At 41.9% G+C, this 56,997-nt stretch carries 60 protein-coding genes, 2 tRNA genes and 2 pseudogenes (2 of these 64 running past the window's edge); 34 read left to right on the top strand and 30 right to left on the bottom strand.

Features of this window, described 5'->3' with window-relative positions; genetic code table 11:
* Both WCG05_01530 and WCG05_01525 read right to left on the bottom strand, forming a co-directional pair.
* Positions 1–363: the beginning of a cysteine desulfurase family protein gene (locus WCG05_01530; protein ID MEI8320676.1), read on the bottom strand. 759 nt of this gene lie to the left of the window's left edge; the window shows 363 of its 1,122 coding nt (coding positions 1–363); its start codon is at positions 361–363; the stop codon falls past the left edge of the window.
* Positions 360–779 carry an Rrf2 family transcriptional regulator gene (locus WCG05_01525; protein MEI8320675.1) on the bottom strand — a complete coding sequence of 140 codons (420 nt, stop codon included), beginning with the start codon at positions 777–779 and terminating at the stop codon, positions 360–362. Before WCG05_01525 ends, WCG05_01530 begins: the two co-directional genes overlap by 4 nt.
* A gap of 119 nt (positions 780–898) precedes the next feature.
* On the opposite strand from WCG05_01525, the gene WCG05_01520 reads away from it, so the two are divergent.
* The 11 genes from WCG05_01520 to WCG05_01470 all read left to right on the top strand — a co-directional run bounded on the left by WCG05_01520 (position 899) and on the right by WCG05_01470 (position 14,640).
* Entirely contained in the window at positions 899–1,546 is a 648-nt protein-coding gene (locus tag WCG05_01520) for an alpha/beta hydrolase (protein ID MEI8320674.1), read from the top strand.
* A 123-nt stretch (positions 1,547–1,669) separates the two neighbouring features.
* Positions 1,670–3,010, top strand: coding sequence for a type VI secretion system baseplate subunit TssK (gene tssK / locus WCG05_01515; protein MEI8320673.1), 1,341 nt, complete (start codon positions 1,670–1,672; stop codon positions 3,008–3,010).
* A 7-nt stretch (positions 3,011–3,017) separates the two neighbouring features.
* A complete protein-coding gene (locus WCG05_01510) occupies positions 3,018–3,821 on the top strand; it encodes a DotU family type IV/VI secretion system protein (protein MEI8320672.1) in 804 nt (267 codons plus the stop codon).
* Positions 3,802–7,842: a type VI secretion system protein gene (locus WCG05_01505; protein MEI8320671.1), complete on the top strand. Its 4,041-nt coding sequence runs from the start codon at positions 3,802–3,804 to the stop codon at positions 7,840–7,842. The genes WCG05_01510 and WCG05_01505 overlap by 20 nt, the downstream gene beginning before the upstream one ends.
* Positions 7,839–8,990 (top strand): type VI secretion system protein TssA, encoded by a 1,152-nt coding sequence (gene tssA / locus WCG05_01500; protein ID MEI8320670.1) that lies wholly within the window; start codon positions 7,839–7,841, stop codon positions 8,988–8,990. The genes WCG05_01505 and tssA overlap by 4 nt, the downstream gene beginning before the upstream one ends.
* Positions 8,990–10,129, top strand: coding sequence for an extracellular solute-binding protein (locus WCG05_01495; protein ID MEI8320669.1), 1,140 nt, complete (start codon positions 8,990–8,992; stop codon positions 10,127–10,129). The genes tssA and WCG05_01495 overlap by 1 nt, the downstream gene beginning before the upstream one ends.
* A gap of 12 nt (positions 10,130–10,141) precedes the next feature.
* Positions 10,142–10,681, top strand: coding sequence for a DUF3035 domain-containing protein (locus WCG05_01490; GenBank protein MEI8320668.1), 540 nt, complete (start codon positions 10,142–10,144; stop codon positions 10,679–10,681).
* Positions 10,682–10,691: 10 nt separating this feature from the next.
* On the top strand, positions 10,692–11,990 hold the full coding sequence (locus WCG05_01485) for a glucose-6-phosphate isomerase (protein ID MEI8320667.1): 1,299 nt from the start codon (positions 10,692–10,694) through the stop codon (positions 11,988–11,990).
* A 3-nt stretch (positions 11,991–11,993) separates the two neighbouring features.
* Positions 11,994–13,802 (top strand): DNA mismatch repair endonuclease MutL, encoded by a 1,809-nt coding sequence (gene mutL, locus WCG05_01480; GenBank protein MEI8320666.1) that lies wholly within the window; start codon positions 11,994–11,996, stop codon positions 13,800–13,802.
* Positions 13,802–14,272, top strand: a complete 471-nt coding sequence (locus WCG05_01475; protein ID MEI8320665.1) for an NUDIX domain-containing protein — start codon at positions 13,802–13,804, stop codon at positions 14,270–14,272. Before mutL ends, WCG05_01475 begins: the two co-directional genes overlap by 1 nt.
* 173 nt (positions 14,273–14,445) lie before the next feature.
* Entirely contained in the window at positions 14,446–14,640 is a 195-nt protein-coding gene (locus WCG05_01470; protein MEI8320664.1) for a hypothetical protein, read from the top strand.
* Positions 14,641–14,914: 274 nt separating this feature from the next.
* Here the strand turns inward: WCG05_01470 and WCG05_01465 are convergent, their stop codons facing one another.
* The 4 genes from WCG05_01465 to WCG05_01450 form a co-directional block, all read right to left on the bottom strand.
* Complete coding sequence (locus WCG05_01465; GenBank protein MEI8320663.1) at positions 14,915–15,739, bottom strand: division plane positioning ATPase MipZ; 825 nt, start codon at positions 15,737–15,739, stop codon at positions 14,915–14,917.
* Between the two features lie 79 nt (positions 15,740–15,818).
* Positions 15,819–16,460, bottom strand: a complete 642-nt coding sequence (locus tag WCG05_01460; protein ID MEI8320662.1) for a hypothetical protein — start codon at positions 16,458–16,460, stop codon at positions 15,819–15,821.
* A gap of 77 nt (positions 16,461–16,537) precedes the next feature.
* Complete coding sequence (locus tag WCG05_01455) at positions 16,538–17,167, bottom strand: dienelactone hydrolase family protein (protein ID MEI8320661.1); 630 nt, start codon at positions 17,165–17,167, stop codon at positions 16,538–16,540.
* A 127-nt stretch (positions 17,168–17,294) separates the two neighbouring features.
* Complete coding sequence (locus tag WCG05_01450; protein MEI8320660.1) at positions 17,295–18,299, bottom strand: virulence protein RhuM/Fic/DOC family protein; 1,005 nt, start codon at positions 18,297–18,299, stop codon at positions 17,295–17,297.
* 29 nt (positions 18,300–18,328) lie between these two features.
* Here WCG05_01450 and WCG05_01445 point away from each other — a divergent pair, with 29 nt between their 5' ends.
* The 6 genes from WCG05_01445 to rplS all read left to right on the top strand — a co-directional run bounded on the left by WCG05_01445 (position 18,329) and on the right by rplS (position 22,318).
* Positions 18,329–18,520 (top strand): CDGSH iron-sulfur domain-containing protein, encoded by a 192-nt coding sequence (locus tag WCG05_01445; GenBank protein MEI8320659.1) that lies wholly within the window; start codon positions 18,329–18,331, stop codon positions 18,518–18,520.
* Positions 18,520–19,866 (top strand): signal recognition particle protein, encoded by a 1,347-nt coding sequence (ffh, locus tag WCG05_01440; protein ID MEI8320658.1) that lies wholly within the window; start codon positions 18,520–18,522, stop codon positions 19,864–19,866. Before WCG05_01445 ends, ffh begins: the two co-directional genes overlap by 1 nt.
* 14 nt (positions 19,867–19,880) lie before the next feature.
* A complete protein-coding gene (rpsP, locus tag WCG05_01435; GenBank protein MEI8320657.1) occupies positions 19,881–20,462 on the top strand; it encodes a 30S ribosomal protein S16 in 582 nt (193 codons plus the stop codon).
* A gap of 188 nt (positions 20,463–20,650) precedes the next feature.
* Complete coding sequence (gene rimM / locus WCG05_01430; protein MEI8320656.1) at positions 20,651–21,184, top strand: ribosome maturation factor RimM; 534 nt, start codon at positions 20,651–20,653, stop codon at positions 21,182–21,184.
* On the top strand, positions 21,181–21,894 hold the full coding sequence (gene trmD, locus WCG05_01425; GenBank protein ID MEI8320655.1) for a tRNA (guanosine(37)-N1)-methyltransferase TrmD: 714 nt from the start codon (positions 21,181–21,183) through the stop codon (positions 21,892–21,894). The genes rimM and trmD overlap by 4 nt, the downstream gene beginning before the upstream one ends.
* A 16-nt stretch (positions 21,895–21,910) precedes the next feature.
* Complete coding sequence (gene rplS, locus WCG05_01420; GenBank protein MEI8320654.1) at positions 21,911–22,318, top strand: 50S ribosomal protein L19; 408 nt, start codon at positions 21,911–21,913, stop codon at positions 22,316–22,318.
* Between the two features lie 340 nt (positions 22,319–22,658).
* On the opposite strand, the gene WCG05_01415 is transcribed toward rplS, so the two are convergent.
* On the bottom strand, positions 22,659–22,856 hold the full coding sequence (locus tag WCG05_01415; GenBank protein MEI8320653.1) for a hypothetical protein: 198 nt from the start codon (positions 22,854–22,856) through the stop codon (positions 22,659–22,661).
* Between the two features lie 257 nt (positions 22,857–23,113).
* On the opposite strand from WCG05_01415, the gene WCG05_01410 reads away from it, so the two are divergent.
* Complete coding sequence (locus WCG05_01410; GenBank protein ID MEI8320652.1) at positions 23,114–23,662, top strand: hypothetical protein; 549 nt, start codon at positions 23,114–23,116, stop codon at positions 23,660–23,662.
* A gap of 161 nt (positions 23,663–23,823) precedes the next feature.
* On the opposite strand, the gene asnB is transcribed toward WCG05_01410, so the two are convergent.
* Entirely contained in the window at positions 23,824–25,743 is a 1,920-nt protein-coding gene (gene asnB / locus WCG05_01405; GenBank protein MEI8320651.1) for an asparagine synthase (glutamine-hydrolyzing), read from the bottom strand.
* 87 nt (positions 25,744–25,830) lie between these two features.
* Entirely contained in the window at positions 25,831–26,922 is a 1,092-nt protein-coding gene (dprA, locus tag WCG05_01400) for a DNA-processing protein DprA (protein MEI8320650.1), read from the bottom strand.
* A gap of 249 nt (positions 26,923–27,171) precedes the next feature.
* On the opposite strand from dprA, the gene groES reads away from it, so the two are divergent.
* Positions 27,172–27,456, top strand: coding sequence for a co-chaperone GroES (groES, locus tag WCG05_01395; GenBank protein ID MEI8320649.1), 285 nt, complete (start codon positions 27,172–27,174; stop codon positions 27,454–27,456).
* A 22-nt stretch (positions 27,457–27,478) separates the two neighbouring features.
* Positions 27,479–29,128: a chaperonin GroEL gene (gene groL / locus WCG05_01390; protein MEI8320648.1), complete on the top strand. Its 1,650-nt coding sequence runs from the start codon at positions 27,479–27,481 to the stop codon at positions 29,126–29,128.
* A 171-nt stretch (positions 29,129–29,299) separates the two neighbouring features.
* On the opposite strand, the gene WCG05_01385 is transcribed toward groL, so the two are convergent.
* The 7 genes from WCG05_01385 to hrcA form a co-directional block, all read right to left on the bottom strand.
* On the bottom strand, positions 29,300–29,926 hold the full coding sequence (locus WCG05_01385) for a hypothetical protein (protein MEI8320647.1): 627 nt from the start codon (positions 29,924–29,926) through the stop codon (positions 29,300–29,302).
* A 10-nt stretch (positions 29,927–29,936) separates the two neighbouring features.
* The gene (locus WCG05_01380) at positions 29,937–31,991 is read right to left on the bottom strand and encodes a mechanosensitive ion channel family protein (protein ID MEI8320646.1); all 2,055 of its coding nucleotides are present in this window, start codon (positions 31,989–31,991) and stop codon (positions 29,937–29,939) included.
* 109 nt (positions 31,992–32,100) lie between these two features.
* Entirely contained in the window at positions 32,101–32,322 is a 222-nt protein-coding gene (locus tag WCG05_01375) for an exodeoxyribonuclease VII small subunit (protein MEI8320645.1), read from the bottom strand.
* A 6-nt stretch (positions 32,323–32,328) separates the two neighbouring features.
* Complete coding sequence (locus WCG05_01370; protein MEI8320644.1) at positions 32,329–32,787, bottom strand: NfeD family protein; 459 nt, start codon at positions 32,785–32,787, stop codon at positions 32,329–32,331.
* 42 nt (positions 32,788–32,829) lie between these two features.
* A tRNA-Arg gene (locus WCG05_01365) sits at positions 32,830–32,906 on the bottom strand.
* A gap of 57 nt (positions 32,907–32,963) precedes the next feature.
* On the bottom strand, positions 32,964–33,731 hold the full coding sequence (locus WCG05_01360; protein MEI8320643.1) for a hypothetical protein: 768 nt from the start codon (positions 33,729–33,731) through the stop codon (positions 32,964–32,966).
* 101 nt (positions 33,732–33,832) lie between these two features.
* Complete coding sequence (gene hrcA / locus WCG05_01355; GenBank protein ID MEI8320642.1) at positions 33,833–34,867, bottom strand: heat-inducible transcriptional repressor HrcA; 1,035 nt, start codon at positions 34,865–34,867, stop codon at positions 33,833–33,835.
* 104 nt (positions 34,868–34,971) lie between these two features.
* On the opposite strand from hrcA, the gene rph reads away from it, so the two are divergent.
* Genes rph through hemW form a run of 4 tightly spaced genes read left to right on the top strand, consistent with a single transcriptional unit; the run spans position 34,972 to position 38,088 of the window.
* On the top strand, positions 34,972–35,706 hold the full coding sequence (rph, locus tag WCG05_01350; protein ID MEI8320641.1) for a ribonuclease PH: 735 nt from the start codon (positions 34,972–34,974) through the stop codon (positions 35,704–35,706).
* Positions 35,703–36,314, top strand: a complete 612-nt coding sequence (gene rdgB / locus WCG05_01345) for an RdgB/HAM1 family non-canonical purine NTP pyrophosphatase (GenBank protein ID MEI8320640.1) — start codon at positions 35,703–35,705, stop codon at positions 36,312–36,314. Before rph ends, rdgB begins: the two co-directional genes overlap by 4 nt.
* Positions 36,315–36,322: 8 nt before the next feature.
* Positions 36,323–36,952: an O-methyltransferase gene (locus WCG05_01340; GenBank protein ID MEI8320639.1), complete on the top strand. Its 630-nt coding sequence runs from the start codon at positions 36,323–36,325 to the stop codon at positions 36,950–36,952.
* On the top strand, positions 36,949–38,088 hold the full coding sequence (gene hemW / locus WCG05_01335) for a radical SAM family heme chaperone HemW (protein MEI8320638.1): 1,140 nt from the start codon (positions 36,949–36,951) through the stop codon (positions 38,086–38,088). Before WCG05_01340 ends, hemW begins: the two co-directional genes overlap by 4 nt.
* A 1-nt stretch (position 38,089) precedes the next feature.
* Here hemW and WCG05_01330 read toward each other — a convergent pair whose 3' ends face one another.
* Positions 38,090–39,304: a multidrug effflux MFS transporter gene (locus WCG05_01330; GenBank protein ID MEI8320637.1), complete on the bottom strand. Its 1,215-nt coding sequence runs from the start codon at positions 39,302–39,304 to the stop codon at positions 38,090–38,092.
* An 83-nt stretch (positions 39,305–39,387) separates the two neighbouring features.
* Here WCG05_01330 and WCG05_01325 point away from each other — a divergent pair.
* The 4 genes from WCG05_01325 to WCG05_01310 all read left to right on the top strand — a co-directional run bounded on the left by WCG05_01325 (position 39,388) and on the right by WCG05_01310 (position 41,853).
* Positions 39,388–39,463 (top strand) — tRNA-Phe (locus WCG05_01325).
* A 20-nt stretch (positions 39,464–39,483) separates the two neighbouring features.
* On the top strand, positions 39,484–40,425 hold the full coding sequence (locus tag WCG05_01320; GenBank protein MEI8320636.1) for an L-threonylcarbamoyladenylate synthase: 942 nt from the start codon (positions 39,484–39,486) through the stop codon (positions 40,423–40,425).
* Positions 40,422–41,156: an RNA methyltransferase gene (locus tag WCG05_01315; protein MEI8320635.1), complete on the top strand. Its 735-nt coding sequence runs from the start codon at positions 40,422–40,424 to the stop codon at positions 41,154–41,156. The genes WCG05_01320 and WCG05_01315 overlap by 4 nt, the downstream gene beginning before the upstream one ends.
* A gap of 136 nt (positions 41,157–41,292) precedes the next feature.
* Positions 41,293–41,853 (top strand): cob(I)yrinic acid a,c-diamide adenosyltransferase, encoded by a 561-nt coding sequence (locus WCG05_01310; protein MEI8320634.1) that lies wholly within the window; start codon positions 41,293–41,295, stop codon positions 41,851–41,853.
* Here the strand turns inward: WCG05_01310 and WCG05_01305 are convergent.
* The gene (locus WCG05_01305) at positions 41,850–43,601 is read right to left on the bottom strand and encodes an ABC transporter ATP-binding protein (GenBank protein ID MEI8320633.1); all 1,752 of its coding nucleotides are present in this window, start codon (positions 43,599–43,601) and stop codon (positions 41,850–41,852) included. The two genes, WCG05_01310 and WCG05_01305, sit on opposite strands and share 4 nt — an antisense overlap.
* Positions 43,602–43,619: 18 nt before the next feature.
* Here WCG05_01305 and WCG05_01300 point away from each other — a divergent pair, with 18 nt between their 5' ends.
* Positions 43,620–43,856 (top strand): hypothetical protein, encoded by a 237-nt coding sequence (locus WCG05_01300; GenBank protein MEI8320632.1) that lies wholly within the window; start codon positions 43,620–43,622, stop codon positions 43,854–43,856.
* A gap of 16 nt (positions 43,857–43,872) precedes the next feature.
* Here WCG05_01300 and rplT read toward each other — a convergent pair whose 3' ends face one another.
* The 4 genes from rplT to WCG05_01280 all read right to left on the bottom strand — a co-directional run bounded on the left by rplT (position 43,873) and on the right by WCG05_01280 (position 46,036).
* Positions 43,873–44,226: a 50S ribosomal protein L20 gene (gene rplT, locus WCG05_01295; GenBank protein MEI8320631.1), complete on the bottom strand. Its 354-nt coding sequence runs from the start codon at positions 44,224–44,226 to the stop codon at positions 43,873–43,875.
* A 24-nt stretch (positions 44,227–44,250) separates the two neighbouring features.
* Positions 44,251–44,448: a 50S ribosomal protein L35 gene (rpmI, locus tag WCG05_01290; GenBank protein ID MEI8320630.1), complete on the bottom strand. Its 198-nt coding sequence runs from the start codon at positions 44,446–44,448 to the stop codon at positions 44,251–44,253.
* Between the two features lie 212 nt (positions 44,449–44,660).
* A complete protein-coding gene (locus tag WCG05_01285) occupies positions 44,661–45,752 on the bottom strand; it encodes a hypothetical protein (protein MEI8320629.1) in 1,092 nt (363 codons plus the stop codon).
* Positions 45,674–46,036, bottom strand: a complete 363-nt coding sequence (locus tag WCG05_01280; protein MEI8320628.1) for a hypothetical protein — start codon at positions 46,034–46,036, stop codon at positions 45,674–45,676. Before WCG05_01280 ends, WCG05_01285 begins: the two co-directional genes overlap by 79 nt.
* A gap of 232 nt (positions 46,037–46,268) precedes the next feature.
* On the opposite strand from WCG05_01280, the gene apaG reads away from it, so the two are divergent.
* Positions 46,269–46,652: a Co2+/Mg2+ efflux protein ApaG gene (gene apaG / locus WCG05_01275; protein ID MEI8320627.1), complete on the top strand. Its 384-nt coding sequence runs from the start codon at positions 46,269–46,271 to the stop codon at positions 46,650–46,652.
* On the top strand, positions 46,653–48,107 hold the full coding sequence (locus WCG05_01270; protein ID MEI8320626.1) for a TrkH family potassium uptake protein: 1,455 nt from the start codon (positions 46,653–46,655) through the stop codon (positions 48,105–48,107). It begins immediately after the preceding gene.
* Here WCG05_01270 and miaA read toward each other — a convergent pair.
* The 7 genes and pseudogenes from miaA to rpsF all read right to left on the bottom strand — a co-directional run bounded on the left by miaA (position 48,069) and on the right by rpsF (position 52,700).
* The gene (gene miaA / locus WCG05_01265; protein MEI8320625.1) at positions 48,069–49,004 is read right to left on the bottom strand and encodes a tRNA (adenosine(37)-N6)-dimethylallyltransferase MiaA; all 936 of its coding nucleotides are present in this window, start codon (positions 49,002–49,004) and stop codon (positions 48,069–48,071) included. The genes WCG05_01270 and miaA overlap by 39 nt on opposite strands.
* Entirely contained in the window at positions 49,001–49,618 is a 618-nt protein-coding gene (locus WCG05_01260; GenBank protein ID MEI8320624.1) for an ATP-binding cassette domain-containing protein, read from the bottom strand. Before WCG05_01260 ends, miaA begins: the two co-directional genes overlap by 4 nt.
* A gap of 16 nt (positions 49,619–49,634) precedes the next feature.
* Positions 49,635–50,615, bottom strand: a complete 981-nt coding sequence (locus WCG05_01255; protein ID MEI8320623.1) for an iron ABC transporter permease — start codon at positions 50,613–50,615, stop codon at positions 49,635–49,637.
* The gene (locus WCG05_01250; GenBank protein MEI8320622.1) at positions 50,612–51,454 is read right to left on the bottom strand and encodes a hypothetical protein; all 843 of its coding nucleotides are present in this window, start codon (positions 51,452–51,454) and stop codon (positions 50,612–50,614) included. Before WCG05_01250 ends, WCG05_01255 begins: the two co-directional genes overlap by 4 nt.
* Positions 51,447–52,013 (bottom strand): 50S ribosomal protein L9, encoded by a 567-nt coding sequence (gene rplI / locus WCG05_01245; protein MEI8320621.1) that lies wholly within the window; start codon positions 52,011–52,013, stop codon positions 51,447–51,449. The genes WCG05_01250 and rplI overlap by 8 nt, the downstream gene beginning before the upstream one ends.
* Positions 52,014–52,029: 16 nt before the next feature.
* A pseudogene (rpsR, locus tag WCG05_01240) lies at positions 52,030–52,236 on the bottom strand (30S ribosomal protein S18).
* A gap of 80 nt (positions 52,237–52,316) precedes the next feature.
* Positions 52,317–52,700, bottom strand: a complete 384-nt coding sequence (gene rpsF, locus WCG05_01235) for a 30S ribosomal protein S6 (GenBank protein MEI8320620.1) — start codon at positions 52,698–52,700, stop codon at positions 52,317–52,319.
* Positions 52,701–52,907: 207 nt separating this feature from the next.
* On the opposite strand from rpsF, the gene fabD reads away from it, so the two are divergent.
* The 3 genes from fabD (at position 52,908) to WCG05_01220 (ending at position 55,859) form a co-directional block, all read left to right on the top strand.
* On the top strand, positions 52,908–53,855 hold the full coding sequence (fabD, locus tag WCG05_01230; protein MEI8320619.1) for an ACP S-malonyltransferase: 948 nt from the start codon (positions 52,908–52,910) through the stop codon (positions 53,853–53,855).
* Positions 53,855–54,595 carry a 3-oxoacyl-[acyl-carrier-protein] reductase gene (gene fabG / locus WCG05_01225; protein ID MEI8320618.1) on the top strand — a complete coding sequence of 247 codons (741 nt, stop codon included), beginning with the start codon at positions 53,855–53,857 and terminating at the stop codon, positions 54,593–54,595. The genes fabD and fabG overlap by 1 nt, the downstream gene beginning before the upstream one ends.
* A gap of 382 nt (positions 54,596–54,977) precedes the next feature.
* Positions 54,978–55,859 carry a hypothetical protein gene (locus WCG05_01220; protein ID MEI8320617.1) on the top strand — a complete coding sequence of 294 codons (882 nt, stop codon included), beginning with the start codon at positions 54,978–54,980 and terminating at the stop codon, positions 55,857–55,859.
* 43 nt (positions 55,860–55,902) lie between these two features.
* On the opposite strand, the pseudogene WCG05_01215 reads toward WCG05_01220, so the two are convergent.
* Positions 55,903–56,997, bottom strand: a pseudogene (locus WCG05_01215) (malic enzyme-like NAD(P)-binding protein) (it continues 153 nt past the right edge of the window).

Here is a 56,997-nt window from a genome sequence, read left to right as displayed (position 1 = left end):
CAACCAATCTAATTGAATGATTCCTTGGTCATCAACGGGAATCATCTGAGCTACAGACACTGCTTTTAAAATAGAGTCATGCTCCGTTGCCAAAACAAAAACATGGTCCCAATCTTGGTTCAAAATCATATTGTTGCTTTCCGTTCCCCCACTAGTAAAAATAAGTTCATCTGCAGAACACTGAATAAAATCAGCTAAATTTTGACGAGCCTTTGCAGCAATTTTTTTTGCGTATTGCCCCAGTCCATGTAAGGACGATGCGTTTAGCGGAAGACTCATAGCTGCCGTCATAGCAGACATAACCTGCGGGCGAAGAGGTGCTGTTGCATTGTGATCTAAGTAAATATAGTTCTGTAAATTCATTTTTGTATCTTGTTTTCTAACACATCTTGTAAGGAAATAGACTGTAAAAATCCATTGATTTGACTGCCCAGCTCTTCCCACAAATGATGGACCTTACAACGCGACTTTGACTGTAAGCATCCTTCTTGTTTTGAAGAAGAACATCTGGTTGCTTTAAAGGGTTTATCTGCTGCAGAGACAATGTCTGCTACACTAATCAAGGATGCAGAACGGGGCAGGATATATCCTCCCGTAGATCCTCGAACGCTTTGCACCAAGCCCTGTTGGCGCAATTTTCCAAAAAGTTGTTCAAGGTAGCTTAGGGAAATTTCCTGACGATTCGCAATTTCAGACAACGGTACAGGCCCTTTGTGAGAGGACTCAGCCAAATCAACCATTGCCATAACAGCATAACGTCCGCGAGTACCAAGCTTCATATTGTCTTGTATTTCCTTAAAAACATTTATATAATCCCCACGCTTGTAGGATCCAGTGGGAAATTACTATATCCTACTAAAATAGTCAAGTTTGTAAGAGTGTAAGGTTAGGAGACCCGATGCCAGAAATTATCATACCAGGCCCCGCTGGGCGAATTGAGGCAAAATATCATCGTCAAAATGCGACGGAATCGGCTCCTGTAGCGTTGATTTTACATCCCCATCCCCTTTATGGCGGCACGATGAATAACAAGGTAACTTATACCCTATACCAAACCTTTGTGAAGCAAGGGTTTAATGTGATGCGATTCAACTATCGTGGTGTTGGAAAATCTCAGGGTTCTTTTGGCTCCGGCGAAGGAGAACTAAGCGATGCAGCCGCAGCCCTAGACTGGTTACAGACCGACAATAAGAATGCCCCTTCTTTTTGGGTGGCTGGGTTTTCTTTTGGCGCCTGGATTGCTATGCAATTATTGATGCGCCGACCAGAATTGGAGGGGTTCATTGCTGTTGCCCCCCCCGCTAACAAATATGATTTCAACTTTTTGGCCCCTTGCCCCGTTTCTGGGCAAATGATTCAGGGGACAGCAGACGAGATTGTCTCTCCAGATGCTGTTCGGACTCTTGCAGCAAAACTTTCTAAACAAAAAGGTGTTCAAGTTGAATTGCAAGAGGTTGAAGGGGCTGACCATTTCTTTAAAGATCATCTGACTGCAGTTTCAGATATCGTCGCCACATATATTCACCTCCACGCTAAGAAAAAGTAATACCGTTTAATTTTTGCGACATGAACCTGTACAAGGTAAAAGGAATGTGCTTGAGTTATTTTCATAGGAACGTTAGACTAAGGGTGAATTTAAATATAAAATAACAGGACTTTCAGGGATCTAATGGAAGAAAAGTATAACTTCAAAATTCAAGACATGGTGCAATGGTACGAAGGGCAGCTTTTGTATCCCCACCATTACCAGCAAATGCGTCATGAAATTCAGCAGCTTTCCTTATGCTATCTGACTATTAGTACTCCTTGGTACTGGGGCATTCATCATGTGGAAATTGATGAGGCCTTGTTGTTAAGCGGTATCATTCGAGTCAACAAAATTTTGGCTATGATGCCAGATGGCAGCGTTGTTGAGAAAGCAACTGGATCCAAACAGAAAATTGAACTGGATATTTCCGGAATGAAAGATGATCTGCTGTTGAAACCCACTACCATCTATTTGGCGGTTGTCGAGCGTCAAGAAGATGCTGCAAATACAGAGCAGCAGCCTTGCCGATATGATTCCATCGAATCAAACCCTATCGTTGACGAAAACACAGGAGATGGGGCCATTACTATGCCACGCCTTTCTTTGAAAGCATTTCTGGTGGCGGGGGACAATTTGCCTTCTCGCTATTCTGGATTCCCCTTGATGCAGGTTAAGTTCGAAGACGATGCTTTTGCAAAAACAGACTTTATTCCGCCCTTTACCAGCGTACAACAACAAAACATTATCGGGGAATATCTGGGGCGGTTGATCAAGAATTTAAGAAAACGAACGACTTTCTTGGGGGAGCGCCTTCAAAGTTTGATGACCCAAGACACGGCATCTATTCTGGAATACTATGACCGTATTTATAATATTATTGTGGGGCGAGTGGTTGTTTTAGAAGCACTGTATTTTTCTGAAAAATGTCATCCTTTTGAAGTTTATAAAGAGCTTTGTGTGGCGGCAGGAACCTATTGTGCACTCCATCGGGGCCAAATTCCGCCTGTCTTTGATCCCTATGACCACAATGATTTAAAATCAACCTTTGATCCCGTTGTGAATTTTATTGAAAAGATTATTGAAATGGTTAAAAGCCCCTCAATTTCTTTGCCATTCACAAAAAGTGGTCGTGTTTTTGAACGTAAACTTAGAAAAGATTGGTTGGATACAGATTATCTGATTTTGGGCATTAAATTGGGGGTGGATGCATCACCTTCGGCCATAGCCCATTGGCTAAATGGGGCCATTATCGCTTGCGATTCCGCCCTTGAGGAAGCCAAGGAAAAAAGAATATTAGGTCCCATCAGGGAAGTTGTTGACCAGGTTTCAGAAATGGGACTGTTGGCTACTAATCGTCAGTTGCTTGTTAAAGTTTTGGTTGATGAGAAATTTATTAAGGCTGAAGAAACTCTGCAGATCTTGAATCCGTCTGATACAGAAAACAGCAGGCCAGAAGAAATTGTTTTATATACAGCAGGATAGGTAATCCATGACGCAAGAAAGGTATATGAAATCTGTTCTGGTGCAGAATTTTAGGTCTTTCTATGACGAATTGATTCTATTGAAACACTTAGCTTTGAACGATGGATCAATTTCTGCCGAGGAAGAGGCGTCTTTAGAGGGCAATCTGTCAGAAAAAACATCCCAATCGCTTGCTGGTAAAATTCTAAATCGTTTGGAAAAAACCTTAAAGGCTCAATATCGATTGATTGAAATTCAGGGCGGGGGTTATGCGGCCCGTTACTATGAGGAGGCCCAATATGTAATGGTTTCCTTGGCAGATGAAATTTTTTTAAACCTTCCCTGGAAGGGTAAATTAGAATGGCAAGATAATTTATTGGAATCTCGTCTTTATGGGACCCAAGATGCGGGTGATAAGTTTTTTAAAAATTTAGAGACCTTTTTACAAGGTCGGGATGTTTCAGCTTTAGATTTAGCTGTGATTTATTTGATGGGTCTTGGATTGGGTTTTCAGGGTAAGTACCGGGCGGAAAATTCAGCCTCTATTTTAAATCAATATCGGCAGAAGCTTTATGATATGATTACCTATGATATTCCGGACGGTCGTCGGGAAGGGCTACCCCTTTTTGAAGAGGCCTATATGCATACTTTAGACCAGCGGGATTCATCTGAAATTATTAATTTGCGCCCCTGGTATTTGGGATGGGGCCTTGTGGGAGGATTTTTTCTGATTGTTATGGTGCTGATTTGGTTTATAGAAACCCGGGAAATTTTGGGCCTTGTAAAGAGTTTTAACATGTGGATTAAAAATAATGCTGGAACATTTAACTGATTCTTTGCCCTATTTTTTACTGACCATCTTCCTTTTGGTGGGCATGATTTTCTTTGTCATTGTCTATTTTTCAGGATTTTCTTTAAAGAAACAGTTTGAAGGTCTTGGCCTAAAAAGTTCTCCCTTGTTTAAGAAATTGGGTTGGGACAGTGACAATAATCTTTTTTGGCAACCTGTCTTCCAATTTCTTGAGCAAGTTTTAGATGTTTTAAGAATTCGCCCTATTGGGGCCTTTTATGATTCCATTCGGGCAGCTAAAAAGGCATTGGCTGCCCATATTGACGGCAAAGACTATTCTTATAAATTACCGTGGTTTGTTATGGTTGGAGATACGGGATCTGGTAAGTCTAGTTTGCTTGCTCAAGCAAAGTTGCCCAACCCCTTAATCAGCCCTAATTTTGGCATGCCTTTTGATCATCCCTTAATGCAATGGTGGTTCTACGAACATGGTATTGTGATTGATCTGAAGGGGTCTGTAGTGAACGGGGAAACGCTTCACAAGGACCGGTGGCATCATTTTTTGCTGGCCTTAAAAAGATATCGCCCAGCACGCCCCTTAGACGGTATTATTCTAACAGTTCCCAGCTCTTATTTCTTGGGGCCTGATGTTTTGTCTGCAGACCAGTTGGCCAAAAAAGGGCAAGAGCTTTCAGAAAAATTAATTCAGACAGAAGATATGCTGGGGCTAAAATTGCCCATTTATGTGCTTCTGACTAAGTGTGATTTGGTGGGTGGATTCAAAGGGTTTTCAAAGGAACTTTCCCTAAAATCTTTAGAAGAAATTTTCGGTTGGTCTAATCCCTATACAACCGATCTTTCCTATAATTCCGCGTGGATCAAGGAAGCTTTTTCTTCCGTCCAAGATTTTCTGCTGAAAAGTTTACTCAAAATATTTGCCAAAAAGGAAGCCGTTGTTTATCAGGACGACATTATGGTTTTTCCAGATAATTTTGCCCAGATTGAATCAGGCCTTCAGACGTATTTGAATGCAATTTTTAAAGAAGAAGATTATAGGGATCACTTTATTCTGCGAGGAATTTATGCGACCGGGCAACAGGAAGAAGTGCCTGGCTCATCAGAATTTTCTCATCTGTTTTTAAAGGATCTTTTTGACAAAAAGATTTTTCAGGAAGTGGGTGTTGCTGCGCCCTTTAAAAGATTTTTGCTTTCTGCTAACCGTACTTTAAATATCGGGCGTGTTGGCATTTTTTCTACCCTTGTTTTGGGTTTCTTAGGAACTTACTGGGTCCAAAAAAATGTATCGAATGCTGTTGATCAACTGAAGCCATCTATGGTGAATGTGCTCCATTCCCTTGAAAACTTAAATTCTACCAGCCAAGGGGTTGAAAATATTTCCCAGGCTCAAAGCATTTTAGATCTTATAGTCCAAGTTGGAAATACGCGAACTTACATCCCCACCTGGGCCCTTGTTGCAGATTATAATCTGAAAGAAATTTGCCAGTTTTTCTATGACAAATTTATCGGGGATCGTATAGCCAGCAACCTGGACATAAAGGCCCAACGTCTTTTGATAACGCCCCTTGCCATGCCATCCATGCCCCTGGACAAAAAAACAGTTTTAAGCCCCACGGAAACGCCGGAATTTTTACTGCTAGAAGGATACGTAAAGGCCTTACAAAAGCTACATACAATGACCATTGACTATAATGCCCAGGCTTTCATGAAGAAGATAGATTTGTTCGCCCAATTCACGGCCTATTTGTATGACGGATACAATCTTAAAAAATCTTTGACACCTTCTAGTGAAACTTTTCTGCAGGGATTGATTTCTGATAGTTCTTGTAAGCCTTTTTATCTGGATCGTTATAATTTGTTTGCTGAAAAAAGACTCTATGAACTGTATAACAATTTCTTGAAACGTGTTCTTGATCCCGAATATAACGCAGCCCTGATCTATAAATTGCAAAAAACTTTAGAGAGAGTTGAAGGGCGTGGTGTGCCGGATTTGGATAGTTTCCGAAACAGCTTGGTAGAAATAAAAGATGTTCTGTCATTCATTACCAATGCGGGGGGAAGATGGCTTACAAACCCAGTCTTTGACCCGGGTTCCAGATATCAAAAATTGATGGATACCATAAAAAGTATTCCTATTTTTACTGAGCCAGTTTATAGAAAAATTTCTGACACTGCAGAAAAGCTTTATCAAAAATCAGCCACCTATTTAAGAAGTTATGGGTCTCCTTTAACTGGGTATTTCTTAACCTGGTCTTCAGCTACTAATTCTTTGACTCCCTCTGAGGGGCTATTAAAACTAGAAAAAGGGCTAAATACTTTCCTGGATCAACCTTTTATGCAAAAAGCATCAGGCAGTAAGTTTATTGACAGAATTCCCGATGGACAATTTTTGTATTGGGACCCGAATAGCGTTCGAAATGCGTTGGCCTTAATTGAAAATTACCGAACCTTTGTTGAGATGGATCTTTCTTCTTATCCTGTTAATTTGCAGGATGTCTTGCGGCTGGTTGGACAAGAGCAACTTCAGACTAATATTGAAGTTATGTTGGAACGGGCCCAAACTTTTTATGAAGTCCCCTCCCAAAATTGGGGGAGTCAGGCTGACAATGCATCTCAGGTGCAAGCCAATAACATTAGCGAAACAGGACCCTTGTTTGTAAAGCTTTTGAAGACGTTAGATGATATTGGCGCGCGCGCCACCTATGCACGACTTAAGAGCTTATTATTCACCCAAATGTACAGTAGCCTCGAAACAATAGATCAGGCCCTAACAAATAGTGATTTCTATGAACCGGTTGATCCTGATTTCAAACGGTGGAATGGGGAAGCCAATGGACTTTTGGGCGCCTATAATCTTTCTGATCAAACAGAAATGATCAGCTATTTCACCAATCAGAGCGCCCGAGTGATGAGTTTAGCTTTGCGGCACGCATCGCCTGTTGTAAGTTTTCTGAAGTCAGATTCTTTCCGGCTTTCCATTGATCAAATTAAGGTTGTAACCCGGTGGGGCGGATTGCTTGATGAAGCAGCGGCCTATGACAAGGGCAAAACAACAGGGTCCATGAAAGTACTGGAAAAATTCTTGGAAGAAGATGGCAATAAAATTACCTACGACAACTGTTTTACCCTGTTAGATCCAGCTGTTATGAATGCCCCTACAGGAGATTTCTTCCTGCAAAAACGCAACTTAATCATGAAGAGTATGTATAAAAGGTGTCAGCAGTTAGCCGCTGAAAAGGGGATTGCCCAGTATAAAAAAGTCTCTGATTATTTCAATGCAAACTTAGCGAATTCATTCCCCTTCGTTGCTATTGTTTCAAAAGATCCTAATTCAGATTCAGATGTGTCATATGATGTTCTGAATGGTTTCTTTAAAGAGCTAGACTTGTTAACCCCTGATGTTATTGCATCAATTGATGCTGTTGCAAAACCTGGACATTTTTGGTCTCACTCTAAGCAATTTATGGCCAACATGCGTGAGATCAAAACTTTCTTTGATAAATACTTTGCCCCTATTAAAAAAGATGGTGCCCCTGGTCTTAGCTTTATCCTTAAATTTAACGAAAACAAGGCTAAATCTTTGCTGGCGGATCGCTTGGCTGACTGGGCATTTATTAACAATGATAAAGTATTAAGCTTAAAAGAAAATGGGAATGCTAACACCATTCGCTATGAACTGGGCACCCCCATATCCTTTGGTTTTGAATGGATGCCCAATTTTCCTGTTTTTGCGACAAAAGATCCCAGAGATCCGGCCCTGATCCCCATGGAAAAAAGAAGTCTTTTTGTCTATGACGGCACTTGGGCACTGCTAAGGGCTATGATGCTTCATCTGGTGTCTGCAAAAGATGGCGGGTCCTCTATTAACGATGTCACCCTTGGATTTACAATTCCACTGGCGCCTGCCCCGAATGGGCCAGCAGCTACAAATGCTAAATTGTATGTACAGGTTGTGCCTGTTGATACCATGGGCACAACAGCAATTGATTTCAAGATTCCCAAATTCCCCACTTCTGCGCCAGTCTTACGGGAAGGAGTTCTATGAACCCCATTGATGATCTTAATGTCTATTTAAAAGATATTCCGGGGAAAGATCCCCAAGGAAAAGATCTGAAATATGATGTGATCTATGATGATATTCAAGAGGCATCTCGCGAAGATTTAGACCTGCCCCAAGGCGTTTGGGTTAAGGATTTGAAAACCGCTGACTGGAAAAAGGTTGAAACCCTGTGCACTGGTATTCTGACAGACCAGTCAAAAGACTTGCAGATTGCTTCGTGGTTGATTCGGTCTTGGATGTTTCTATACAATATAGAAGGTTTGCAAAAGGGGTTTGAACTTTTGCTGAAACTTTCTGAAAAATATTGGGATATTGCTTACCCCGCTATTGGCCCAGATGATCTGGAATATCGGGTGGGACCCTTTAATTGGATCAATGAAAAACTATCGGAATACTTGAACAGAATTATCATCACAGCCCCAACCGATAAGGATACTTTAGTCTATAGTTTTTCTGCCTATATCGATACCCATTATACAACGGATACAAAGGTAGCTCCGAATGCAGCCAATCAGGTCAGTCGTGAAAAGAAAGCACTAGATTTAAAGGCAAGTGTTAAAAAAACAGACACAGCTTTTTTTGCTCAGTTTAAAGAATCTGTGGATCAAACAAAAGAAACAATCAAAACTTTACAAACTTTTTTAGATCAAAAACTGGAAAAATCAAGCCCATCATTGTATAGAATTCAGGAGAAACTGGATCAATTTAATCAGTATTTGGAAATGATTTTGACAGAGCGCCGTGCAGAAGAGCAAGCAAAAGAAAATGCTAAAAAAACAACGGAAACAATCCAATTAGAGCCTGTATCTGCGGATAAACCTTCATCCCTGGATGATGTGATTCACGGTCGGGCCGAGGCCTATGCCATGATAGAAAAGGCTGCTGAGTATTTATCACAACTAGATCCCCATAGTCCCGCCCCCTATTTGATTAAGCGGGCAGTTAGGTGGGGGAACTTGCCCTTTGAGGACTTGCTGAAAGAAATGGTGGCCGATGGCAATGCGCTGACGGATCTTCGTCGCCTTCTGGGCGTTGCCGGCAATGCTCCCTTAGGAAATAACCAGGTTATAAATGCAGCTTCTTCGAATGCTTCTAAAGAACCAGCTAAACCCCTATGGAGCATCCAAGAATAGTGAAAAAACCCGTCCTCTTCCTTTGGAGCCTTTTGATAGGAGCTCTTTTAGTTTTAATTGTTTTCTATAATCCCTTTGCTGATTCTGAAAAAAAAGAAAAGGTGCTTTTGATTTATACCTGGATGCATACCTTTGATCCAGAAACTATCAAAGATTTTGAAAAAGAAACGGGCATCACTGTCCATATGGATTATTATGAAAGTGATGAAATTTTAGAAGCCAAATTACTTACTGGAAAATCCGGGTACGATATTGTAATGCCATCGGCAACCCCTTACTTCGGCCGACAGGTTTTGCTAAAAGATAAAATTTTCACACCCCTTGATAAATCTAAGTTGAAGAACTGGGGCAATTTAGATGAAACAATTCTAAGTCTTTTGGAAGCGTTAGATGAAGACAATGCCTATGGCATTCCCTTTACTTGGGGGGTGACAGGGTTTGCTTATGACGCCAACAAGATAAAAAAGATTTTCCCTTATCAAAAACTGCCGCCGGATAGTTTGTCTTTTGTTTATGACGAAGAACAAATCAAAAAACTTTCCAAGTGTGGGGTAACCCTGCTTGATTACCCCCAAGATTTAGTGGAATCCGTTTTGTACTACAAAGGAATTCAGCCGAATTATGGGGATTTTTCTCAAATTGAAACAGCCCGTAAAATCTTAAAAAAAATGCGTCCCCATGTTAAAAATTTCACAGCTAATGCGGGACGCATGATTAATGATTTGGTGAATGGGGAAGTTTGTTTGATGCAGACTTGGTCTGGGGAAGCGTTGCGGGCCCAGGTTGAAGCCAAATCTTCCAGAAAACCTGTTCAGCTAGAGTTCTTTATCCCCAAAGAGTATCAAGGTTTTTGGTGTGATTTATTTGTGATTCCCCGTGGGGCGCCCCATCTGGAAAATGCCTACAAGTTTTTAGACTTTATGATGAGGGGAGATATTGCAGCCAGAAATATTAAATATCTTTTGTCCCCCATTGCTAATGATGCTGCTTTGAAGCATTTACCCCCGTCCTTACGAAATAATCCCCTCCTTTATCCCAAAATGGTCTTTGAAAACTTTAGAATTAATGAAGTTTTAACTTTAAGCTTCGAAAGAGAGTTGACACGGATGTGGACGAAAACTAAGGTGGGACAAAAGTAACGTTAGTTTGAAATGAGATATCCAATAATAAGTTTTGCCCTGTGCCTTATTCTTGCCGGCTGTTCTTCCGTCCGTGAACATATGGGTTTGAATCGAGAAGGTCCTAATGAGTATGAATCCCTAAGAAATGAAGGGCTTGAAATGCCCACGACGATTGTTTTGCAAGATCCAAAGCTGGGCATTAGGCGCCCCCAACAACAATCTATCAGTCAAAAAGCCATGAACATTATCGTGTCAGATTCAACTGTTTCCCATCCCAAAACAATGCCAGCTTCAAAAAAGATAGACCGGAAACCAGATTTAGAAGTTAAAAGCGAACAAATGCTTCTAGAAAAAATTGGGGTCAATAAAAAACAAGAAGGAATCCGGCAGACGATAGACCAAGAAGCTCATCATGAACCTACCCTGGAACAAAAAATTAAAGATCAAATTTTCTTTTGGAAAAAAAAGAAGCGGGGAAAAGTGATTGACCCTGAAGAAGAAAAAGAAACCCTAGAAAAAGAAAACTCACCCATTTTAAATTCTGCTGCGTCTACAGAAGACGATGAATAAAAAGGACACAATGTATCATCAAAATTTACAAGGTTGTTTTGGGCTGGGGAAAGAAGGTCTCTCCTCGGACTTCATCAAGCCCTTAAAAACAACTTTAGAAAACTCGGTTGACACTTTAAGAAATTCTTACAAAGAGGGAGGTCTTCCCTTATTAAGGCTGCCCTATTTCCGCAAGGATATCGAAGATTTAAAAGAGCTGGTTTTACGGCTTCAAGATGATTTTTCTGATGTTATTATTTTGGGCACTGGGGGATCAAGCTTGGGGGGGAAGGCACTGTGCGCTTTGTCGTCTCAATCTAATCCCAAGCTGCATTTTTTAGATAATATAGACCCCCATACTTTTTTGTCTTTGTGCCAAAAAATAGAAATTCAGTCGACAGCAGTCATTGCCATTTCTAAGTCAGGCAGCACGCCTGAAACCATGATGCAGTTTTTGTTGCTGGCAAAAAAGTGGCTGAAAGAAATTGGTCCTCAAGCGCTCAAAAATCATTTCATTATTTTAACGGAAAATAAAACCTCCCCCTTCAAAATATTTGCAGACCGTTGGGAAATTCCATTTCTGGAGCATGATCCTAAATTGGGAGGGCGCTTTTCAGTTTTGTCCTCTGTAGGGCTTTTGCCTGCCATGATTGCAGGTCTTAATCCTGTGGCTGTTCGCGAGGGTGCTGCTTATGTTTTTGATAAACTTTTGGAAACAAATAATGTTTTGGAATTAGACCCCGTTTTAGGGGCAGCTGTTCAATACACTCTGGCCACAAAGCATAATATTTCTCAATCAGTCTTGATGCCTTATGTGGATCGTTTGAGCATTTTCTCAAAATGGTACCGACAATTATGGGCAGAAAGCCTGGGGAAAAACGGCAAAGGCACAACACCCATTGATGCATTAGGGGCTGTTGACCAACATAGTCAGTTACAGCTTTATTTGGATGGGCCTTGTGATAAGTTTTTCACTGTTGTTACTTTAGATCATATGATTAAGGGGCCAAAGGTTTTGGCAGATATTGCCCATGATCTTCAAGTGGAATTTCTGTTGGATGCAACCATGGCTGATTTGATTGAGGCGGAACAAAAAGCAACCATTGATACACTAATCGCCAATAATAGACCCACCAGACATATTCATTTGCCTGAGCTGAACGAAGGCTCTATGGGGGCCCTGATGATGCATTTCATGCTGGAAACGATTGTGATGGCAGACTTGTATAAAATTAATGCCTTTGATCAACAGGCCGTTGAGCAGGGCAAGAAGCTGGCCAAATCCTATCTTGTCAAAAAAATTAAAGAGCAAGAACATCAGCCCCTGTGATTCATGACAAAAATTCGTCTTTTACCATCCCATCTTGTAAACCAAATTGCAGCAGGAGAAGTTGTAGAGCGGCCTGCATCCGTTGTCAAAGAGCTGGTTGAAAACTCTTTAGATGCGGGGGCAACCCATATAGAAGTTAGTTTGCGGGATGGAGGAGCTAGTTATTTAAGTATTATGGATAACGGGCACGGCATGACAGCGGATAATTTGCGCCTGTGTATTGAACGGCATGCTACATCAAAATTACCTGAAGATGATTTGTTTAATATTAATACCCTTGGGTTCCGGGGGGAGGCTTTGCCCTCAATTGGCGCAATTAGCCGTCTTAAAATACAAAGCCGCGCCAGGGGACAGGAGGATGGATATTCCCTGTCTGTTGAAGGGGGGATGTTGGGAGAAATCATACCCGTTGCCATGACAGAAGGCACCAAAATTGAAGTTAAAGATTTATTTTATGCCATTCCCGCCCGCCTGAAATTTTTGCGCACTAAGGCAACGGAGCAAGGGTATGTGGTGGATGTACTCCAGCGGCTATCCATGATTTATCCTCATGTGGCTTTTACGGTTAAAACAGAAGAAAAAACCCTGTGGAAGTATGATGGGCATTCCCCTGATTCCCAGGGGCAACTGAAAAGAATTTCTGACATTATGGGGGCTGAATTTTTTGATAATTCTTTGCCCGTTAATTTGGAACGGGAAGACATGACGTTAACGGGCTTTGTGAGCTTGCCCACCTTGAATCGGTCTAATGCCCAGCATCAATTTCTGTTTGTGAATGGACGCCCTGTAAAAGATAAACTGCTGACAATAGCTGTTAAACTTGCCTATCAAGATTTTATAGCCCATGACAGATATCCCTTAGTAAGTTTGTTTTTGAACCTTCCCCCCAGGGATGTAGATGTGAATGTTCACCCCGCTAAAACGGAGGTTCGATTTAAAGATATCAATCTTGTGCGATCTTTTTTGATTGGGGGACTTAAACAAACTTTGGCTCAGATGGGGCATAGATCTTCCAATACGGTTTCTGAGAAAACACTAGAAAGATTTCAATCCGCCTCACCTTCTTTGTCATCTTTTCAGCAGTCTATAAGACCGAATTTTTCAAGGCCAGCATCCTATCAAATGCCTCTGCGAGCATCAGAACACCTTTCGGCAAAGGATCCGGCTGAGGTTTATTTTGCCCCCTCGGTCCGTACCTATGAAATGGAAATGCAGGCTGATGTTCAGCAGGAATATCCCCTGGGGATGGCTTGTGCTCAAGTCCATGAAACCTATATTGTTAGCCAAACAAAGCAAGGTATCGTTGTCACAGATCAACACGCAGCCCATGAACGGATTGTGTATGAAAAACTGAAAAGAGAATTTAAAGAAGCGGGTGTTAAAAGCCAGATTCTGTTGATTCCAGAGGTTGTGAAGCTTTCAGGTAATGATCTGCAAGCCTTGCTGGGGCAAGAGGAATCTTTGAAAGCGTTGGGGTTTGTGTTTGAAGCCTTTGGGGAAGATTCCGTTTTGATTCGGGAAGTGCCCGCAATGCTGGCCCATCTTGATATTAAAAAGCTGGCAAAAGATCTGTCTGAAGAGATTACAGAGCAAGGAAAAAGTTCCACCCTGGAAGAACGCTTGAATGCAGTTTGTTCCCTAATGGCTTGTCATGGCAGTATTCGGTCAGGCCATAAAATGCTGATTTCAGAAATGAATGAGCTGCTGCGTCAGGTGGAAAAAACACCCTATTCAGGCCAATGTAACCATGGACGCCCCACCCATATTGTTTTAAGTTTAAATGATATTGAAAAATTGTTTGAAAGAAAATAATGGAACAATCCTATAAACCCATTCACTTCATTAGCCGGGCGGTGATCATAGATCAAGATCATCTTTTGGTGACCTACCACCCCCCCAGTGAGCATATTTACACTAATCTGCCAGGGGGGCATGTGGAATGGAGCGAGGGGGCTGAAACAGCCATTAAGCGAGAACTGCTAGAGGAAACAGGCCTTGTGTTTCAGAAGACCCAATTCCTGGGTGTTTTAGAATACTCTTTCGAAAGATCCGGCGGCTGTCATACCCATGAATGTAACTTTGTTTTCTGGGCTGAATCTGCAGAAGTAAAATATCCTTTTATTCCCACTTCTCCTGAACAAAATTGTGCCTTTAAATGGGTAGCCTTAGGAGATCTTGAGGGTACTAATCTGATGCCAGAACCTTTACGGACGCTGATCCCCTTGTGGGTCAACAATCCTCATAAGCCTAGGTTGGATTCTAGTTTGCAAGGGATTCTTTAAGTCTGAGGGGGGATGTATCTTTTCCCCTTGCCTTTTTTTCCAAAAAAGCTAATATTCAGAAAAAGAGTTTGAAGCGACTTCAAATTCAAATAATAAAAAAAGTAAGCGTGGAGTTCCTGTGATTGCAACACATAGAACCCCACTAATCGTATAAACCTAAAACGGAGGTCTACATGACTGATCACAATCTAAACGATTTTCTCTATACTTTAAAGAGCCTTGATGCACACTATAAGCGTTTGATTGATCTATTGGATCATCAAAAGCAAATGGAGGATGGCATTCTCAATACATTAAGAGACATTCGTTTTCTTCACGCGGAGGTGCGCTATACTTATTTGCGTCCGCCGCGTGAAACTTTGCAGTAAAAAGAAAGCTGGATTGCTTCCTCTGGATGACGAGAGCCGGACTCACCCCAATTGGATTCCCTCGGGCTTGACCCGAGGGTCTAAGGGTGCGGAACGCAGGCCCGTTAGGTTGTCAGAAAAAGTAAGGCGTGGGTCCTCGGGTCAAGCCCGAGGAAAGCAAAAAAAGAGAGCCCGAGGAAAGCAAGGGGGGATGAGGAATTCAAAAAAAGAGAGCCTGAAGAAAGCAATAAGAGAGGGCTGAAGAATGATGGGCGTGGCAATCCAGTTTTCTTCGCTAAAACTTTTCTGCGACGCGGTTTTCGATGGTGGGAAGATTTAGGAAGCTCATCAGATCCCGCAGTTCATGACGGGCGGCCACGTGGGAAATCTGCATCGGCATTCCCACGGCTTTTAAATCCAAAAGGGTTAACCCCTGCAAAAACAATTCACGGAAGATCACGCGCTCGCTGAAACCCTTGGTGGTGCGGAAGGCCAGCCTTTTTGAAAGGGTAGATAAAACAGTTTCCATTCTTTGTTTATTGTGAGCATTGATTGAGGATAAGCGATTTCGCAGAACAATCCAGTCAATACTTCCTCGGTCTCGCACAGCCCGATGCTTTTTCTGTTCCCATACCCAATCTGCATAAATGCTGGGCTTTTCCATGCTCATAGATTCAGAATTCAGTTGAACCAAAACGTCTAAATCAACAAAACTGTCATTTAAAGGGGTGATCAACGTATCCGCATACGAGTGCGCCAGGCGCGACAAATACAGGTCGTGCCCAGGGGTGTCTATAACGATAAAATCATAATCCTTTAAAGAGCTCATAAGATCTTCGAATTTGACTTTGTCTTCCTCATGCGCTTTTTTGCTGGAATCATCATCAGAGCGGGTCAGGCGAAAATGCTCAGAAATGGGCAGCTTGATTTTGGTGCGATCAATATAGTTGCGACGATTATCAAAATAGCGGCTAAGGGTTCCCTGGCGGGCGTCAATATCAATACTGGCGACCTTAAAACCCATGTGTAAAAGAGAGGCAACAACGTGCATGGCCGTGGTGGACTTGCCCGTTCCCCCCTTCTCATTCCCTAAAACAATGACGTATGGTTTTTTGTGCATGTTTTCATTCTAGCACAGCCGGAATAGAAGTCTACTGTTTCTGATGAGCGTGGCAAGACACCCTATTGCGAACTAAACACTAAACGGGGCAGCCGAAGTTGCAACTAGAGGATTTCTCAGTGTCTACAGGTTTAAGTGATTCAGCCCAGCTGTTATAATAGGTTTTCGTTATACTGAATGGGGTAGTGCTATCTATATCGCCGGTATTACGCAGCATAGTCTGTATAACAGGATCTTTGGGGTCGGCCGTCAAAGAAAGCAAAGGAAAATCATACTTCATCTCATGTTCATCAATTTTGTTATCCTTCAAAATTGCACCCTCTTCAATGGTGGGGGGTGCCCCATCTTTAGATATTATGTGAAAAAATCTTTTGCTTCCTGGACCATAGTCTCCTGAGCCAAAGTCTATGCGCGCATGTTGGCCAATTTTTGCTTTAGTTCCCGTGCTCCACTTAGGGCCCGAAGTTAGCAGAAATCTTAAAGAACTTAGTCCATTCTGATGATAAATACTTCCATCGATTTGAATTTCTTGAGCTGAAAAAAGCAAGTCATAATCCGTCTCCCAGTGTATCCTAGCACCTGATGTGACAAGAATTTTACTTGCTCCACACGCATTTGCATTAATGGCTACAGTTGCTATACCCATCCAACGATGGATCATCGTATCTGTAATGGAGGCTTCTGGATACTGAGACTTTTCAGCCTCACCTATAATATACATAATTTTTTCTTGTGATCCGAGTGCTGGGGGCGCAGAGATAGACCCTTCGCCCCTATGAGGCTTGAGGGTGGCGGTAGTTATCTTCCAAAAAACTCTTGCCCCAATTTTAGACCTCGCTCATCAATTGAATGGTCTAGATGGGGAAGTAGATGCAGAGATACGGGGAACCCGGCGGTTTTTAACATTATATTCGCGTCTTTTGAAGCCGTTGCAGGAACTACATCATCTTGCGCTCCATGAACCAATAGAATGTCTAAGTCCTTGGGTGAGCTTGTAATGTCTTTCGGATCCATGGGGACTCCCCCCGAATAGCCAATGACTTTGCTGCATAGATGGGGCTGGGTAAGGGCTGTATATAAGACCAACATGGCCCCTTGGGAAAATCCAACGATACAAGTATTCTGCCAAGAAACTTGATGCTTTTCCTGCATCTGTTTTATAAAAGTGGCCAAACTTGGAGCCGCTTTTTTACAGCCGGCGGTTAACAAAGACTCTTCTAAATTTCCAATAGGAAACCACTGAAAGCCATAGACGGAGGCTACAAACTCAGGCGCATTAGGGGCAATGAACAGGGTGGTGGGAACGAACGATTTCCAATACTCCCCAAGTCCCATAATATTTTCCGCGCTGGCCCCATAGCCATGCAGAATAAAAACCAGGTGTTTTACAGGGCCCTTACTGGCAACTTCACAAAAATGTTGAATCATGGGATGACTATAGAGTATGTTTCATAATCATGAAATCAGAATATTATGAATAATGTTTCAAAGTATATCAGAAAAACTTACCAACAGTAGACCTCTTGTATAACCAAATATGGGCGGGAAATTTACGCTACTTTTTTGATAGGGTAGTGCACACCAATGCAACCATTTTATTTTTATCCTTGGCATCACTTTGTGCGATCAATAAAGTTAAGGCAGTGAGCGCTGGGGGCGTTATGCGAGATCTATCTAAAACCTTAGCTTGTTGTAAGAACCATATAAATGCATAGGCTCCAGATCTTTTATTTCCATCCAAGAATGGGTGATTTTTAACAATGAAGTAGAGCAGATGTGCTGCTTTTTCTTCTATGCTAGGATACACATCTTGATCTCCAACGCTCTGCATTACATTGCCAACTATTCCTTCGATAGAATTCTTTGTTCGTTCGGCACCAAACAATTCTGTCGCTTCACCTTTTTGAACCAAAGCATACTTTAGTTTTTGCAAAGCCTTATCAAGTTTATCAGATGTTAATGAAACTTTTTTCTTAGTGATTCCTGTTATAGAAAGTTGATCTCTATCATAGGCATCTAATGATATCCAGGTATCAGCAAACAGACTAATAAGCTCTAAAATACTCACATTATCAACAGGTGAAGCAGAAGGGAGCAAACTTTTAACATCTGCGATTGCTTTCATGAATTGTTCATAATTTTCTTTGATACGATCGCGGTTGATAGTATATCCTTCAACAATATGGTTTCTTAGGGTTTTGGTCGCCCATTGGCGAAAATGTGTAGCGCTTTTTGAATTCACCCGATACCCAACACTAAGTGCTGCATCAAGATTGTAGTGGTTTACTTTATATGTTTTTCCATCTTTGGCAGTATGTTCCATTTTGGAACACACTGAATTTTCGTTTAGTTCTCCTGAAGAAAAAATATTTCCTAGATGCTTTGAAATCGCCTGACGCTGCACGTCAAATAAAGACGCAAGTTGCTCTTGAGTTAACCAAATCGTATTATATTGAGAGTCTGTTTTTAACTCTAAAGCGCCATTCTTAGATTGGTATACAACTAAACTAGATTTTGTTTTTATCATGATATTTGCTTTTTCACAAAAATGTTGAATCATGGGATGACTATAGAGTATGTTTCATAATCATGAAATTAGAATCTATTGTAAAAATTGAGGCCGGAAAAAAATATTTTTTCTGCACCTGTGAGAAAAGCGCCAACTATCCTTTCTGTGATGGCAGTCATAAGGGATCAGGGCTTAAATCTTTATGTTATGAATCTCCTATTGAACAGACGGTTCAATTCACTGATGGCTGCGTGAAAGAAGTTCAAGAATAATGTTCCAAAGTCTATCAGAAAAACTCACCAACGTTCTTAAGGGGCTGGGCCGGCAGGGAGCCCTAACGGAACAAGATGTGACCACAGCCCTGCGGGAAATCAGGATTGCTTTGCTAGAAGCCGACGTGGCTTTGCCCGTTGTTAAAAATTTTATTGAAAAAGTTAAGGAAAAAGCCATTGGGCAAAAGGTGGTGGAAAGTGTGTCGCCTGCCCACCTTGTCACCAAAATTGTGCATGATGAATTGGTTGAGGTTCTGGGTTCTGAAACGACAGAGCTGAACTTGGCCACCACGCCGCCAGCGATCATTATGATGGTGGGGTTGCAGGGGTCTGGTAAAACAACCTCCTCAGCCAAGCTGGCTAAATATATAAAAGACAAGCTGAAGAAAAAAGTTTTGATGGCGTCCTTAGACGTTTATCGTCCGGCGGCTCAGGAACAATTAGAGGTGTTGGCCCATACGATTGATGGCCATAGCCTGCCTATTATAAAAGGGCAGGGGCCTCTGGATATCGCGGAACGGGCCCTCAAGGCCGCGCGCTTGGAAGCTTATGATGTGTTGATTCTGGATACGGCGGGGCGTTTGCACATTGATGAAGCTCTGATGGACGAGCTTGTTCAGGTTAAACGCCATGTGAAGCCCATTGAAACCCTGCTGGTGGTGGATGCCATGACGGGGCAAGATGCGGCTAATATTGGAAAAGCCTTTCAAGACCAATTAAGTCTTACAGGTATTATTCTGACCCGGTTGGATGGAGACGCCCGGGGTGGGGCGGCTCTTTCCATTCGGCAGGTAACTGGGTGTTCTATTAAGTTCATGGGGGTGGGCGAAAAGGTTGATGCCCTTGAAGTTTTTCACCCGGATCGGGTGGCTGGACGCATCTTGGATCAAGGGGATATTGTTTCTTTAGTAGAAAAAGCAATAGAAACTATTGACAAAGATGAATCAGAAAGGCTAAACAGGAAGATCGAAAAAGGGTCTTTTGACCTGAACGATATGGCTGCCCAGCTGCAACAAATGATGAAGATGGGCGGAATGTCTGGCTTTTTGAACATGCTTCCCGGTATGGGAGGACTGAAAGAAAAGATGGCGTCACAGCAAGTGGACGATAGAATTCTGAAAAAACAGATTGCTATTATCCAATCTATGACTCCGAAAGAGAGACGCTTTTATAAGGTTTTAAATGGGTCTCGGAGAAGGCGAATTGCTTTAGGATCAGGCACCACGGTGCAAGAAGTGAATCGGCTTTTGAAACAGTTTGAAGGAACCTTACAGATGATGAAAAGGGTTCAGAAGATGAGCAAAAAGGGATTTTTGCAAAGTGGTTTAAAGAATTTATTTAACTAAAGAAGGAAAAGAAAATGGCACTAAAAATTAGAATGGCTCGCGCAGGGGCAAAAAAGCGTCCCTATTATCACATCGTTGTGACGGACGAGCGCAACCCGCGTGATGGCAAGTACATCGAACGCTTGGGTTCCCATGATCCTTTCTTGGACAGAGAAAACCCTAGTCGCGTTGTTTTGAAGCTAGATCGTGTTAAGCATTGGCTTTCTGTAGGCGCGCAAGTATCTGACCGCATTCACTTGTTTTTGGCAAATGCCGGAATTTTGGAAAAGAAGCCTTTGACACCACAAACAAAAAAGAACAAACCAAAGCGCAAAGCTATGGAACGTGTTCAAGCTGATATCGATAGAAAAGCTGCTGCTGAACAGGCGGCTAAAGATGCTGCTGAAGCGGAAGCCGCTGCTGCAGCTCAAGCAGCTGCAGAACCAGTTGTTGAAGAATCTGTAGCAGAAGAGATTGCACCAGAAGAAGCTTCTGTTGAAGCTGAAACTGTTGAAGAAAGTGCTTCAGAAGAAGTGCCGGCTGAAGAAAGCGTTGTCCCAGAAGAGACAACACCTGAATCAGTTGAAACTCCAGCTGAAGAAGAAAATAAAGAATAGGGTTTTACGAGGTCACGAAAGGAAGCTGGATTGCTTCGTTAGGCTATGCCCTTCTTGCAAGGACGTGGAAAACCTGCCTCCAATGGATTCCCTCGGGTGCGGAACGCACCCCCGTTAGAGCGGCCAGTGTTGAAAGTAAGGCGTGAGTCCTTGGGTCAAGCCCGAGGGATGCAATAAAGGATACTTCTATGACTTGGACTCCTGATAAAAAAGTACTTGTTGGTTTGATTGTGGCGCCTCAGGGTATTAAGGGACAAGCCCGCGTGAAGTGCTTCCTTAAAAATCCAAAAGACTTAGATCAGTTTAAAACTTTACAAAAAAAAGACGGAACCCCTTTTCCCAAAATAAAAATTTCTTACCTGAAAAAGGAAGTTGCGATTATTAACATTCAAGGCGTTACGGACCGTACAGCCGTTGAACAGCTTAAAAACACTGAACTTTTCATTGATCATTCTGAGCTACCATCCTTGGACGACCAGACTTTTTATGAGGCCGATCTTGTGGGGCTTTCCGTTCAGTCTCTTGCCGGTGAATCCCTGGGAATGGTTGTGAGTGTCCAGCATTTTGGCGCAGGGCCTTTGCTGGAAGTCCAATCTATACACCCTGGTGAAACGGTTTTTGTGCCTTTTAAAGATGATTTTGTTCCTGTGGTTGAGTTGAAACAGGGCTTTTTGCAGGTGGAAGATTCTTTCGCAGATCAGTTAAAGGAAGAGCCTAAATGACAGCCCCTGTTTGGCATGCGACAGTTTTCACCCTGTTTCCTGATATGTTCCCCGGTCCCTTAGGATTTTCTTTGACGGGACGGGCCCTTGAGAAAAAAATTTGGGATTTAACAACCGTTAATATTCGAGATTTCGCCAGAGACAACTATAAATCCGTTGATGACACCCCATTTGGCGGCGGCGCAGGCATGGTTATTCGGGCCGATATTTTAGACCAGGCCTTGCAGTCTGTGCCCCGGGATTCTGATGTTCCGCTGATCTATTTAAGCCCCCGGGGAAAGCCCTTAAATCAGGCTATGGTCAAAAATTGGATAAAGGGTTCAAAAATTCACTTGATTTGTGGAAGATATGAGGGTATTGATGAAAGACTTCTTCAGAAGAGACGGATCCAGGAAGTAAGTCTGGGTGATTTTGTCTTGTCTGGTGGAGAGTTAGGCGCCCTTGCGTTGATTGATGCTTGCGTGCGCCTGTTGCCCGGGGTGATGGGTGATCAGGGGTCTTTGCTTGAAGAAAGCTTCGAACAGGGACTTTTGGAATACCCCCATTATACAAAGCCCCAGGTTTGGGAAGGGTTAGAAGTTCCCAGTGTATTGCTTTCGGGCCACCACGAGCAAATCCAGAAATGGAAATTGCGTGAATCACAGCGGTTAACCCAGAAGCGTCGCCCAGATTTATGGGCCGAATACGTGCGTAGAAAGTTTGAAAAATAAAAAGTTAGGTTTTGTTATGAATATTTTACAACAGATTGAACAAGAGCAAGTTAAGCGCTTAACGGAAAATAAAACTATTCCAGCCTTTGTTGCCGGCGATAGTTTGCGTGTTGACGTGAAAGTGGTTGAAGGGGATCGTGAACGTATTCAGGCTTATGAAGGTGTTTGTATTGCCCGAAAGAATGCGGGATTGCACTCGTCTTTTACCGTTCGTAAAATTTCTTATGGAGAAGGGGTTGAGCGTGTGTTCCCCTTGTATTCTCCGCGCATCACAATCACTGTCGTTCGTCGCGGTGATGTGCGTCGTGCTAAGCTTTACTATCTAAGAGATCGTAAAGGAAAGAGTGCGCGGATCGCAGAAAAGAAGACTGTTCGCCCTGTAAAGGTTGCGGCTGTTCAGCAAGTAACCCCAGATCTAGAGTAGATTAAAACCTAGCCTTTAGGGGCATCGCGAAACTGCAGGTTCTCGGGTCGTCCGAGGAAAGTAGTAGAGTGCTGCTGCCTCCAATTTCCGTCATTACGAGGTCTGAAAGGCTGTCGTAATCCAGCACTTCCTTTTTCTTTCTACATAGTAGGCGTTCCGACTGGTTGCTACGCAACAGGTGGATTGTTTCGTTAGGTTATCCTTTGTAAGTAAGGCGGGGGTCCTAGAGTCAGCTCAAGGAAAGAAATGGGGAGATTGGGTTCGGTTTCTACCAAAAGAAAAAGGCTTTCTAATAAGAAAGCCTTTCACCTTTAAAATAAAGTAAAACTTTATTCAGACCTTACTCAGACTTTTCGTCAGAGCTTGTATCAGCAGCAGCATCAGTAGAAGCTTCAGAAGCGTCTCCAGAAGTGGCAGATGCATCTGTTGTTTCTGTTGTTGTTTCTGTTGCTTGATCTGATGAAGCTTCATCTTTCTTGCTGCAGTTAGCCAAAGCCAACAAAGCGGCAAGAGACAAAATGATATATGCTTGTTTCACGTCGATCTCCTTTACGTTTAGGATTGTTGTTCCATAACTTATCCCTATCATAACTTTTTTTAGAGTTCCAGAAAATAATGCGTTTTTTCTGATCTTTTTTGTTTTTTTGGTAATTGTAAAGTAACAAAAACCCCCATGGTTGCAGTTTAACCCCCTAAAGAAGCTGGACTGTTTTATTTTTCTGTTTCTTAAGCAACAAAAGGAAAATAATTTAAGAAAACTCAAGATTTCCAGTTGTGTAAACATTTTTATATGCTATGATTGGATCAACATTTAAGAAAACAGGGGATACCATGTACAAGACTTTATCATTTATTTTCATTTTTTTCTGTGGCCTTGCTTCTTTCGAGTCTTCTTTTGCTGCGGATCAGAGCACTAGTGAAACTGCCAAAGAAATTCTAAAGAAGATGAAAACTGCGGTTAAAGACAATAACGGCAAATTTGAACAGTATTCCAAATATATGGAAGGCTATAAACAAGCCTTAGCAGATGTTAAAAAATATGGTTTGGCAATGCAGAAAGTAAAGTTAGAGATCATTGCGAATAAATCTTATCTGGACAATCTTATGAATTCTCTCGATATGCATCATTCAACAGATTATGCCTCAAAAAGGGATGCGAACGACCTATTGAATGAACATAAATACAAAGATTATGAATCTCTTTTACGCTATGGCTATGCTGCAGAATTCTCCAAAACGTGTCACTATTTGAAACCTATGGGGGGTTATTTCCCTGATCCTCAATCTTTGCATGTGCGGAATTTCTTTGATCTTCCTAGAACTGCCGAGGAAAGAAGCGAATAGCAAGCTAACCTTTAAAATATACCCTCTTATTGCCTTTTCGGGCTTGACCCTGCCCCTTTCATCATCCTTGTACATATTAGGATTTGGTGACAGAAAAGGGGCAGTTTTCGGAACTTCCCCCAATCTTTTACGTTAGAGGATCACGACCAGGGAAAACCGTATTACCTCATCTCTTTAAATCGCTGATACCAAGATTGAAACATCAGAACGCCCCACAGACCATGGGGGTTGACGGATTTGTGGTTTTTAAAGTCAGCCCACTGCTGATGAATGAACTCACTATTTAAAATGCCATCCTGATCCAGTTGATTCTTTGATAGTAAATCAGACGCCCAGGGGTTCAAACCTGTACGCAGCCATTGATCCAGGGGAATGGAAAATCCTTGCTTGGGACGCTCTAAAAGCTCAACTGGAATATGCTTGTGTGCAATCCACCTTAAAGGACGCTTAGAGGTCTGTTTGTTTATTTTAAAGGACGTGGGCAAACGGAAACTAAGCTCCAAAAGCCGGTGATCCAGCAGGGGTTCCCGGGTCTCAAGACTGACAGCCATGCTGGTCCGATCAACTTTCACCAAAATATCATCGGGCAAATAGGTTTTCATATCTTGCATTTGCATATAAAGGATGGGGTCCCCCATAACCTTAGGGAGGGAATTTGGTAAATGGGGGAAGTTCTTTAAAAGAGATGACGGGTGGTTCCAAATAGATACCAGCCCGTCATATAAGTTTTCTATCGTGTTTAGGTCTAGTAACTGCCCTATTTTATGGGTTTTTTCCTGCAATTGAGCAAGTTGAAAAACCCCTGATTTTTCCACCGCTTTCAACAAAGAAGGTGGTATCCCACGCAGGCCCGTGCTACCAAGTTTGCGCAAAAACATGGGGGTTTTAAAAATCCATCCATAGCGGCTTAGGGCTTGATAGCGATTGTATCCTGCAAAAACCTCGTCTCCTCCGTCCCCTGACAGAGCTACGGTCACATGCTGTCGGGCCATTTTGGCTACCAGATAGGTGGGAATTTGGGAGGCATCCGCAAAGGGCTCATCAAACCACTCACAGATTTCGGGCACAAGATTTAAGCAGTCTTTTGGTCCACAATACCATTCGGTGTGATCTGTTCCCAGATGGTTGGCAATGGCTTTGGCGTGGGGCGCTTCGTTATAAAAATCCTCATGAAAGCCAATAGAAAACGTTTTGATAGGGGTAGGTGATTGGCTTTGCATCAGTGCCGCAACCGTTGAACTATCAATCCCCCCCGACAAGAAACACCCCAAGGGAACATCCGCAATCATTCTTTTTTTGACTGAGTCTTTCAATAAGGTTTCAATATCCTCACAGGCCTGTTCAAAGCTTTGGGTGTAGGGATTTTCTTGGGCTCTTTGTAAAGCTCTATCCAGGGACCAATAGGTGGTTTCTTGAACATGACCTTGCCCATCAATGGTTAAAATATGCCCAGGTTCTACTTTGTTGATATCCTGAAGGATAGATAGGGGGCTGGGTACATAGTTGTATTTAAAATAAAGTCCCAGGGCTTCCAGATTAATTTCAGGCTTAAAAGCTGGGTGGGCATAAAAACTATTTACCTGAGATCCAAAAAACAAAACTTTATTATGAAAGCCCCAGTATAGAGGCTTCACCCCAAGCCGATCCCGGCATAAATAAAGCTTTTGTTCATCCCGGCGCCACAGGGCAAAGGCGAACATGCCCAAGCATTTTTCAACAGCTTTCTGAACTCCGTAGAATTCACAGGCTTCCAGTAAAACTTCTGTATCAGAATGGCTTTTAAAGCGAATGCCTTTGGATTCAAGGTCGTGCCGTATCTCTTGAAAATTATAAATTTCCCCGTTAAAAACCAAAACACTGTTGCCTGAAGTCGATACCATCGGTTGGGCCCCCAGGGGAGAAATGTCAATAATGGCCAAGCGCCTATAACCAAAGGCTAAACCTATATTTTCATCAACCCAAGTGCCCTTATCATCTGGTCCCCGCGCCTTAAGGCTTAGGGCCATTTTTTCAGCAACCTGATGTTCATTTTCTTTTGTAAAGCGGGTTTTAAGCTCCCAAAAGCCGGTTAATCCACACATGACGTCCTTCTATGATTTATGATCTGACATTATACCATTCAACTTCAATCGTCATCCCGAAATAAATTCAAGGTGATGGTAGCGGATTTAAGATGCAAAAACCTTCGAAAAAGAATCCCCCGGATGGCGTTCAATCTTTTGAGACATCTCTAAGTCTAGCAAAAGAGGCCACAGCTTGTCAGCGGGCAGGCGGGTTTCTTGAATCAAGGTATGGACCGACAAGGGGGTGGCATTCAGCACAGTCAGCAAGGTGTTTTGCACATCTGTTGGGGAAAATTCCAGGGGGGATTCTTCTGCGAACAGTGTGCTTTGCTGGGGGGCGTGCAACATAGATCTTTTTTCCAATACATTTAAAATATCTTGGGCCGATTCTGTTAAAATAGCCCCTTGTTTCAGCAAAAAATTGGTGCCCCGGCATCGGGGATCCATGGGGGAACCCGGTACAGCAAAGACTTCCCGACCCTGTTCTGTGGCGCAGTTGGCGGTGATCAGGGACCCGGACTGGATTGAGGCCTCAACCACCAGCAGCCCTTGAGACAAGCCAGAAATCAACCGATTGCGCCGGGGAAAGTGAGAGGCTTGTGGGGTGGTTCCATAGGGCACTTCTGTTAGTAGGAGACCTTCTTGGGAAATTTTTTCATAGAGCACTTTGTTTTCTTCCGGATACACATTGTCAATACCGCCGCCAATCACCGCAAGGGTACCCGTTTCTAAAGCCCCCTTATGGGCAGCCGTATCGATCCCCCGGGCTAAACCTGAGGCCACAACCCAGTCGGCTTTTCCCATGGTGGCAGCGATCTTAAAAGCAAGGCGACAGCTGTGACTTGAGGCATTGCGCGCCCCAACAAGACCTAAAGTGTTTTGGGTGAGCAAATCCAGATTCCCCTTTACAATCAAAACAGGTGGCGCATCGGGCAGCTGCTTTAAAAGGTCTGGATACTGGGGGTCAAAAAGGGTGATGAACTGGGCCCCAAATTTTAAGGTATTATCGATTTCTGTGTGGATCAGAGGCAGGGGGGGCAGGGTAATTTTGCGCTTAAGCCGTCCCTTAATCTCATCCCACTGAGTCACAATGGTTTCTGGATTTGGGTAATGCTGGAGCAGCCGATGAAAGGTCAACGGCCCCAGATTTTCACTGCGGATCAGTTGTAAAGTTTCTGTCAGATAAGGGTTTGTCATGGAACAGATGAAACAAAAAAATGGAGAAAAAATCAAGAGGGCAATGTTGCTTTAATTTGAAGTTGGAAAAAGAGAGGCTGGATTGCCACAGAAATTCTGCGAATTTCTTCGCAATGACGAGGGTGGGGAATAATTCTAATTTTCTTATATACTCCTCTTGACCGGATGAAAAATTTGATTTATACCCAGATTAGCACTCTAAGAACAAGAGTGCTAACTCGTAATAACCCTTTTAAAAAGAGGAAGACCATGAAATTTAAACCCTTACACGATCGTATTTTAGTGCGTCGCTTAGAACAAGAAGAAAAAACCAAAGGGGGCATCATTATCCCCGATACGGTAAAAGAAAAACCTATTCAAGGTAAAGTATTGGCTGTTGGGGCTGGTGCCCGCGATGAAACCGGCAAACAGCACCCCCTGGAAGTTAAGGTGGGTGATACTGTTCTTTTTGGAAAATGGTCAGGCACAGAAGTCAAGATAGACGGTGAAGAGCTGCTTATCATGAAAGAATCTGATGTTTTTGGAATTATATAGTTGTTAATAAGGAGATAAAGTTATGAGTGCAAAAGAAATCAAGTTTTCAACAGACGCACGCAGCAAGATGTTGAAAGGCCTAGATATTCTAGCTGATGCCGTGAAGGTAACATTGGGTCCAAAGGGGCGTAATGTAATTTTAGAAAAATCTTTTGGGGCACCCCGTATCACAAAAGATGGTGTTTCCGTTGCCAAAGAAATTCAGCTTGCTGATAAGTTTGAAAATGTAGGCGCGCAAATGATTCGTGAGGTTGCCAGCAAGACAAATGATATTGCGGGTGACGGTACAACAACAGCAACTGTTTTGGCCCAGTCTATTGCGCGGGAAGGTTTCAAGGCTGTTACAGCTGGTATGAATCCTATGGATTTGAAGCGTGGAATCGATTTGGCTGTTACAGCTGTTGTGGCTCATGTCCAAAAGCATTCAAAGAAGGTTACAACGAATGCTGAAATTGCCCAGGTTGCAACCATTTCTGCCAATGGCGAAAAAGAAATCGGTAACATGATTGCCAAAGCCATGGAAAAAGTGGGTAAAGAGGGTGTGATCACTATCGAAGAAGCCAAAGCCATGGAAACGGACGTTGAAATCGTGGAAGGAATGCAGCTGGATCGCGGTTACATTTCCCCCTATTTCGTAACGAACCCAGAAAAAATGACTTGCGAGCTGGATGAACCTTTCATTCTGATTCACGACAAGAAAATTTCCACCCTACAGCCTATTTTGCCAGTACTTGAAAAAGTGGCTCAATCCGGTCGTGCGCTTTTGATCGTTTCAGAAGATCTTGACGGGGAAGCTTTAGCAACCTTGGTTGTGAACAAGCTTCGCGGTGGGTTGAAGATCTGCGCGATTAAAGCGCCTGGATTTGGGGACCGTCGTAAGGCCATGTTGGAAGACCTAGCCATTTTGACAGGGGCTACTTTGGTTTCTGAAGAAACTGGAGCTAAGTTGGAAAATGTAACGCCTGATATGCTAGGGTCTGCAAAGCGCGTTGTGATTACAAAAGAAACATCAACCTTTGTTGATGGAGCTGGCAACGCTAAGAAAATTGAGGCACGCTGCCATGAAATCAAGGCACAGATTGAAGAATCAACCTCTGATTATGACAAGGAAAAAATGCAGGAACGCCTAGCTAAACTGTCTGGTGGTGTTGCGGTTATTCGTGTAGGCGGTGCAACGGAAGTTGAAGTGAAAGAACGCAAGGATCGCGTTGAAGATGCTTTAAACGCAACCCGTGCAGCTGTGGCAGAAGGTATTGTTACCGGTGGAGGAGCAGCTCTTTTGCATGCGTCTAAAGAAGCCTTCAAAAACTTGCATCCAGCCAATGATGACCAAAAAATGGGAATCGACATTATTCGTCGGGCTATTCAGTCTCCAACACGTCAGATCGTTGAAAACGCTGGCGAAGAAGCTTCCATCGTTGTGGGTCGTATTTTAGCCGAAAAAAGCCCTAATTTTGGATACAACGCCCAAACCAATGAATATGGCGACATGTTCGAATTTGGTGTGGTTGATCCAACAAAAGTGGTGCGGACAGCCCTGCAAGATGCAGCGTCCGTTGCTGGTTTGCTAGTCACAACAGAAGTGATTGTTGTGGAAAAACCCGAACCTAAATCATCCATGCCCGATATGGGTGGAATGGGTGGTGGCGGTATGGGCGGCATGGGCTTTTAAAGCCTAGCCTTTTGGCCGATTACTTCGCGAAATTATAAGCTCGTGGATTCCTCATGTACCCAAATGTACACGTCGGAATCCACGCCCTTTATTTCACTCGTACTCGACGCAAAAATCTAGGTTTTTACAAAAACCATAATCTTTTGTGGTGCTCCATCGTGGATCGAAGATTTAGAAACAATTCCTGCCACTAGAAAGTTTGTGGAATAGAGCCGTGTCTTTCTCGCTGCACTCGTCCGAAAGAGATACGCTAGAAAATAATAGAAATTCTTTGTCAGGGCTTTTGATAAATTGATGTCCCTTAAAAGATTTTATCAGAAAAAGTTTTGCACTTTTTTGCTTAAGAGTCACTGGTTTTTGCATAGATTCCCCATCTTTGCCGCCAGAAAACTCGTACCACTTAACATGAGACGTCACATCAACTAATTCCCATTGATTGGCTGCTTGGCTCATAATTTTTTGTGTGTACTCTATCCAATCATCTAGAGCCCCACTGGGCATAAGAGTTATTTTTCCAAAAGGCGTGAAAAATCCAGTAATGTAATCTCCTTTTGCGATCTCTAGAAATAAATATTTTGGGGATCTAAAATTATCAAAATCTGGCGTGGGGTGGTTTATGAAGCCATTTTTAGATTTTGGAGAGGCTTGCTCTATAAGTTTTCGAAATTCAGATATAGTCCCATAATAAGGGCGCATATATTCTTCATTGGCCCAGTTCTTAATAATGCTTTCTGACGGAGCCCCATATGTTGAAATAAATAATAACATCAAACTAAAAAAAGAGACAGTTCTTATCATTTTTCATCTTTTAAGGATTCAAGGTAACTGTTGGATCCACAATTCCTATCTGAATTTTATTTTTGTCAAAAGCTTGTTTAAGTCTGCGGTAAAAAACTGTTTTTAGAGTTTTTCTTGCACCAGGAATCATCTTGATCCGGGCTTTCACGTGAACCCCATATTGAATGAAGTCTTCCACATAAACCTCAAGCGTGTTTTCTTGAAGTAGATTTTGATCTTCATGGTCTTTTTTCATATCTAAAATAACTTTTCGCATCAGCTCCATAGCTTTTTCTAGGTCTGACTTATAATCAATAATAACATCCAAAACTAGGTTAACAAATTTCCATTCGGAACTGGCAATAGAGTCAATTTTTCCAAAGGAATAAGTGTGAAGGAGTCCATTGAAATCTCGCACGGAAATGCTATGTAAACTGATGCGCTCAATGCGGCCTGACGTATGATCATTGATGGTAACTTCTTCCCCAATAACCACAATATCTTCCATCATATAAATGATGCCTTTCATCATGTCTTGCATCACGTTTTGGCCCACCCATACAAGAACGGCACCAAGACCCGCAAATACCATCAAGATAATTGTGCCGCTTAATCCAAACAGAAGCAGAATTATGCTTAGGCTTGGAATCCAAAGAAACGTGGGAAGAAGGGCTTCAAAAACCGTCAGAAAAGTATACAACCTGTTTCCTGACCGCAGAGCAATTTCTTTTTCCGTTCGACTATTTAAGATTTTTCTAATGATAGAAAGAAAGAAATTTCTTACGGAAAAGGTTATAAAGATAATAAGCGAAATAAAGAAGATTTTTTCGAACAAAATATAGCATATGTGCTCTATGGATTCAGTTGCTTTATCAAAACCCCACAGACTCATCAGGCAATAGAAAGATAGAAAATAATAGATAGAATAGCCGACCAGTCGGAAAAATTTTCGACAATCTAAAATATCAATCATCTTTGAAGATAGGATTTTCTCAGTCAGTCTTACGGAAACATAGCCCAAAACATTTGTTGTAACGGCACGGGAAGACAGCAGAATTAAAAGGAAATCGACCCCTAAAAGAATATCCAGAAATTTAGAGGGCACAAGTTCCACCTCAACCCCAAACCATATAAAAAAAGAACATAATATTCCCCATCTGGCCAGATGGTTCCAATATTTTCCATAATGTTTCCAATAGTGGGCAAAAACATGCAGTTTTTTGTCAGGAAGTATTTTTTTGTTTTCTTCAGAAAACAGTTCAAGAGATAAAACAAATAAAAACAAACTAACCATATAAAAATAAAAGACTAACTGCCCAGGAAAAATGATTGAAGGATGATGAAGGTGATTATAAATCAGAGGGCCCACATCCCCCTTGTGGTCTATTAAAAAATCCATAAAAAAAGCAGAAACTAAAATCAACCCAGCGCAGATCAAACCCAAAGAAAACAAATAGATTACCCACCGATAAATAAAGGGTGGGGCAACCATTCTTAGCTTTTTGCGAGATTTTACGTCTAGATTTTTTTGATCTACCTTATAAAACAGAAAAGCAATTTGTTTGATGGGAAAAATAGTTGCAAAAATAAAGAAAGTTTTTATCAAGGCGCTGTGTAACACAGGGAATAAGCTGAATAGATTAGCAAAAAAATTTCCAAGCAAAAGAAAAACTATCCACGGGGCAACATAGAATAAAATTCGGTCTCCTTTGCTAATGCTATAGCCTTTCTGAGATGGGTGATGAATCCACACAAAAAAGATAAAGCGTTGCAGGACGAAAAAGCCCCCTATTGACAGAAACAGAACCAGAAGGGTTTTAATAAACTGGGCAATTAAAATGCCCCAGGACCCTTCATCTGGGGCAATAGAGGCGGTTTCCGTGTCAAAATATTGAAAAATATGACGAACCGAGGAAAAACTCTCATTAAAATTTTTCGAGAGATAGTCTGAGAATTTATTCAAACTGGACCCAGCACTTACGACCTCATCAGCGCCGCTTTTTAACATGCCAGCAACGGATGAAGCAGCAGGGCTTTCAAGAGAAAACATCAGGGCACATAAAGTGATTAAAAATATTTTTTTCATGAGTATCTCGCTGTTACTTTTTTATAATCCTATCATACAGATTTTTAATTGTATATGTCAGGAAAGAAGCAGATCTTCTGGTCTGGGGAAGATGTTGTGTGCGAGAAGATTAAATCTGATCCACCAGTTCGGGGGTGCCATTGCTGCTCAAGCTGATTTTTTCTATTTTGAGGGTGGCATCCTTCAGTTTTTCTTCACAGAATTTTTTGAGCTGAACGCCTTTTTCATATAAAGCAATTGAGTTTTCCAAGCTGTCTTGAGCAAGTTCTAGCTTTTTTACAATAGTTTCTAGCTCTTCCAGAGCTTTTTCAAAAGTCATGAGTTCTTTCATCGTTCTTTATTTTGATAGAGTGTTAACAAAAATTCTAAATTCTTCCGTGGCGGATACTACCACAGAAGTTCCTGCGGGTAAATCGGGGCCGATGATTGTCCATTGTTGCCCCTCAATTTCAATAAGGGCTTGCCCTGCGACAATGGGGGTAGGGAGCACAAAGACCTGACCTTTTTTCGGACGGAATTTGCTGGAGGGGATTCTTCCCTTGCGGGATATTAAATGACCAGGAAAAATAAAAGAAATAAGCAAAAAGGAAGCAAAGAAAATAACCAGTTGTAACCAGATTTCCTTATAAATAGTGATGCTTTCTGTGTATAAGGTAAATCCCCACACAACCAAACCTGTCAACATTGCCCCCAAACTTAGGGAAATAGAGATCTTTCTTCTGACGATAAGAGCTATCAGGAAAAGAAGAACCCCCAGAGTGAACCATTCAGCATAAGTGATTTGTAATATACCCATAGAGAGATCGTACTGTGATTTTTGGTTCTTGAAAAGGAAAAATGGTGCGCTCGAGAGGATTCGAACCTCCGACCCCAAAATTAGGAATTTTGTGCTCTATCCTACTGAGCTACGAGCGCCACCCTAAAGGTTATAAAATGTTTAAATTGTAATTGCAAAACAAAAGAGGTTTGGTATCAAGGATTTCTCAAGCTCTTTTTAATTGCTTTGCTAATCTGAGAAGGCTTTTCCCATGAATCGGGATCATCAGTCTCAAGATCTTGTAGAAGATCACTCAATTTCTGGAAGTCAAGGTCCGATTCCTTAAACTCTAATAGCATTGTCCAGGTTTCTATTTTGGAGCCCGAATAACTCTGCAAATGAGTCAAAACTCCATCATAAAGGCTCTCGGGAATTTGATCAAAACAGGACGCGAGTTCAATGACTAAGGCCTTCTCGCTTGGCAGAAATTCTGGGTCTAAGTGCTTCTTTAACCTTCCGATAAATATTTTTTGATTAGTGCCCGTAGTTTTCAAAATCTGAAGGGCGGTGCGACCAAGGTCCAAAATGTCCGACTCAGCTCTTTCATCCCAAGGGGTAGACCTTGAATATACAATAGCTAGGAGATCAATTACGACAGCTTTTTGTGAAGGATCCTGTGGTAAATTTTTAGATTCCTTAATTATGGTTTTTTCTATCCATTTTTGGGACCTAATAGGAATTGCTGCACATGCTTTTTCAAATAATTCAAAATCACTGGTCCCGGGTTGTATTTTTAGCATTTCCGATATTCTCAGGGGCCAACTTTCTTGAATTTTTTTTGGCTCTTCATTTCGAGAATACACTGCATTAAAAAATCTTGATATAGTAGGCCACCAGCCATTTTCCTTATCATCTTCTGCTGCCGCACCATAGGATTGAGAATAAGAGAACAATAAGATTAATAGAATTGAAATCTTTTTCATAGGATACCTCTTTCTAATGTTTCAAGATTTATCCTCTTTATCTAGCGCAATTGGAAAAAGAAATCAACTTGCAAAAATATATTTTTTTCTTCTAGACAAAATTATCTTTTTAAAAGGTGACTAACAATCTTAGCCGTATAATCAACCATGGGAATAATGCGCCCATAGTTAATACGGGTAGGACCAATAACACCCACGGCCCCAATTATTTTACCTTCAGAATTTCCATAAGGGGACAGCACCAAAGAACAACCTCCATAAGAAAACCACTCGTTTTGGGCTCCAATAAAAATTTGCACCCCGTCGCCTTGCAGCGAGGCATCCAGCAGATGCACAAGTGTTTCTTTTTGCTCCAGCATGCCAAAAATATTTTTAATCGCTTCTAGTTCTTCCAAGTGGGCTACATTGTGCAGCAATTTAGATTGCCCCTGAATAATTAAAGAAGGATTCTTTTCTTTTCCAGACCATAAGGCCAACCCTTTTTCGATAACATTTTGACTTAGTTGATCGAGCTGTGTTTGGTGAGAACTAAGTTCTTTTAGAATTTGCTGCTTGGCGTCAGTTAAGGTTTTGCCAACTAAACGATGATTTAAATAGTTACTGGCTTCTGCTAAAGCAGAGGGTGGGATCCCTTTGGGGACATCAATCAAACGATTTTCTACCTCGTCATCATTTGTGACCAAAATTGCCAGGGCTTTACCCGGCTGTAAGCTGACAAACTCAATGTGTTTTAAAGTTAGTTCTTTTTTTGGGGAGATCAAAAAACTAGCGCACGATGAAAGACCCGATAAAATAGATGTAACCTGGCCCAAGACCTCATCCACAGTAAGCCCTTTTTGTACGCACTGAGATTGAATCATCAAACGATCCTCATTTGACAACACGCCTGTTTCTAAAAGACCTTGCACAAAAAATCTAAGTCCTGCCTCGGTTGGCAAACGTCCCGCTGAGGTATGAGGAGAATATAAAAGCCCCACTTCCTCTAACCTAGCCATAACATTGCGAATAGTTGCAGATGATACATTCATCCCCAAACGCTCGGCCAGAGCCAAAGATCCAATTGGCTCACCCGTTTCCACATAGGCTTCCACAATGTGGTTTAAAATCTCTAAAGATCGTTTATTAATTAAGTCCATTATGGCCTTTGCAAAATTTTCTTTACGTTCTGTAGCAAGTTCGCTACATTTGCCCTAACCCAAATTTAGTAATCCTTGTGACAAACGTCAACTAAAGGTTTGAAATGAAAAGACCCTCCAGCAGAAAAGCAGATCAACTAAGACCCCTTACTTTTGAAATAAACGTATCTAAACATGCAGAAGGTTCCTGCATGATCAAGTTAGGGGATACCCATGTCTTGTGTACAGCAACGGTTGAAGAAAAGGTACCCTCTTTTTTAAAGAATACCAAGAGAGGTTGGATTACAGCTGAATATGGAATGCTACCTCGGGCTACTAAAGAACGTGTTGATCGGGAAGCCGCCCGTGGCAAACAAACGGGCAGAACTCATGAAATTCAAAGACTTATTGGAAGATCTTTAAGATGTATTACGGATCTAAAAGCCTTGGGTGAGCGCCAGATAAAAATTGACTGCGATGTCATTCAAGCAGATGGGGGAACTCGCACAGCTTCTATCACCGGTTCTTATATTGCTCTTTACTTGGCGTTACAGAAGCTTGTTGATAAGGGGCTTCTGGAAAGTATTCCCTTAACAGATTCTGTTGCAGCAGTATCTTGTGGTATTTATAAGGGAGTTTCCGTTCTAGATTTGGATTATGAAGAAGATAGTGATGCCGAGGTAGATGCAAACTTTGTTCTAACTGGAAAAGGAAAAATTATAGAGATTCAAACAACGGCAGAAAAAGGCCCTTTTGAAGAGTCTCAGTTTTTGGAATTGCTAAATTTGGCTCGATCGGGTATTAAAGAGCTAGATCGAAAACAATTGCAGATACTTTTTACAGGGAGGAAAGACAATTGAAACTATCTAAGGGGTTGACGATTGCCTTGGCAACCCGCAATGAAGGAAAAATTCTTGAACTGAAAGATCTGTTCGCATCTTACGGTATTAAGGCTTTATCACTTAAAGAATTGAATATTCTAGAACCAGAAGAAACAGGTGTTTCGTTTGAGGAAAATGCTTTGATTAAGGCCAGGCATTGCGCCCAACATTCAAAACTTCCCTCAGTTGCCGACGATTCGGGTTTGTGCATTCGTGCTTTAGGGGGGCAACCAGGCGTTTTTACAGCGCGTTGGGCGGGGCCCAATAAGGACTATAGCCACGCCATGAATAAGATTTACGAAGAAGTAATTAGTGTGGAAAGCCGCCCCGACAAACGAGCTTCTTTTGTTTGTTATCTGGCCCTGACGTTTCCCGATCAAGAAAACAGTTTAGTTTTTGATGGTAAAGTTGAAGGCGAACTTAGTTGGCCCCCAAAAGGAACTAACAACTTGGGATTTGATCCTATTTTCAAGCCTATTGGCTATGACAAAACATTTGCAGAAATGAGCCTGTCTGAAAAGCAACTCATCAGCCACAGGTCTGAAGCTTTTAAGAACTTGGCGAAGTCTGTTTTGAGTGAGAGTTAAGGGTTTAAGTGTCCTTAGAAAATCTTTTTTCGAATCCTCTTTTAGATGACTATATTAAAAAAGTTGGATACAGGGAATCTGCTAACTTAGTTAAGCTACGTACCCATATGATGAATTTTCCCGGCGGCCCTATGCAAACGGCTCCAGAGGTGACTCAACTTCTGGCTTTCTTAATTCAGACAAGCAAAGCAAAATACGTTCTAGAACTTGGAACATTAGGTGGATACAGTGCAACAGCTATGGCCGAAGCCTTGCTGGAAAAAGGAAAAATTATCACTTGTGATCATGATTCCCACATAACAAAAATTGCGAAAGAATTTTGGGAAGAATTTGGGCATAAAGATCAAATAGAATTAAGGTTAGGACCTGCCCTTGAGACCCTTTCAGAGTTGTTAGACGAAAATCAAGTATTTGATTTTATGTACATCGATGCGGACAAAAAAGCCTATGACCAATATTATGAATATGGTCTAAAACTTTTAAAACCTAATGGGTTGATGGTTCTAGACAACACTTTGCAAAAAGGAAAAATTTCACCAGAAATGGATATTTTGAATCAGAAAATTCACCAAGACAATCGGGTAATCTCATTGTTATTGCCTTTCTCAGATGGGGTGACCCTTGTGCATAAAAGATGAAGTCGTCTTTTGGAATCTATATTCACTGGCCCTTTTGCCTGTCTAAATGCCCCTATTGTGACTTCAATAGCCACGTGCGGGAAAAGATTGATATTAACCAATGGCAACAAGGTCTTTTACAAGACTTGAAGTCCTGTTTATCCGAAACGTCTTCAAAGCAGGTAACTAGTATTTTTTTCGGAGGTGGAACGCCATCTCTTATGCCGCCCTCTTTAGCAGGCAGTTTGATTGATTTTATTTATGCCCATTGGCCTGTTTCAGACCAGGTGGAAATTACCTTAGAGGCCAACCCAAATTCAACGGAAGTTAGCAAACTTAAGGATTTTTCTGCTGCGGGCATTAATCGGATTTCTTTGGGTATACAATCTTTAAATGATGAAACTTTAAAATTTTTAAAGCGAGGGCATACGGCGACTGAAGCCTTGCAGGCCATCGAAAAAGCTCGTCAAGTTTTCCCTAGATATTCCTTTGATCTGATCTATGCACACCCGAATCAAACTCTTGAAACCTGGCAGAAAGAATTGACCCACGCCCTTACGTTAGCAAGCGGTCATTTATCTTTGTATCAGTTGACCATTGAAGAGGGAACGCCTTTTTATTTGGCTTATCATCGGGGTGATTTTACCATGCCGGATGAAGAAAAAAGTGCAGATTTTTATGAATTCACTCGGGACGCTATGCAAGACAAAGGGTACGAAGCCTACGAGATTTCCAATTACGCCCAGCCAGGTCAAGAGTGTGCCCACAATATAACTTATTGGCGCTATAATGACTACATAGGGGTAGGACCCGGTGCTCATGGACGTTTGACGGATTCTACTAATAATAAGTGGGCTATTCGACGACATCGATCCCCAGAAAAATGGTTGGAAACTTGTGGGGAACACGAACGAATACTTTTATCAAAACAGGAAATTTTTGAAGAAATTTTGATGATGGGCTTACGACTAAAAGACGGTCTTCAAATAAAAACACTGATGATCTATTGTCCCGAGCAAGGGGAAAAGCTTTTAAAGTCTTCTAAGTTAGAGCAGCTCCAGAAGGGGAATTTGTTGCATGCGACTAAGGACAGACTTATCTTAACCCCCGCCGGTCAATTGCGATTGAATAGTGTGTTAAAGTATATCGTTACCTAAATTATTTTTCCTGGGCTCTATTCGGAATCCACAAGACTTTCTTAAAGACAACCCACGCCGCCAAGGTGATGGCCAAAAAATAAAGGGGCATGGGCATCAAGGTTCCGTTATGTAACAGACCCATCCCCAAAGTAAATAAGGAAATCACTATATAATAGGATAATCCCAGGAAGGAAGAGGCCGTTCCCGTCACATCCCTATAGTTTTCTAGAGCGACAGAGAGAGAGCTTGAGTTAACCATAATAGACCCAAAACCACTGATGGTTATGGTTATGATGGTTGTTGCAATTAGAAGACTTGGGGCTATCACAACACTATGAGATGCCAAAATCACCCCACAAAACAAAGCTTGTGTTGCCAACATAATATGTAAACCTAGCTGTATGATTTTTAAGGGACCATAATGGTCAAGAAGTTTGCGACAGGCAAAACCTCCCAACACAAGGGCTCCAGACAAGCCAAAAAAAGTTGCCCCATAGGCACTGGGGGTCAGACCTAAGACCTCAATCAAGAAAAAAGGGCCTTCCGCACAGTAACTGAAAAAAATGCCATTGCCAGCCCCTACTAAAAAGCAGAAACCTAAAACTCTTTTATCTCTTAGCAAACGATTCATTGTGTGCAAAATAGGGACCTTTTGCGCAACAGTTCTTTTTTGGTGGGTTTCTGGCAAGAACTTTAGAATGCTAAACCATAACAGTACGCCCCATCCGATCAGAAATAAGAAAATAGCATGCCATCCATAAGACTGATCAATCACTCCCCCTATCACGGGTCCCAAGGCTGGAAATATACCAATGGCGCTTCCCACCAATGCATAAACTTTATTTAATGAGGATCCTTGAAAGGAATCTCTTGTGATAGCCTGACCTAAGACGCTTCCTGTGCTTCCTCCAAATGCTTGAATAAAGCGGGCGGTTAAAAGCATTTCGATAGATTCTGAATAATAGCACCCAATTGTTCCCAAAACATAAACAAGAAATCCCAGCAAAAGATAGGGTTTTCGTCCATGAGTATCTGACAAAATTCCCCATAAAAAAGTACCCACCGCGAACCCCATCAGGTAAATGGTTAGGGTGTATTCCACCCAGGAATCAGGCACTTTTAAAGAATGCGCTATATCTGGCAAAGCGGGGGTATAGACGGTTTCTGACAGAACAGGAAACCCAACGATAAGAATTAACAACCAAAGAGGTAGTGTGTCACTTTTTTTTAACATGGTATAAGCTATATCATAAAATTTACTTCTAATCCCATCAAAAGATAGACAAGGAGAATGTTTTGAATTATACAAGTTCCTAGGCCTAGGTAGCTCAGTCGGTAGAGCAACGGACTGAAAATCCGTGTGTCGGCGGTTCGATTCCGCCCCTAGGCACCACTTAAAGTTAGAACCTTTTGATGATAGCTCCCTCTAAACAACAAATAAAACAAGCAGTCGACCTTTTAGAAAGTGGAGAAGTTGTCGCATTCCCCACAGAAACGGTTTATGGACTTGGGGCGGATGCTTCTAATGAAAAGGCAGTGGCTAAAATTTACGCCATTAAAGGAAGACCTTCCTTCAACCCCTTAATTTTCCATGTAAAAGATTTAGAATCTGCGCAAAAGATAGGCCACTTTAGCGAAACAGCTTTAAAATTAGCCCATGCTTTTTGGCCCGGCCCCCTAACTTTGGTTGTGCAAAAAGCACAGGATGCTCAGGTGTCTATGCTTGCAACGGCGGGGTTGGAAACCATTGCTATTCGGGTTTCGTCTCATCCTGTTTTTCAAGAAATTCTCCAGGATTTTGGAAAACCAATTGTGGCCCCTAGTGCCAACCCTTCTGGCTTTTTAAGTTCAACTAATGCATCCCATGTGGTTCGCAACTTAGGCAAAAAAGTATCCCTGATTTTGGATGGAGGACCTTGTGCAAAAGGTTTGGAATCAACCATTATTGATGCGACGCCAGAACATCCAACAGTTTTACGGTACGGAGCCTTACCCGTGATAGAAATAGAACAATTTTTGCAACATTCCGTCAGAAAAAAAGATCAAGTTGATGCCATCAAGGCACCCGGTCAATTAAAAAATCATTATGCTCCTCGACTGCCATTGCGGATGAATGCTACAGAGTGTTTACCGGGGGAAATATTTTTAGGATTTGGACCTATTGCCTATTCTCCATGGAACTTGAGTGATTCAGGCAATTTGATTGAGGCAGCATCTCGTTTCTTTGCTTATTTACATATGCTGGACGCCTCTGATCTTTATATAGGAATCGCTGTGGCCCCTATTCCTGAGCAGGGGTTAGGGTTAGCCATTAATGATCGTTTAAGGCGGGCTGCGGCACCGAAAGAGTTATGAAACCCATTATTATTTTAGTTGATCCTCAACTGGGGGAAAATATTGGAATGGTTGCCCGAGCCATGGGCAACTGTGACCTTTCGGAATTGCGTCTTGTTAATCCACGGGATGGGTGGCCTAATGAAATGGCTGTCAGAGCGTCTGCTGGGGCGGAAGCCATTTTGGAAAACACCAAAGTATTCGAAAATTTTCAAGATGCTATTGCTGATTTGACCCATGTGGTGGCCACAACGGCCCGACACCGACGACTGGAAAAAATTGTTTTTACAGCCAAAGAAATGGTGCATGATCTTATCACGAGTGGTTATGAGAAGGCTGGAATCGTGTTTGGACCAGAAAAGTATGGGTTGTCGAATGATCATTTATCTTTGTGTAATGCAGTAGTTCAAATTCCAACAAAGCCGGATTTCAGTTCTTTGAATTTGGCCCAAACGGTTTTGATTTGTGCTTATGAGTGGTATCAGGCTGTTCAAACAAATCCCAAGGGTAATTTTAAGAATAGAGAGGGGACTCCCGCCTCTCGCCTTGAAGTTAATTTGTTTTTAGAGCATCTTGAAAATTCCTTAGAGGCTTCTGACTTTTTTCGCCCAGCCCACAAAAAGAAACGAATGCTACAAAATTTGCGCAATATTTTTCAGCGCATTGATTTGACAGAACAAGAGGTCCGCACTTTGAGGGGAGTGATTCGATCCTTGGAAGAAGGACCCCATATCATTTCCAAACCCATATAAACCAGCACTTTCCCCAGTGTCTTCCACGGGATTGACCCATGGATCCATTTCTTTTATGACACTATTCCCAAATTTTTCTTCTATATTTTTTCTAGTTCCGGCATTATCATGAAGAATACAAACAAAATTTTAAATCATGGTTCAATTAACACGTATTTACACAAAAGGGGGCGACAAGGGCAAAACATCCTTGGGGGACGGTAAGCGCGTCTTTAAAGATGATCCCCGAATTGAAGCCATTGGAACCGTGGATGAAGTGAACGCTTGGATCGGTATTTGTCATTTTCACGTTTCTAAAGATTTTCTGGAAGATTTAAATCACATTCAGCATGATTTATTCGATGTGGGAGCAGATTTATGTATCACGAATTCAACCACCAAACTAAAGGTTACAGAACCTCAAGTAACTTGGCTTGAAGATAGAATTGATACTTTAAATATCCATCTTTCTCCTCTGAATTCCTTTGTTTTGCCTGGGGGAACAGCGGCTTCAAGTTATATCCATGGAGCCCGCACTGTATCTCGTAGATGCGAGCGCTCTTTGGTTCATTTATCAAAAGAAGAATCTTTGAATCCATTTGTTTTGTCTTACATCAATCGACTTTCCGACTATCTTTTTGTGCTGGCTCGCTTTGAGAATGACAGAGGAAGAAAAGATATTTTGTGGATTCCTGGGAAAAGTCAGATAATCTTTTAATCTATATTATCTGGCAAAAAGCCACCCACTTGGGCATCCCACAGGGCTTTATACATTCCCTTTTTAGCCAGCAATTCCTTGTGCGTTCCGCTTTCTACAATTTTACCTTGATCAAAAACCATTAGGCGATCCATTTTCAAAAGGGTCGATAGTCGATGAGCAATCACAATCGTTGTTTTGCCTTGCATCAATTCCCATAGAGAGTCTTGAATATCTATTTCCGTTACAGAATCGAGCTGAGAGGTGGCCTCATCCAAAATCAAAATGGGTGCATTTTTCAAAATAGCTCGTGCAATGGCAATCCGTTGCCGTTGCCCGCCGGAAAGTTTAACACCCCGTTCCCCCACTAAGGCTTCATACTTTTGAGGTAGATTTTCGATAAAATCGTGCGCATGGCCGCGCTTAGCTGCTTGCATAACCTCTGCATCGGAGGCCATTAACTTACCATAACGAATATTTTCAAGCAGGCTTCGATGAAATAAAACCGGGTCCTGAGGAATCATCCCAATGGCTTCATGAAGGGAATCTTGGGTTACTTCTTGAATATCTTGCCCATCAATTAAAATACATCCATTTTTTACATCAAACAAACGCAAAATTAAATTCACAAAGGTTGATTTTCCGCTGCCTGAATACCCAACAAGACCAACCTTTTCGCCACCCTTAATGATTACGGAATTATCTTGGAACAATTCCTGCGTATCGTCGTATTGAAATTTAACCTTATCAAAAACAATTTCTCCTCTTGTGATTGTTAACTGTTCAGTCCCAGGTTTATCTTGAATATCAATGGGTAACAGAACAACGTTAAGTCCTTGGGAAATTTGGCCATAGTATTTTGTCGAAATATAAATGGCCTTGTTTGTATCCCACAAACAGTGAGCAATGGACATACCAATACTTAAGATTAAGGCAAAATCCCCCGCCGTAATATGACCTTCTTTAAATCCCTTTACTAATAGGAAGAGGGTGCTGCCTTCGTAGGTAACAAAGCTGATGCCTAAAACAATAAACATTTTCAGGAACCAACCATTGCGCAGTTGTTCTGCTTTGACGGAATGATTTAATTCATGGTTTAGAATTTTGCGTTCCTGAGGAATAGCCGCAAACAAGCGGACATTCATCATATTGCTGATGGTATCAACAATCGTGCCGACAACTTTTGAGCTTTGTTCAGAGGCTGCTTTATTGAATTTGCTACCCGCCCAGCCAAACAAAAGAGTAACAATAAGGGAAACAACAATCCAAACAGTTAGCAAAAGGGCAAACTTAACATTCACAGTCCATAAGGTTCCAATAGCAATCAGCATGGCCATCCCATAGGCAAAAAACCGATCAATAATACATTCCACAAGATCAGGAACACCACTGATCACATCTTTCATTTTATTTCCTAAACTACCCGCAAATTGGTTTTGATACATCTGATGGGAATGCTGCATCATTCTTTCCATCAGAATTTTTCCCAGGTGGCGCTTTAGGGGGGGATAAATATAAATTCCAATATATTCGTAAACACGAAATCCAAATACAACCGTAGTGCGCAAAGCCACATAAGCAATGGCTGGCCAAAATAAAGCTTCATAAGCTTGATGAGGGGCCAAAAACTGGATTCGATCAATAATTGTTTTGATGATGTAGGGTGTTAAAGATAAGTCTGTGGCCCATACGACACAAATAAAAGCTGTTCCCAAAAGTTTCCACTTAAAGGGCATTAAAGACTGTAAAATAAACTTAAACACGGACATGGATGAATATTAGCATAAATGGCGAAAATGGGAATGATGTTGTTTTGGGAATATTTCCGAAAGCAATCAAAAGAATTTATTAAAAATCTTAAGGGTAAATTGATTGCCATCTGCCTTCCTTGGGCTCGATCCAAGGATTCGCGCTCATACTTGCGGGGTACGCTCCACCACCCATGGACCCTCGGGTCGGAACCCGAGGGAATCAATCATGGTAGTGGAAGTCACGGCCCCACAGTTTTACGAAGTAATCGTTAATTTGTGGGAAAGGTAATTATAGGGCAGCGCGGGCCTTGTCCACGATATCCTTAAACGCAGCTTTTTCATGAATCGCCAAATCAGATAGAACTTTACGGTCCATATCGATTTCAGCCTTTTTCAAGCCACCGATAAATTGGGAATAGGTCAGTCCATAAAGACGAACCGCCGCGTTAATACGCTGAATCCACAAAGCGCGGAATTGTCTTTTTCTATTGCGACGATCCCGGTATGCGTATTGCAAACTTTTTTCAAGACGTTCAACGGCAATTCTAAAACAATTCTTAGAACGCCCTCTAAAACCTTTGGATTGATCTAAAATCTTTTTGCGCCTTGCGCGGGAAAAGACACCTCTTTTTACACGAGCCATTTTGAAATCTCCTTATATTGATAATTAACTATTGGGTAATAATCTCAGAACAGCTAAGGCGTCTCTATCGCTTAGCACCATAGTCCCCCGAGAGTCGCGAATCATTCGTGCGCTACGATTGCGCCGAAAGTGATTCTTCCCAGCAGGGGTTCCCTTTACTTTACCAGAAGCCGTCAACTTGAAGCGCTTCTTGGCACTGCTATTTGTTTTCATTTTTGGCATTTAAATAACTCCTTAAGAATAATAATACAATAAGCTTTGAGGCATGCCTGGTTTATAATACAACCGCCAAAAGCTCCACAGCTCTCTCCCCTTTATTAAAGGAAAGGCATAAAGTCCCTGAAAACTAATGCATTTGAATCTATTTTTCAAGCAAAATTTTCAGGGGGTGCAAAAGGAAGAAAAGTTTTCTTTTCTTCCTTAGCGAAATGTGATTAAAATTTTGAATAAAACTTAGATACTAAATAATTAGAACCAAACATGCCGCCTTCTGTGGTCAGAACAAAATCTCCAGTTTTTAATGCTGAAAATAAGCACAGAGAGCTAGAGTTTACCATGGCGGAAGGTCTGATGCTGACGCCTGATGCGGCTTTAATAATTGTCATCATCCCCTTTGCAGGGTCATCTACTACAGCAAGATAAGCTAAGAAGGCCCCATCCTGTGTGGTAGTGCCCAAATAATCCTCTAATTTTTTCTTAAGGGGTTGTGCATCCACATCCCCTACAAGAATTTCGGCCGATTCCTCTTGCCCCATATCTTCCGATTTAGAGGGCTTAGGCAATAATCGCAAAAATTTTTCCCAGTAGTTGTCAATAAAATCACTTAGAGAAACCAAAGCAATAGGAGTGTTCCCTTGATACCCGGTTATTACCCCATCCAATTTAAAATAAATGGTAGGCGTTACAACCCTTCTTCTAGGTTCGTTAATGGGCAATATAGCTAATTGACCAGGCTCCCTAATAATGGAAAAAGATTTTAGCATTAGCCCAAAAAAATCTAATATTTGTTCTTCGGGTATCGAAGTCACAAAATCTAAAGGGACAGTTTTATGTGTCGAGCCTTTCAAGGATTCATCAATGCGGTATATCAGATCCACCACATTGTTTAACTGCTGTGGGATGGGCGAATTTATGGGGGTGCTACCGGCTGTTTCCCACAGCTCTTGATTTAAAGTTTTTGAGTTTAGATGGATATTGCTATCACCAAATGTTAGCGTTTTTCTAGTCTCTGGAAAGGCATCTCTTAATTTTTTATAGGCCTCAAACAACTCACCGAGCTTGACTTTGTTTCCAGAGCTGTCAGAAAATACACTATCCTTCAACCAGAATCTAACATTAGGATTCTCAGCGACAGGACAAAGAAAATCTATGGGGTCTCGATAAGAGATAGCCCCTTCCTTGCTAGTTTTTAACAACTGATGAAAGGTTTTTTCTATAGGGTTAAGAGCTACATGGTCTGCAATTCTATGAAGAGCGCCTGCAACGATGAAAAAAAACTTAGGTTCTCTTTGCTCAAAGGAAGACACTCTGCGGAAAGTTCTTTTGCTTTACTTATGGCGTTTTGTATAGGCAATAAAGCACGTGCACCCACAGGGTAACGCCCACCTTCCCCTCCCACAGAAGCATTGATCTGTTTCTCAAGGTTTTGAGACCTCAAGTCAAGAAAGAATTTTGATCCCAGCTCTACAAGATTGTTGAAAAGGGGCTCCCCTCTTTCTTCATCGTTTAAAAAAGCAGAAAAGCTTGCACAAGGGGCCAAAGCTGCCCCAAAAAAAGCCAATAAACTAACTAACATAAATTTATTTTTCATCGTCGGTTCTCCTGAGTTTTTAAATCATTGAATAGAACTCTCTGCTATCTCTTTCATAGGGAATTGTCAAGAAAAAATAAGGACCTAGAAACAATTTTATAGGTAAACTCCTATAAAAAGGGGAAGAAGAAGTTTCTGAAATAAAACCCACAAGTCACGCTCGCCTAATTTTTGCAATCTTCTATTGCATTCTAAAAATGACTTCGATAACCTTATATCTAAGGAGTACGTTATGCAAAATACATCTATAGAAGTTATCGCTGAACCTACGTACTTAGAGAACGAGTCTGAGCCTCATTCTTCCCAGTTCGTATGGTCTTACCAGGTTACTATTTTGAATCGTAGTGACGAGTCCGTTAAACTGAGGCGTCGCCACTGGAAAATCACCGACTCAAAAGGCGGAATTCATGAAATCAAAGGCAAGGGCGTTATTGGTATTGAGCCCATTTTAAGGCCAGGTGAAAAGTTTTCTTACACTAGCGGGGCTATGCTGAATACGCCGTCAGGCATTATGGCAGGCGTTTATGAAATGGAACGCTTGTCGGGGGGGCGCTTTAAGGTTACCATCCCAACTTTTTCTTTGGACAGCCCTCATGAGAAAGTTTTTTTGAATTAAATGGTTCATTTTGCCTCAATCTTTTACCTTATTGGATGGCTACTTCTTATTCTTTCTGGATTTAGTATTTTTCCAGCAGCTATAGATTTTTTCCGGGGATGTGACGACTATAAAGTTTATCTTTTTTCGGGCGTCGTTATGGTGTTTTTGGGGGCACTTTTTATTTTTTCGACCAGGTCTGAAGAAGAACTGGAATTTGATAAGCGAGATTCCTTTGTTCTGACAGTTATGGCCTGGCTTTTGGTGATTATCTTTTCAGCTATCCCCTTTCTGCTGGCGGGATATAATTTTTCTTGTACGGATTCGTTTTTTGAAACCGTATCCGGGCTTACCACCACAGGGGCGACGGTTCTGGTAAAATTAGATCAAATGCCCTGGGGAATTCTGCTGTGGCGCTCTATTTTACAATGGCTGGGGGGCATTGGAATCGTGGTGATGGCCTTAACCGTTTTGACGGAAATGCGTATTGGGGGGATGGAACTTTTTCAAACAGAATCTTCCGAAAAATCGGAAAAATTTCTGCCGCGCGTCGCCCAAATTGCTAAGATTATTTTTTGGGTGTACTTAATTTTAACAGTACTGTGTTTCGCCTGTTTATGGGCTTGTGGTATGACTTGGTTTGATGCCCTATGCCACAGTTTTACGACCGTTTCAACGGGGGGATTTTCTACCCATGATGCTTCAATCACCTTTTTCAACAGTTTTAAAATTGAAGGAATTTTAACAGTTTTCATGTTCTTGGGTGGGATCACGCAGCTTTCCTTTATTCATCTTTGGGATGGCCGATGGAAAAAATTCTTTGAAGATTCTCAATTTCAATCCTATACGAAAATTTTATTTGCAGCGGTTTTAGCCTTAATTGCCTGGAAATTGATTTATAAGAATGAGGAAGAACCCCTAACGATTATCGTCAAAACCTTGTTCAACTTAACCTCTATCATGACGACCACGGGTTTTGAGTCAACGGATTACACGGCCTGGGGAGGGTTTGCCATTATTTTGGTTTTCTTTTTGCCCTTTATTGGGGGATCAACAGGATCTACCAGCGGCGGCATCAAAGTATTTAGGTGTCAGGTTTTATGGGAAGTGGCTGTGAACCAGCTTCGAAAAATTCGACGCCCCCATGGAATTTATTTACCAAAGTATAACGGGCGCGAAATTTCAAAAGAAGGTTTCAATTCAGTCAGCGCCTTCTTTATCTTCTTTTTAATTTCTTTTGCCATGCTTGCTTTGATTTTAGCATTTTTAGGGTTGGACGCTATGACGGCTTTATCTGCATCAGCCTCTATGCTAACGAACGTAGGGCCAGGAATTGGCGAAGTGATTGGACCCACAAAAACTTATACTCATCTTACAGATAGTGTAAAGTGGGTTCTGATGGTTGGCATGCTTTTGGGGCGTCTAGAACTTTTGACCTTATATGTTCTGTTCTTGAAGTCTTTCTGGAAGGATTAAGCTAAGTTTTTTCCAATCTTTAGGTTCATATAACTGCTCCCATACCAACGATGGATTTGTTTGATGACGTAACCACGTAAGTTGTCGCTTGGCATAATTGCGGGATTTTTGCTGAATTTTTTCAACTGCTTGATCCAGTGAAATTTTTCCTTCTAAATGACTTTCTAATTCTTGATATCCCAAAGTTTTGCTGCAGGTAGGATAGGAAAGACCCCGTTCCCAAAGAATCCGGACTTCATCCAGGGCGCCTTGTTCCAGCATATGAATAACTCTTTGATTAATTTTTTCATACAAGAGTTCCCGAGGAGGCATCAAATTAATCATAAGGGAGGGTATGTTAAGCGCTTTATCGCTCTTTTCTTTTTGCCATTCCGCCAAAGACTTTTTTGTGAAAAGGATAATTTCCAGGGCTCTCATCACCCGTTGGGTGTCTTGAGGAATTAACTTTTTTGCCATCACAGGGTCTCTTTCTTGCAACTGGGCATAAAGGGCATTTTTTCCTTGGGTATCCACAAGGTCTTGTAGACTTTTACGGATGGTTGCAGGAACATCAGGAATGGGGCTTAGGCCCTGTAGAAAAGATTTTATATAGAAGCCAGTGCCCCCAACCAGAATAAAGGTTTTAAAATTTTCTTTTTCTAAAATCTCATGAACCCAAGCTGTCCAACGGCTGGCTGAACATTGTTCTGTTGGATCCAGAATCCCATATAACTTATGAGGGGCTTTGCGTTTGTCTTCATCGGAAGGTTGGGCCGATAAAATAGGAAGTCCTCTATAAAGTTGCATACTATCTGCATTGATAATGCATCCTTGAAAAGCTTGGGCTAAATCAATGGACAAAGCTGATTTTCCAGAAGCCGTAGGGCCTTGAATAATAAAAATTGAAGGACTTATCATAGAGTTTTAATCTCGTGTGGGATAAAAGGTGTTCTTTTTTTTACCACAAAACATTCTTCTTGTATGTGCCACACCTGGTGACAATAAATATGAGCTAAGACCTCTTGATGAAGAGTCAGCACAACGGTTCTACGCTCTTTTGTTGTAAATTCTTTCAATAGGTCCATAACTTGAATTTGGTATCCATCATCTAAATGACTTAATATTTCATCTACAAATAAAATGTTTAAGTTTTTAGAAAGTTGAAAAGCCAGCATAAGGCGTGCCTTTTCGCCACTTGAAAGATGATGAAAAGATTGATTCCACAGGGGGGCTAGATCTAAATTTTCCACGACCGGATGGTCTTTTAATATATTCAGAATATCTTTAACTTGTAGAGACCAAAAGCACAGAGGTTCAGCTGGAATATAGCCCCGAATCTGTGCAAGTTCTTGAGTGGAATAAAAATCTATAGGGCGATGCTTTAAAAAAATCTGTCCTTTGTGTGGGGGAATAATACCAGCCAGGGTTTTAAGAAAAGTAGATTTTCCAGACCCATTATTGCCCAAAATTCCTATAAACTGCCCTCCTAAAACAGACCTAGTCTGATTTACTAAAAGGGATTTTTCTCCCATCCTTAAACATAAGTTTTCAAAAAAGATCATGATTTTTCTTATGGGATTGTAACAGAACATAAATAAAAAACGGAGCCCCTATTAAAGAGGTAATAACCCCAACTTTCATTTCAATACCAGTTGGAATCAAACGTACCAACAGATCAGCCATTAACACAAGGCAAGCCCCCCCCAAGGCAGAAGGTAAAAGCAAAGTACTTGGCTTGTAGCCCACAAAAGGTCTTAAAATATGGGGAACCACTAACCCAATAAACCCAATAATACCTACTAAAGACACTAAAGGACCAATACACAGGGCCAAACCCAAAACAATATATTTGTAAACTTCAGAAGACTTAAATCCCAGCGTATACGCCATATCTTCCCCAAAGGAAAAGGCGTCTAAAGCGTATCGAAATTTCCACAAAATAATCCATCCCAGCCCCGTAAAGGGAAGCAACAGAAGAATTTGTCCATACGTATGATGGCTTAAGGATCCCAGCATCCAAAAAATAGTTTCCATGTGAACATAGGGGTCTTTTGAAAGATTTAAAACGAGAATGGTGAGAGCCCCGAACAGGCTGTTTAAGATAATTCCCCCCAAAATGGTATGGGCGGAATTTTTAGAAGACCAACGATTCATGGCCAGCAGGATAGAAACAACCAATCCAGACCCCAACATACCACTAAGGGGCACAATATAAAGGCTGAAAGATCCAATCCCAAACACTAGAGGACAAATGGCCCCAAAGGCTGCTCCAGACGAGATCCCCAGAATGCCAGGGTCTGCCAAAGGGTTACGTAAAAAACCCTGCAAAGTTGCCCCTGTAAGCCCCAAAGTTGCCCCGCCGATTAGGGCCAAGAGAGTTCGAGGAAGGCGTAGTTCTTGGATCACCATTTGGCAAAGTGAAAAGTTTTCTAAACATGTGGAAAAGGGTAAGGAACCTATGGCTAAAGATAATAGAAAAAGAACAACAAGAAAGCTTATTAAAACGCCGTAAATTGAAGATTTTTTCATGGAAGACACCCATGGAGCTGCTCGATACTTTTTAAACAAGGGCATAGGGTTGCAGAGGTTGGTAGATTAATTGTTTGTGTGTGGTCTACAAGCTTCTTAAAAAAAGGATGGGTGGCTTCTTTCATGTTGGGAGATAGAAAAATAATTTGGTCAAGGGGATGAATCAGCAAGTCTTCGAACTCTAAATAAAACCAACCTGTTCTATCTGCAAAGGCATTTTTGTGCCCTAGTTTATCTAGGACATCAGACCACAAGGTATGTCCTCCCATACTGATTCCTTGGACTCCAAAGAAGGCATAGATTTTTTGTTTCGATCTGGTTTGTAGACTGTTCAATCTATCACACAATTTTTTTGCTTTTTGGGGTCTGCCGAATAGACGCCCTAGTTTCACCCACACCTCTTTTAGTTCTTTTAAAGAACTTGGGGTTTTTAAAATGATAGCTGAGACTTTTTTCTTTTTAAAATAGTTTTTTAAGAAAGGGTCCATTTTATCCATAGAGATGGCAATTTTAATATTTGGGCTGATGAAATCTTCTAGACGCCCCCCATGAGTGGGAACATTTTTCAAAATCTCCTGCTTGGAAGATAGATCTGGAGCATGAGCTAAATAACTGACAGCATAGAACTCTTCGGGCTCTAAAAACTCAGCCAAAAGTTGGTCAGAGCATAGGTCTAAAGAAAGGATTGAGGCAGAAAGGGGAGAGATAGTAAGGAGAAAAAGAAGAATAGTAAGAAAGCTGGATTGCTTCGTCGGGCTATGCCCATCCTCGCAAAGACGGTTTGGTTCGTCGTCACGAGGCCCGAAGGGCCGTGGCGATCCAGCTTTTCTTTTACTCAAGAGGCAGTTCTTCTTCTGCTTCTTTTTTAGATTTTTTAGAGGTTTTGCCCTTATGTTCTTTGTGATCGAATTCCACAACAACAGGAGCGGGCTTTAGTTGAGCTTTTGCTTCTTCTTCAGAAGGAGCAATACTAATCAAAACATCCACACGAATTTCGGGGTGGATCTGTACGGGAACCGTATGAACACCAACAGTTTTAATAGGCTGGGGCATTTTAACCTGAGCCGCTGTCACCATTTCACCTTGTTCAGAAACCAATTTGGCAACATCACGTGCAGAAACTGATCCATACAAAATACCGCCTTCACTGGCTTGACGAACCACAATAGCCTTAAAGTCTTGCAACTTGTGGGCAAAAGATTCAGCCTTGCTATGGAAGTGCTTGTTTTGAGTTTCCAGATGAGCACGCTGAGCTTCAAACTGCTTCATGTTCTCATTGGTTGCTCGCAAAGCCTTCTTTTGAGGAATCAAAAAATTTCTGGCGTAACCGTCTTTTACAGTGACAACGTCACCAAGTGTTCCCAGTTTTTCAATGCGTGTTAGTAAAACAACTTTCATAGGAATCTCCTTAAATCTATTTCACAACGTATGGCATCAAAGCCAAGAAACGCGCGCGCTTAATGGCAACGGACAATTGACGTTGTGCCGCTGCTGACACATAGGTAATCCGGCGGGGCATAATACGACCACGCTCTGTAATATAGCGCGACAAAGTCTTCACATCCCTATAGTCAACTTCAATGGCATTAGGACCACTGAAAGGACAAGTACGGCGGAATTTTCCCATTTTAAGGGATGATCCTGCGGATTCTTTCTTTGGGCTAGATGATCTTTCTGTATGTTTCTTTTTCATCATAAAAATTACTCCTGTACAACGGTTTCTTCAACGGTGTCTCTAGAAAAATCACGATCGCCCCGTTCTTTCGGATGGCGTTTCATGATTGATGGACCTTTTTCTAAAGTATCAACTTTAATGTTCAAAGATCTTAGAACGTTTTCGTTCAGACCCATTTGGCGTTCTAATTCGCTGACGGCCGCAATAGGGGCATCAATCTTTAGCAGAACGTAATGTCCGCGGGTGTTTTTCTTGATGGGATAAGAAAGGGTGCGCAGGCCCCAATATTCGTGCTCCACAACTTCGCCACCATGATCTTTGATCAGCTTTAAATAAGCTTCAGTCAACCCTTCAACCTGTTGAGGGGCTAGATCTTGACGGGCAATAAATGTATTTTCGTAAAAAGGCATTCAAATACTCCTTATGGTTATAACAGCCGGATCATCCGGCAAGAAGCCTAACCCTTAGCATTTTGGAAAGGGCACTATACAAAAATCTGACTCTTTAAATCAGACAGTTTTTAGGCTATACCTTTTTTCAAGGGGGATGGCAAGACTTTTTTCTTAACAGAAGGTTTGTTTTCAGATATATGATACCTTTGAATTGAAGGATACGCTATGAAATATGCACTCGTTTTTCCAGGACAAGGCTCGCAGGCTGTTGGCATGGGCAAGATTCTCGCCGAAAATTTTTCTGAAGCACAAGATGTGTTTCGGGAAGTGGATGATACTTTGTCCCAAAAGCTTTCAACCCTTATGTTTGAAGGTCCTCTTGAGGATTTGACTTTAACTACTAACTGTCAGCCAGCCCTGATGGCCGTCAGCATGGCTGTATTTCGGGTTATGACAAGCTTGGGGGTTCCTTTGACGGTGTTTTCCTATGCCGCAGGACATTCTTTGGGTGAGTATTCGGCCTTGGCAGCAACAGGCGCCCTAACTTTGGCGGACACAACTCGCCTGTTAAGAACGCGGGGGGACGCTATGCAAAAAGCTATTCCCTTAGGCCATGGAGCCATGACAGCTGTTATTGGGGCTGATGATGGGGCCTTGAACAATATTGTTAAGGATTGTTCGGCTTTTGGCGTTTGTGAAATTGCGAATGATAACGCGCCGGGTCAAGTCATTTTAAGTGGCGAAAAGAAAGCCTTGGATCAAGTAAGCCCTCTGGCTGAAAAATATGGAGTCAGAAAAATTATTCCTTTGAACGTAAGTGCACCCTTCCATTGCTCACTGATGAAACCAGCGGCTTTGGCGATGGAAGAGGCTTTGAACGAGGTTTCTATAAATTACCCAGGTATTCCTATTCTACCAAACGTAACAGCGCGCCCTGAAACGAAGCCAGACATCTTGAAAAGTTTGCTCGTGATGCAGATAACAGGTCGTGTAAGATGGCGTGAAACCGTCCTACATATGCAGGAAATGGGTGTCACCCACATTATAGAGGCGGGGTCTGGAAAAGTTCTTGCGGGGCTTATTAAGCGGATCACGCCAGACATTCAGGTTCAGTCTGTTCATACGCCTGAAGAAATTGATAATTGTATTAAAACCATGGAAAGGGGAATCTAATGTTTCAATTGAATAACAGAAAAATGCTTGTGACGGGCGCCTCTGGCGGTCTTGGGCGCGCTATTGCCGAAATGTTTCACGCGCAAGGGGCAACAGTTGCCTTATCCGGCAGAAATGTGGAAAACTTAGAAAAACTAAAGAAAGATTTAGGGGGCGAACGCCTTCACATTGTTCCCTGCGATCTAAATGATTCAGACCAAGTAGACCAACTGATCGCTAAAGCGACAGAGGCTATGGGGGGATTTGATACCCTAGTCAATAATGCGGGCATCACAAAAGATGGCTTGTTGCTGATGATGAAACTACCCGACTGGCAAGAAGTGCTGCGGGTTAATCTTGAAGTTGCGTTTCGGTTGTCAAAAGCCGCTTTACGCCCCATGCTGAAAGAAAATTTCGGGCGGATTATTAACATTACTTCCGTCGTTGGGGTAATGGGAAATCCAGGCCAAGCCAACTATGCAGCAGCTAAAGCAGGGCTTATTGGTTTTTCAAAATCTTTGGCAAAAGAAGTAGCGGCTCGTGGCGTAACAGTTAATTGTATTGCTCCCGGCTTTATTCAATCAGCCATGACAGATGTATTAACAGATGATCAACGTCAAAAAATTAACCAGAATATTCCAATGGGACGCATTGGATCTTCCCACGATATAGGATCAGCCGCCACCTTTCTGGCAAGTGTTGAAGCAGGCTACATTACGGGGCAGACGTTGCACGTGAACGGCGGCATGCACATGGTGTAAAAACCTAGCCTTTTGGCCGATTACTTCGCGAAATCGCAGGTGCGTGGATTCCTAAGGTACCAAGTGTACCTGTCGGAATCCCCGCCCTTTATTTCACTCGTACTCGACGCAAAAATCTAGGTTTTAGGGAGAATGCCTTTTAGCCGACACCTTCGCGAAATCGCAGGTTCGTGAATTCCTAAGGTACCAAGTGTACCTGTCGGAATCTCCACCCATATTTGGGCTATATAAGAAGTCTATTCTTGAGCCCCGAAGGGGCAAGGATCCATATTTTACACGACAGGGCGTTTCGCACAGGAGATTTTCCTTTTTAAATCTCTAGCCTTTTAGACTAGGTTCTGCTTGAATATAGACATATAAAAAATTACCTAGGGAGGCCCTGTTGAAAATATTTATTTTATTGCTTATTGGACTGTTTGGATATTTATCAGAAACTCAGGCTTATCCTCGCGGAAATTGTTATTATGGGAAATGTAATGGGCCTTTTGGAAATCCTTACTCTCAGTATTCTCCCTATCAAAATTCGCCCTATGCTACTACTAATAATTCTACAAACTATAGTGCTTACCTGACAACAGCTAAGCAGGTTTTTAATGAAAATCATCCCAATTGTTTTCGGGGAAACTGCAGAACTTATAGGGGATTTATGAGCTGTTTAGAGACTCCCCTTACAAGCCCCTATGCGAAGTTTGCAAATAAACCTGTTCTCGTTTCCACGCCGGCATCTTTTAATGCCTTTCAAGCCTTTAGGACAAAGCACCCTAATTGCTACAGGAACTTTTGTAATGAGGTCTGCTCTGAATTTTCAGATGAATACCTTGAAAAGAAAAACGCAGGGGGCCTTAAGAACCTATTTTCGAAAAAATTTGATCAGACTGTCTATGAAAGACGTGTAGAAACCATGGGAAAATTATGTTCCAAAAAAACACCGGATGCAGATCAACTTAGATTCATGTGTGGTTTGTGCACCGCCTATATAACCCATGAAAACACGTTAATACCAAACTGTGAAGATAAGGGGCGCAAAATTGAACCCATTTACTATGCTCATCCTTTTAAAAATGGGATTATTAATCGAGGGCCCCAGAAATATCCCTATCAATATTCTGCCAAGTCCCCATCCCAGATTTCTGCAAAGACGACCACAACATTTGAGGATGATGCGGATCAAAAGCATAGTGTGATTCGCAAAAAACTAAAAAAAGCAGAGCCTGCCGATGAGGATGAGGCAGAAGAAGACGAGAACGAGGAAGAAGAAGAGTAATACGATTCTAAATCTTACCGCGGCGATCCTTTAGTTCTTGTCCATAAGTTTTCAAATCAGTCATGGGTTTCTGAGCCACCCCTGTCTCCATAGCGGCTTGAGCCACAGCTACGGGCAGTCTAACCAAAAGCCGTGGATCAAAAGGAACAGGAATAATATATTTTTTGCCAAATTTAAGAGTTCGCCCTGCATAAATAGCCTGAACTTCTGCAGGCACATCTTCTTTTGCTAGAGCAGCCAAAGCTTTTGCTGCTGCTATTTTCATGTCGTCATTAATTTCTGTAGAGCGCGTATCCAGGGCCCCCCGGAACAAATAGGGGAAACACAAAGCGTTATTCACTTGGTTAGGGTAATCGGACCGACCCGTTGCAATAATGGCATCTGGACATACGGCATAAACTTCCTCAGGCGTGATTTCTGGGTCAGGGTTGGCCATGGCAAAAATGATGGGGTCTTTGGCCATGCTTTTCACCATTTCTTGGGTGAAAGCTTTCTTAGAAGACACGCCAATCAATACGTCAGCACCTACAGCAGCTTCTGTCAAAGTTCGTGCAGTTGTGTCTGTAGCAAATTCTTCTTTCCATTGATTCATGGAATCAGAGCGGCCTTTGTAAATTACACCTGTTCTGTCAACCAGCGTCAGATTCTTTTTGGGGACGCCCATCTTTACAATAAGGCGTGCACAAGCAATGGCAGCAGCCCCTGCTCCATTTATCACAATTTTGACCTGGGAAAGGTTTTTATGGGTCAATTCAAGAGCATTCAAAAGGGCGGCCAGCACACAAATGGCTGTTCCATGTTGATCGTCATGGAACACGGGAATAGACATGAAAGCCTTTAACTGTTCTTCAATCAAAAAGCATTCAGGGGCTTTAATATCTTCCAAGTTAATCCCCCCAAAACTGGGGCCTAAATACTTAACAGCATTCACAAATTCTTCCACATTCTCTGTATCCACTTCCAAATCAAAAGAATCAATATCGGCAAATTTTTTAAATAGGATAGCCTTACCTTCCATAACGGGTTTTGAGGCCAAGGCGCCCAGATTTCCTAATCCCAAAACAGCTGTTCCATTAGAAATAACAGCGACGGTATTGCCCTTTGTTGTGTACTCATAGGCAAGGGAAGGATCTTTTGC

The organism is Alphaproteobacteria bacterium (assembly GCA_037146715.1).
Classification (GTDB): domain Bacteria; phylum Pseudomonadota; class Alphaproteobacteria; order UBA7879; family UBA5542; genus JBAWWO01.
The sequence above is the reverse complement of the archived record's forward strand: the minus strand, read 5'-3'. Positions and strand labels throughout refer to the sequence as shown.

Coding starts and splice junctions, on each gene's coding strand:
- WCG05_01330 (MEI8320637.1), bottom strand. CDS start 39,304: ATGTTAAAAAAAAGTGACACACTACCTCTTTGGTTGTTAATTCTTATC.
- rplS (MEI8320654.1), top strand. CDS start 21,911: ATGAATATTTTACAACAGATTGAACAAGAGCAAGTTAAGCGCTTAACG.
- mutL (MEI8320666.1), top strand. CDS start 11,994: ATGACAAAAATTCGTCTTTTACCATCCCATCTTGTAAACCAAATTGCA.
- WCG05_01470 (MEI8320664.1), top strand. CDS start 14,446: ATGACTGATCACAATCTAAACGATTTTCTCTATACTTTAAAGAGCCTT.
- WCG05_01370 (MEI8320644.1), bottom strand. CDS start 32,787: ATGGGTATATTACAAATCACTTATGCTGAATGGTTCACTCTGGGGGTT.
- WCG05_01380 (MEI8320646.1), bottom strand. CDS start 31,991: ATGAAAAAAATATTTTTAATCACTTTATGTGCCCTGATGTTTTCTCTT.
- WCG05_01270 (MEI8320626.1), top strand. CDS start 46,653: ATGGTTCATTTTGCCTCAATCTTTTACCTTATTGGATGGCTACTTCTT.
- WCG05_01525 (MEI8320675.1), bottom strand. CDS start 779: ATGAAGCTTGGTACTCGCGGACGTTATGCTGTTATGGCAATGGTTGAT.
- WCG05_01315 (MEI8320635.1), top strand. CDS start 40,422: ATGAAACCCATTATTATTTTAGTTGATCCTCAACTGGGGGAAAATATT.
- WCG05_01280 (MEI8320628.1), bottom strand. CDS start 46,036: ATGAAAAATAAATTTATGTTAGTTAGTTTATTGGCTTTTTTTGGGGCA.
- WCG05_01510 (MEI8320672.1), top strand. CDS start 3,018: ATGACGCAAGAAAGGTATATGAAATCTGTTCTGGTGCAGAATTTTAGG.
- WCG05_01465 (MEI8320663.1), bottom strand. CDS start 15,739: ATGCACAAAAAACCATACGTCATTGTTTTAGGGAATGAGAAGGGGGGA.
- rpsP (MEI8320657.1), top strand. CDS start 19,881: ATGGCACTAAAAATTAGAATGGCTCGCGCAGGGGCAAAAAAGCGTCCC.
- WCG05_01490 (MEI8320668.1), top strand. CDS start 10,142: ATGAGATATCCAATAATAAGTTTTGCCCTGTGCCTTATTCTTGCCGGC.
- groL (MEI8320648.1), top strand. CDS start 27,479: ATGAGTGCAAAAGAAATCAAGTTTTCAACAGACGCACGCAGCAAGATG.
- trmD (MEI8320655.1), top strand. CDS start 21,181: ATGACAGCCCCTGTTTGGCATGCGACAGTTTTCACCCTGTTTCCTGAT.
- WCG05_01260 (MEI8320624.1), bottom strand. CDS start 49,618: ATGGGAGAAAAATCCCTTTTAGTAAATCAGACTAGGTCTGTTTTAGGA.
- WCG05_01460 (MEI8320662.1), bottom strand. CDS start 16,460: ATGTATATTATAGGTGAGGCTGAAAAGTCTCAGTATCCAGAAGCCTCC.
- WCG05_01385 (MEI8320647.1), bottom strand. CDS start 29,926: ATGATAAGAACTGTCTCTTTTTTTAGTTTGATGTTATTATTTATTTCA.
- hemW (MEI8320638.1), top strand. CDS start 36,949: ATGAAGTCGTCTTTTGGAATCTATATTCACTGGCCCTTTTGCCTGTCT.
- rph (MEI8320641.1), top strand. CDS start 34,972: ATGAAAAGACCCTCCAGCAGAAAAGCAGATCAACTAAGACCCCTTACT.
- asnB (MEI8320651.1), bottom strand. CDS start 25,743: ATGTGTGGATTAACCGGCTTTTGGGAGCTTAAAACCCGCTTTACAAAA.
- fabD (MEI8320619.1), top strand. CDS start 52,908: ATGAAATATGCACTCGTTTTTCCAGGACAAGGCTCGCAGGCTGTTGGC.
- WCG05_01450 (MEI8320660.1), bottom strand. CDS start 18,299: ATGATTCAACATTTTTGTGAAAAAGCAAATATCATGATAAAAACAAAA.
- groES (MEI8320649.1), top strand. CDS start 27,172: ATGAAATTTAAACCCTTACACGATCGTATTTTAGTGCGTCGCTTAGAA.
- apaG (MEI8320627.1), top strand. CDS start 46,269: ATGCAAAATACATCTATAGAAGTTATCGCTGAACCTACGTACTTAGAG.
- ffh (MEI8320658.1), top strand. CDS start 18,520: ATGTTCCAAAGTCTATCAGAAAAACTCACCAACGTTCTTAAGGGGCTG.
- rplI (MEI8320621.1), bottom strand. CDS start 52,013: ATGAAAGTTGTTTTACTAACACGCATTGAAAAACTGGGAACACTTGGT.
- WCG05_01310 (MEI8320634.1), top strand. CDS start 41,293: ATGGTTCAATTAACACGTATTTACACAAAAGGGGGCGACAAGGGCAAA.
- rimM (MEI8320656.1), top strand. CDS start 20,651: ATGACTTGGACTCCTGATAAAAAAGTACTTGTTGGTTTGATTGTGGCG.
- WCG05_01305 (MEI8320633.1), bottom strand. CDS start 43,601: ATGTCCGTGTTTAAGTTTATTTTACAGTCTTTAATGCCCTTTAAGTGG.
- WCG05_01375 (MEI8320645.1), bottom strand. CDS start 32,322: ATGAAAGAACTCATGACTTTTGAAAAAGCTCTGGAAGAGCTAGAAACT.
- fabG (MEI8320618.1), top strand. CDS start 53,855: ATGTTTCAATTGAATAACAGAAAAATGCTTGTGACGGGCGCCTCTGGC.
- WCG05_01505 (MEI8320671.1), top strand. CDS start 3,802: ATGCTGGAACATTTAACTGATTCTTTGCCCTATTTTTTACTGACCATC.
- rplT (MEI8320631.1), bottom strand. CDS start 44,226: ATGGCTCGTGTAAAAAGAGGTGTCTTTTCCCGCGCAAGGCGCAAAAAG.
- tssA (MEI8320670.1), top strand. CDS start 7,839: ATGAACCCCATTGATGATCTTAATGTCTATTTAAAAGATATTCCGGGG.
- WCG05_01255 (MEI8320623.1), bottom strand. CDS start 50,615: ATGAAAAAATCTTCAATTTACGGCGTTTTAATAAGCTTTCTTGTTGTT.
- WCG05_01485 (MEI8320667.1), top strand. CDS start 10,692: ATGTATCATCAAAATTTACAAGGTTGTTTTGGGCTGGGGAAAGAAGGT.
- rpmI (MEI8320630.1), bottom strand. CDS start 44,448: ATGCCAAAAATGAAAACAAATAGCAGTGCCAAGAAGCGCTTCAAGTTG.
- miaA (MEI8320625.1), bottom strand. CDS start 49,004: ATGATAAGTCCTTCAATTTTTATTATTCAAGGCCCTACGGCTTCTGGA.
- WCG05_01520 (MEI8320674.1), top strand. CDS start 899: ATGCCAGAAATTATCATACCAGGCCCCGCTGGGCGAATTGAGGCAAAA.
- WCG05_01320 (MEI8320636.1), top strand. CDS start 39,484: ATGATAGCTCCCTCTAAACAACAAATAAAACAAGCAGTCGACCTTTTA.
- tssK (MEI8320673.1), top strand. CDS start 1,670: ATGGAAGAAAAGTATAACTTCAAAATTCAAGACATGGTGCAATGGTAC.
- dprA (MEI8320650.1), bottom strand. CDS start 26,922: ATGACAAACCCTTATCTGACAGAAACTTTACAACTGATCCGCAGTGAA.
- WCG05_01445 (MEI8320659.1), top strand. CDS start 18,329: ATGAAATTAGAATCTATTGTAAAAATTGAGGCCGGAAAAAAATATTTT.
- WCG05_01475 (MEI8320665.1), top strand. CDS start 13,802: ATGGAACAATCCTATAAACCCATTCACTTCATTAGCCGGGCGGTGATC.
- WCG05_01300 (MEI8320632.1), top strand. CDS start 43,620: ATGGCGAAAATGGGAATGATGTTGTTTTGGGAATATTTCCGAAAGCAA.
- WCG05_01410 (MEI8320652.1), top strand. CDS start 23,114: ATGATTGGATCAACATTTAAGAAAACAGGGGATACCATGTACAAGACT.
- rpsF (MEI8320620.1), bottom strand. CDS start 52,700: ATGCCTTTTTACGAAAATACATTTATTGCCCGTCAAGATCTAGCCCCT.
- WCG05_01360 (MEI8320643.1), bottom strand. CDS start 33,731: ATGAAAAAGATTTCAATTCTATTAATCTTATTGTTCTCTTATTCTCAA.
- WCG05_01455 (MEI8320661.1), bottom strand. CDS start 17,167: ATGATTCAACATTTTTGTGAAGTTGCCAGTAAGGGCCCTGTAAAACAC.
- hrcA (MEI8320642.1), bottom strand. CDS start 34,867: ATGGACTTAATTAATAAACGATCTTTAGAGATTTTAAACCACATTGTG.